The 53,728-nt window shown below is 70.6% G+C and carries 55 protein-coding genes and 1 riboswitch (2 of these 56 cut by a window edge); of the genes, 29 read left to right on the forward strand and 26 right to left on the reverse strand.

Translation table 11 applies throughout. The annotated features are described in order from the left end of the window. The 3 genes in view from ACE37J_RS17955 to ACE37J_RS17965 are tightly spaced (at most 22 nt apart) and all read right to left on the reverse strand, a layout consistent with a single transcriptional unit that may run on beyond the window. Positions 1-258: the beginning of a TRAP transporter permease gene (locus tag ACE37J_RS17955; protein WP_409713708.1), read on the reverse strand. It extends 1,599 nt beyond the left edge of the window; only the first 258 of its 1,857 coding nucleotides appear in the window; it begins with the start codon at positions 256-258; its stop codon lies off the left edge, out of view. Between the two features lie 22 nt (positions 259-280). Continuing rightward, positions 281-1,234 carry a TAXI family TRAP transporter solute-binding subunit gene (locus ACE37J_RS17960; RefSeq protein ID WP_409713711.1) on the reverse strand — a complete coding sequence of 318 codons (954 nt, stop codon included), beginning with the start codon at positions 1,232-1,234 and terminating at the stop codon, positions 281-283. Between the two features lie 22 nt (positions 1,235-1,256). After that, positions 1,257-2,003, reverse strand: a complete 747-nt coding sequence (locus ACE37J_RS17965) for an arylmalonate decarboxylase (RefSeq protein ID WP_409713714.1) — start codon at positions 2,001-2,003, stop codon at positions 1,257-1,259. Between the two features lie 162 nt (positions 2,004-2,165). Here ACE37J_RS17965 and ACE37J_RS17970 point away from each other — a divergent pair, with 162 nt between their 5' ends. Together ACE37J_RS17970 and ACE37J_RS17975 are read left to right on the forward strand one after the other, a co-directional pair. Continuing rightward, complete coding sequence (locus ACE37J_RS17970; protein ID WP_409713717.1) at positions 2,166-3,023, forward strand: oxaloacetate decarboxylase; 858 nt, start codon at positions 2,166-2,168, stop codon at positions 3,021-3,023. 71 nt (positions 3,024-3,094) lie between these two features. Beyond that, positions 3,095-3,790, forward strand: a complete 696-nt coding sequence (locus tag ACE37J_RS17975; RefSeq protein ID WP_409713719.1) for a DUF6946 family protein — start codon at positions 3,095-3,097, stop codon at positions 3,788-3,790. Positions 3,791-3,792: 2 nt separating this feature from the next. On the opposite strand, the gene ACE37J_RS17980 is transcribed toward ACE37J_RS17975, so the two are convergent. Both ACE37J_RS17980 and ACE37J_RS17985 read right to left on the reverse strand, forming a co-directional pair. Beyond that, positions 3,793-4,542, reverse strand: coding sequence for a GntR family transcriptional regulator (locus ACE37J_RS17980; protein ID WP_409713722.1), 750 nt, complete (start codon positions 4,540-4,542; stop codon positions 3,793-3,795). A 61-nt stretch (positions 4,543-4,603) separates the two neighbouring features. Next, complete coding sequence (locus ACE37J_RS17985; RefSeq protein WP_409713725.1) at positions 4,604-5,806, reverse strand: FAD-dependent oxidoreductase; 1,203 nt, start codon at positions 5,804-5,806, stop codon at positions 4,604-4,606. 95 nt (positions 5,807-5,901) lie between these two features. On the opposite strand from ACE37J_RS17985, the gene ACE37J_RS17990 reads away from it, so the two are divergent. Together ACE37J_RS17990 and ACE37J_RS17995 are read left to right on the forward strand one after the other, a co-directional pair. Next, positions 5,902-6,621 carry an SDR family NAD(P)-dependent oxidoreductase gene (locus tag ACE37J_RS17990; RefSeq protein ID WP_409713728.1) on the forward strand — a complete coding sequence of 240 codons (720 nt, stop codon included), beginning with the start codon at positions 5,902-5,904 and terminating at the stop codon, positions 6,619-6,621. Beyond that, the gene (locus ACE37J_RS17995) at positions 6,618-7,424 is read left to right on the forward strand and encodes an SDR family NAD(P)-dependent oxidoreductase (RefSeq protein ID WP_409713731.1); all 807 of its coding nucleotides are present in this window, start codon (positions 6,618-6,620) and stop codon (positions 7,422-7,424) included. The genes ACE37J_RS17990 and ACE37J_RS17995 overlap by 4 nt, the downstream gene beginning before the upstream one ends. On the opposite strand, the gene ACE37J_RS18000 is transcribed toward ACE37J_RS17995, so the two are convergent. From ACE37J_RS18000 to ACE37J_RS18010, 3 genes are all read right to left on the reverse strand, one after another. Then, positions 7,417-8,058 (reverse strand): isochorismatase family protein, encoded by a 642-nt coding sequence (locus ACE37J_RS18000; protein ID WP_409713734.1) that lies wholly within the window; start codon positions 8,056-8,058, stop codon positions 7,417-7,419. The genes ACE37J_RS17995 and ACE37J_RS18000 overlap by 8 nt on opposite strands. A 94-nt stretch (positions 8,059-8,152) precedes the next feature. After that, on the reverse strand, positions 8,153-8,842 hold the full coding sequence (locus tag ACE37J_RS18005) for a glutathione S-transferase family protein (RefSeq protein ID WP_409713737.1): 690 nt from the start codon (positions 8,840-8,842) through the stop codon (positions 8,153-8,155). Positions 8,843-8,867: 25 nt separating this feature from the next. After that, positions 8,868-9,563, reverse strand: coding sequence for an SDR family NAD(P)-dependent oxidoreductase (locus ACE37J_RS18010; protein ID WP_409713740.1), 696 nt, complete (start codon positions 9,561-9,563; stop codon positions 8,868-8,870). A gap of 89 nt (positions 9,564-9,652) precedes the next feature. Here ACE37J_RS18010 and ACE37J_RS18015 point away from each other — a divergent pair, with 89 nt between their 5' ends. Then, a complete protein-coding gene (locus ACE37J_RS18015; protein ID WP_409713742.1) occupies positions 9,653-10,261 on the forward strand; it encodes a TetR/AcrR family transcriptional regulator in 609 nt (202 codons plus the stop codon). Positions 10,262-10,420: 159 nt separating this feature from the next. Beyond that, positions 10,421-11,296 carry a B12-binding domain-containing protein gene (locus ACE37J_RS18020; RefSeq protein ID WP_409713745.1) on the forward strand — a complete coding sequence of 292 codons (876 nt, stop codon included), beginning with the start codon at positions 10,421-10,423 and terminating at the stop codon, positions 11,294-11,296. 31 nt (positions 11,297-11,327) lie between these two features. Here ACE37J_RS18020 and guaB read toward each other — a convergent pair whose 3' ends face one another. Continuing rightward, positions 11,328-12,785 carry an IMP dehydrogenase gene (gene guaB, locus ACE37J_RS18025; RefSeq protein WP_409713748.1) on the reverse strand — a complete coding sequence of 486 codons (1,458 nt, stop codon included), beginning with the start codon at positions 12,783-12,785 and terminating at the stop codon, positions 11,328-11,330. A gap of 185 nt (positions 12,786-12,970) precedes the next feature. On the opposite strand from guaB, the gene dnaN reads away from it, so the two are divergent. Together dnaN and recF are read left to right on the forward strand one after the other, a co-directional pair. Further along, positions 12,971-14,083 carry a DNA polymerase III subunit beta gene (gene dnaN / locus ACE37J_RS18030; protein WP_409713751.1) on the forward strand — a complete coding sequence of 371 codons (1,113 nt, stop codon included), beginning with the start codon at positions 12,971-12,973 and terminating at the stop codon, positions 14,081-14,083. 10 nt (positions 14,084-14,093) lie between these two features. Beyond that, positions 14,094-15,173: a DNA replication/repair protein RecF gene (gene recF, locus ACE37J_RS18035; RefSeq protein WP_409713754.1), complete on the forward strand. Its 1,080-nt coding sequence runs from the start codon at positions 14,094-14,096 to the stop codon at positions 15,171-15,173. A gap of 91 nt (positions 15,174-15,264) precedes the next feature. Here the strand turns inward: recF and ACE37J_RS18040 are convergent, their stop codons facing one another. Continuing rightward, on the reverse strand, positions 15,265-16,092 hold the full coding sequence (locus ACE37J_RS18040) for an NAD(P)-binding domain-containing protein (RefSeq protein WP_409713757.1): 828 nt from the start codon (positions 16,090-16,092) through the stop codon (positions 15,265-15,267). A 58-nt stretch (positions 16,093-16,150) separates the two neighbouring features. On the opposite strand from ACE37J_RS18040, the gene ACE37J_RS18045 reads away from it, so the two are divergent. From ACE37J_RS18045 to lexA, 6 genes are all read left to right on the forward strand, one after another. Then, a complete protein-coding gene (locus ACE37J_RS18045) occupies positions 16,151-17,074 on the forward strand; it encodes a PHP domain-containing protein (RefSeq protein WP_409713760.1) in 924 nt (307 codons plus the stop codon). Between the two features lie 8 nt (positions 17,075-17,082). Further along, a complete protein-coding gene (locus ACE37J_RS18050) occupies positions 17,083-18,144 on the forward strand; it encodes a DUF2855 family protein (RefSeq protein WP_409713763.1) in 1,062 nt (353 codons plus the stop codon). A gap of 49 nt (positions 18,145-18,193) precedes the next feature. After that, positions 18,194-19,012 carry an indole-3-glycerol phosphate synthase TrpC gene (trpC, locus tag ACE37J_RS18055; RefSeq protein WP_409713766.1) on the forward strand — a complete coding sequence of 273 codons (819 nt, stop codon included), beginning with the start codon at positions 18,194-18,196 and terminating at the stop codon, positions 19,010-19,012. After that, positions 19,009-19,488 (forward strand): cyclic pyranopterin monophosphate synthase MoaC, encoded by a 480-nt coding sequence (gene moaC, locus ACE37J_RS18060; RefSeq protein WP_409713769.1) that lies wholly within the window; start codon positions 19,009-19,011, stop codon positions 19,486-19,488. Before trpC ends, moaC begins: the two co-directional genes overlap by 4 nt. Next, complete coding sequence (glp, locus tag ACE37J_RS18065) at positions 19,485-20,681, forward strand: gephyrin-like molybdotransferase Glp (protein ID WP_409713772.1); 1,197 nt, start codon at positions 19,485-19,487, stop codon at positions 20,679-20,681. Before moaC ends, glp begins: the two co-directional genes overlap by 4 nt. A 61-nt stretch (positions 20,682-20,742) precedes the next feature. Continuing rightward, a complete protein-coding gene (gene lexA / locus ACE37J_RS18070) occupies positions 20,743-21,426 on the forward strand; it encodes a transcriptional repressor LexA (RefSeq protein ID WP_409713776.1) in 684 nt (227 codons plus the stop codon). Positions 21,427-21,594: 168 nt separating this feature from the next. Here lexA and ACE37J_RS18075 read toward each other — a convergent pair whose 3' ends face one another. After that, positions 21,595-23,721 (reverse strand): ComEC/Rec2 family competence protein, encoded by a 2,127-nt coding sequence (locus tag ACE37J_RS18075; RefSeq protein WP_409713779.1) that lies wholly within the window; start codon positions 23,719-23,721, stop codon positions 21,595-21,597. Positions 23,722-23,818: 97 nt separating this feature from the next. Between ACE37J_RS18075 and gltX the strand changes: the two genes are divergently transcribed. Beyond that, positions 23,819-25,234 carry a glutamate--tRNA ligase gene (gene gltX / locus ACE37J_RS18080; protein WP_409713782.1) on the forward strand — a complete coding sequence of 472 codons (1,416 nt, stop codon included), beginning with the start codon at positions 23,819-23,821 and terminating at the stop codon, positions 25,232-25,234. Between the two features lie 72 nt (positions 25,235-25,306). Continuing rightward, positions 25,307-26,602, forward strand: coding sequence for a citrate synthase (gene gltA, locus ACE37J_RS18085; protein WP_409713785.1), 1,296 nt, complete (start codon positions 25,307-25,309; stop codon positions 26,600-26,602). A 97-nt stretch (positions 26,603-26,699) separates the two neighbouring features. On the opposite strand, the gene ACE37J_RS18090 is transcribed toward gltA, so the two are convergent. Both ACE37J_RS18090 and mutS read right to left on the reverse strand, forming a co-directional pair. After that, entirely contained in the window at positions 26,700-26,936 is a 237-nt protein-coding gene (locus ACE37J_RS18090) for a hypothetical protein (RefSeq protein WP_409713788.1), read from the reverse strand. A gap of 4 nt (positions 26,937-26,940) precedes the next feature. Continuing rightward, positions 26,941-29,592: a DNA mismatch repair protein MutS gene (gene mutS / locus ACE37J_RS18095; RefSeq protein ID WP_409713791.1), complete on the reverse strand. Its 2,652-nt coding sequence runs from the start codon at positions 29,590-29,592 to the stop codon at positions 26,941-26,943. A 33-nt stretch (positions 29,593-29,625) separates the two neighbouring features. On the opposite strand from mutS, the gene ACE37J_RS18100 reads away from it, so the two are divergent. After that, positions 29,626-30,129, forward strand: a complete 504-nt coding sequence (locus tag ACE37J_RS18100) for a GNAT family N-acetyltransferase (RefSeq protein WP_409713794.1) — start codon at positions 29,626-29,628, stop codon at positions 30,127-30,129. Between the two features lie 215 nt (positions 30,130-30,344). After that, complete coding sequence (locus ACE37J_RS18105) at positions 30,345-31,520, forward strand: type III PLP-dependent enzyme (RefSeq protein WP_409713797.1); 1,176 nt, start codon at positions 30,345-30,347, stop codon at positions 31,518-31,520. A gap of 99 nt (positions 31,521-31,619) precedes the next feature. On the opposite strand, the gene metZ is transcribed toward ACE37J_RS18105, so the two are convergent. Further along, complete coding sequence (metZ, locus tag ACE37J_RS18110) at positions 31,620-32,810, reverse strand: O-succinylhomoserine sulfhydrylase (RefSeq protein ID WP_409713800.1); 1,191 nt, start codon at positions 32,808-32,810, stop codon at positions 31,620-31,622. 35 nt (positions 32,811-32,845) lie between these two features. Beyond that, positions 32,846-32,925: riboswitch (SAM riboswitch) on the reverse strand. Between the two features lie 87 nt (positions 32,926-33,012). On the opposite strand from metZ, the gene ACE37J_RS18115 reads away from it, so the two are divergent. Together ACE37J_RS18115 and ACE37J_RS18120 are read left to right on the forward strand one after the other, a co-directional pair. Beyond that, complete coding sequence (locus ACE37J_RS18115; protein WP_409713803.1) at positions 33,013-34,119, forward strand: mandelate racemase/muconate lactonizing enzyme family protein; 1,107 nt, start codon at positions 33,013-33,015, stop codon at positions 34,117-34,119. After that, entirely contained in the window at positions 34,116-34,865 is a 750-nt protein-coding gene (locus ACE37J_RS18120; protein WP_409713806.1) for an HpcH/HpaI aldolase family protein, read from the forward strand. Before ACE37J_RS18115 ends, ACE37J_RS18120 begins: the two co-directional genes overlap by 4 nt. A 58-nt stretch (positions 34,866-34,923) precedes the next feature. Here the strand turns inward: ACE37J_RS18120 and recR are convergent, their stop codons facing one another. From recR to ACE37J_RS18165, 9 genes are all read right to left on the reverse strand, one after another. Further along, a complete protein-coding gene (gene recR / locus ACE37J_RS18125; RefSeq protein WP_409713809.1) occupies positions 34,924-35,529 on the reverse strand; it encodes a recombination mediator RecR in 606 nt (201 codons plus the stop codon). A gap of 50 nt (positions 35,530-35,579) precedes the next feature. After that, entirely contained in the window at positions 35,580-36,965 is a 1,386-nt protein-coding gene (locus ACE37J_RS18130; protein ID WP_409713812.1) for an MATE family efflux transporter, read from the reverse strand. Between the two features lie 269 nt (positions 36,966-37,234). Then, positions 37,235-37,573, reverse strand: coding sequence for a tRNA-binding protein (locus ACE37J_RS18135; protein WP_409713815.1), 339 nt, complete (start codon positions 37,571-37,573; stop codon positions 37,235-37,237). Positions 37,574-37,825: 252 nt separating this feature from the next. Beyond that, entirely contained in the window at positions 37,826-39,580 is a 1,755-nt protein-coding gene (gene recJ / locus ACE37J_RS18140) for a single-stranded-DNA-specific exonuclease RecJ (RefSeq protein ID WP_409713818.1), read from the reverse strand. Next, on the reverse strand, positions 39,573-39,854 hold the full coding sequence (locus ACE37J_RS18145; RefSeq protein WP_409713821.1) for a hypothetical protein: 282 nt from the start codon (positions 39,852-39,854) through the stop codon (positions 39,573-39,575). The genes recJ and ACE37J_RS18145 overlap by 8 nt, the downstream gene beginning before the upstream one ends. Beyond that, positions 39,854-40,825, reverse strand: coding sequence for a class II fructose-bisphosphatase (gene glpX / locus ACE37J_RS18150; protein WP_409713824.1), 972 nt, complete (start codon positions 40,823-40,825; stop codon positions 39,854-39,856). The genes ACE37J_RS18145 and glpX overlap by 1 nt, the downstream gene beginning before the upstream one ends. 102 nt (positions 40,826-40,927) lie before the next feature. Beyond that, a complete protein-coding gene (locus ACE37J_RS18155; protein WP_409713826.1) occupies positions 40,928-41,776 on the reverse strand; it encodes a UbiA family prenyltransferase in 849 nt (282 codons plus the stop codon). Continuing rightward, positions 41,773-42,957, reverse strand: coding sequence for a metabolite traffic protein EboE (gene eboE / locus ACE37J_RS18160; protein ID WP_409713829.1), 1,185 nt, complete (start codon positions 42,955-42,957; stop codon positions 41,773-41,775). Before eboE ends, ACE37J_RS18155 begins: the two co-directional genes overlap by 4 nt. A 1-nt stretch (position 42,958) precedes the next feature. Next, positions 42,959-44,194, reverse strand: coding sequence for a 3-dehydroquinate synthase (locus tag ACE37J_RS18165; protein ID WP_409713832.1), 1,236 nt, complete (start codon positions 44,192-44,194; stop codon positions 42,959-42,961). Between the two features lie 122 nt (positions 44,195-44,316). Here ACE37J_RS18165 and ACE37J_RS18170 point away from each other — a divergent pair, with 122 nt between their 5' ends. Beyond that, positions 44,317-44,673 (forward strand): transmembrane 220 family protein, encoded by a 357-nt coding sequence (locus ACE37J_RS18170; protein WP_409713836.1) that lies wholly within the window; start codon positions 44,317-44,319, stop codon positions 44,671-44,673. Here the strand turns inward: ACE37J_RS18170 and ACE37J_RS18175 are convergent. The 3 genes from ACE37J_RS18175 to ACE37J_RS18185 form a co-directional block, all read right to left on the reverse strand. Then, positions 44,663-45,010, reverse strand: coding sequence for a c-type cytochrome (locus ACE37J_RS18175; RefSeq protein ID WP_409713839.1), 348 nt, complete (start codon positions 45,008-45,010; stop codon positions 44,663-44,665). The two genes, ACE37J_RS18170 and ACE37J_RS18175, sit on opposite strands and share 11 nt — an antisense overlap. A 98-nt stretch (positions 45,011-45,108) precedes the next feature. Next, a complete protein-coding gene (locus ACE37J_RS18180; RefSeq protein WP_409713842.1) occupies positions 45,109-46,395 on the reverse strand; it encodes a PQQ-dependent sugar dehydrogenase in 1,287 nt (428 codons plus the stop codon). Positions 46,396-46,499: 104 nt separating this feature from the next. Continuing rightward, positions 46,500-47,255, reverse strand: a complete 756-nt coding sequence (locus tag ACE37J_RS18185; protein ID WP_409713845.1) for a DUF1194 domain-containing protein — start codon at positions 47,253-47,255, stop codon at positions 46,500-46,502. Between the two features lie 128 nt (positions 47,256-47,383). On the opposite strand from ACE37J_RS18185, the gene ACE37J_RS18190 reads away from it, so the two are divergent. From ACE37J_RS18190 to ACE37J_RS18225, 8 genes are all read left to right on the forward strand, one after another. Continuing rightward, positions 47,384-48,034, forward strand: coding sequence for a DUF2589 domain-containing protein (locus tag ACE37J_RS18190; protein WP_409713848.1), 651 nt, complete (start codon positions 47,384-47,386; stop codon positions 48,032-48,034). Between the two features lie 75 nt (positions 48,035-48,109). Then, on the forward strand, positions 48,110-48,712 hold the full coding sequence (locus ACE37J_RS18195; RefSeq protein ID WP_409713851.1) for a DUF2589 domain-containing protein: 603 nt from the start codon (positions 48,110-48,112) through the stop codon (positions 48,710-48,712). Then, a complete protein-coding gene (locus tag ACE37J_RS18200) occupies positions 48,702-49,265 on the forward strand; it encodes a hypothetical protein (protein ID WP_409713854.1) in 564 nt (187 codons plus the stop codon). The genes ACE37J_RS18195 and ACE37J_RS18200 overlap by 11 nt, the downstream gene beginning before the upstream one ends. A 128-nt stretch (positions 49,266-49,393) precedes the next feature. Beyond that, positions 49,394-50,881 (forward strand): ABC transporter substrate-binding protein, encoded by a 1,488-nt coding sequence (locus ACE37J_RS18205; RefSeq protein WP_409713857.1) that lies wholly within the window; start codon positions 49,394-49,396, stop codon positions 50,879-50,881. Between the two features lie 26 nt (positions 50,882-50,907). Next, positions 50,908-51,852, forward strand: a complete 945-nt coding sequence (locus ACE37J_RS18210; RefSeq protein ID WP_409713860.1) for an ABC transporter permease — start codon at positions 50,908-50,910, stop codon at positions 51,850-51,852. A 47-nt stretch (positions 51,853-51,899) separates the two neighbouring features. Continuing rightward, the gene (locus ACE37J_RS18215; RefSeq protein ID WP_409713863.1) at positions 51,900-52,703 is read left to right on the forward strand and encodes an ABC transporter permease; all 804 of its coding nucleotides are present in this window, start codon (positions 51,900-51,902) and stop codon (positions 52,701-52,703) included. After that, a complete protein-coding gene (locus ACE37J_RS18220; protein WP_409713866.1) occupies positions 52,704-53,669 on the forward strand; it encodes an ABC transporter ATP-binding protein in 966 nt (321 codons plus the stop codon). It begins immediately after the preceding gene. Next, positions 53,666-53,728 carry the 5' portion of an ATP-binding cassette domain-containing protein gene (locus ACE37J_RS18225; RefSeq protein ID WP_409713869.1) on the forward strand. Its footprint extends 723 nt past the window's final position, so 63 of the gene's 786 nt are visible here — the first part of the coding sequence; it begins with the start codon at positions 53,666-53,668; its stop codon lies off the right edge, out of view. Before ACE37J_RS18220 ends, ACE37J_RS18225 begins: the two co-directional genes overlap by 4 nt.

Consider the following 53,728-nt stretch of genomic DNA (forward strand, 5'->3'; position numbering starts at 1 on the left):
GTTCTGCGCCAGTTCCTGGAACCGGATCGCGAGCCAGAGCCCGAAGCCGAGCGAAGCGAGGGCGAGGAGGCGGGAGAGGCCGGGCGCCCCGCCCGGCCGCGTCAGGAAGGCGAGCGCCAGCGCAAGCGCCAGCGCCGCGATCAGCACCTGTTCGGGATAGACGCGCCAGCCGAGAAAGAGCGGCGCGCCCGAAGCCCAGAAGACGGAGACGAGCGCGACGAGCGCGGACAGCCCGGCGACGACCCGCCCAGCGTTCATTTTGCCGCCTCCGCCCTTGGGCCTATTCCTTCCAGACGCCCATTTCCTTGTAGAACTTCACCGCGCCGGGGTGGTAGGCGACGTTCACGTCCTTCGCCATGCCCTCCTTGGTGAAGCCGGCCCAGACCGGCCCCTGCGCCAGCACGGCGGCCTCCTGCTCCCAGAGCGCCTTCACCGCGGCGTAGACGATGTCTTCCGAGACGTCCTTGCCGGCGAAGAGCGTGTAGTCGAAGACGTTCACATTGGTCGGCCCGGAGATGCCGGGAATGTTGCTGTCCGCGTCGAGCTTCTGGAGATAGGTCTGCGGCAGGAATTCCCGCATCCGCTCGATGGCCTCCGGGCTGTCGTCGAATGAGAGGTAGCGGATGCCGAAGCTCGCATCGAATTCCCGGCTGTTGCCGGCCCCGACGACGACGATGGCGACATCGGCCGTTCCCTCCGCGAAGCTCGACCACATGCGCGGGAAGTTCGGCACGGGCACTTCGGAGACGCCGGAGAGGTCGAGCCCGGCATTCGCGAAATAGCCGCGGGTGACATAATCCCCCAGCTCCCGGTCGGCGAAGACGGGCACGCGCTTGCCGACCAGATCGGCGACGCTCATGATGTCGCTGTCACGCCGCACGACATAGGCGTTGCGGAAGGGCATGAGCGTCGCGACCATCATCAGGTTCGGCGTGCCGCGCCCCTCGGACATGCCGGTTCCCGTTACGGCGTAGTGCAGCTGCACGATGTTGGAGATGCCGAACTCGATCTCCCCCGCGTTCACCAGCGGCATATAGTCCGACGTGTTGGCGAGCTCCTGCGGGCGCATCTGGATGGGCCCGGCCTCGGAGATCGCCGCGGCGAGGGCGCGGCCGACCTGGCTTGTCCCCCCCGTCGCGGTGGAGCCGAGGCCGACCACCTGAGCGGCGGCTGCCGAGGCGACGAGGCCGAATGCGGCGGCGTCAAGGATCCGGGCGGCGAACGTCTTGAACATGTCAGTCTCCCTGTTTTCTCGTTCAGTGCGTCTCGAACAGCGGCCCCCAGCCGCCGAACCTGTCTTCGATCCCCATCGCGCGGAGCGCGTGCCAGTAGGTCGCGGAATTGATCGCGACAAACGGCTTCCCGTATTCGCGCTCGAGGTCGAGGCAGAGCGACACCATGGAGAGATTGGTGCCGACCTGCACGAAGGCGTCCACATCGTCCCCGTCCATCTCCGCCACATGGGCGCGCAACTCGTCCGGCTGGACCTGCGCGATGGCGACGGGGCTCGGGCATTTCAGCCCGCGGAAGCGCACGACCTCGAAGCCGCAATCCTCGAAGAACCGCGTCACATTCCGGTCCGACACCGGGAAATACGGGGAGATGACGGCGATCCGCCTGACCTTGAAGAGGTTCAGCGCCGCCTCGCAGGCAAAGGAGCCGGCGGAGACGCGAAGGCCGCAGCGTTCCTCCAGCGCTCGCATCCGCGCCTCGGAGGCTGCGCGGCCGTCCCAGAACATGAGGGCCGACATGCCCATGATGAGGTAGTCGGGCTCGCAGGTCAGGCAGCGGTCCACCGCGTCGTTGAGCGTGGCGCCGATGGCCTCCACCAGCGCGACGAAATCCTCGTCGCTCGCGACCTTCATGTTGGGGACGTAGATGCGGCCGAAATGGTTGGTCACGCCCGGGACGCGGAGCGAGTCCATGTCCGGCTGCACGATGGTGTTCGTGGAAGGCGCGACGACCGCGAACTTGCAGCGCCAGCCCAGCGCGTCCTTCGGCATTGCGGCTCTCCCTCTCCAACCGTCAGCATAAGATATAGCTTTCATGGCGGCGTCAAGAATTTGTCCGGACAGATGGACAATGGTTGACCGAATCCTGCGCGCCGCCTAAATCTCCAAGAATTTGTATGGACAAGTCCGCCATGCGCGGGACGGGAGGAAGAGATGGCCGATCCGAAACTCCGCCGGATGATCGCGGCGGGGGAGTTCATCGCCGCGCCCGGCGTCTTCGACATGATCTCCGCGCTCGTCGCCGACGGTATGGGGTTCGACGCGCTCTACGTCACCGGTTACGGCGTCTCGGCTTCGCATCTCGGCCTGCCCGACGCAGGATTGATGACCTTCACCGACATGGAGAGCCGGGTGCGGCGGATCGTTGAGGGGACCTCCACGCCCGTGATCGCGGACGCCGACACCGGCTATGGCGGGCTCCTCAACGTACGCCACACTGTTCGCGCCTACGAGGCGGCAGGGGTGACGGCGATCCAGATCGAGGATCAGGAATACCCGAAGAAATGCGGCCACACGCCGGGCAAGCGGGTCGTGCCGCTGGAGGACATGGTGGCGAAGATCCGCGTCGCCGTCGATACGCGCCAAAGCGATGATTTCCTCGTCATCGCGCGGACGGACAGCCGCGCCGTCCTCGGCCTCGACGAGGCGCTGCGCCGGGGCGAGGCGTTCCGCGCGGCAGGGGCGGACGTCGTCTTCGTCGAGGCGCCGGAGAGCGAGGCGGAGATGCGGGCGGTGACGGAAGCCATAGGCGCGCCGCACATGGCCAACATGGTGCCGGGCGGCAAGACGCCGATCCTCCCCGCCGACCGGCTGAAGGCGCTCGGCTTCGCGATTGGCATCCACCCGGCGCTCGGCTTCCTCGCCGTCGGCGCCGCGCTGAAGGCCGCCTACGGCGCGCTGAAGGAGACGGGAACTTCCGAGAGCGCGGCGCTGGAGGATTTCGGCGCGTTCAGCCGGCTCGTCGGCTTTCAGGACGTGTGGGATTTCGACCGGAAATGGGCGGAGGGCTGAGCGGCGCGCAACGGATCGCGCGGCCCTGAAGCCCTTTTGCGCCACGCCGACGGTCGGGCGATCCTACCGCGATGACACGAATATTGGTTCCATCGGAACTGGCGACGGACTGGCGGCGCTTCCTCGCCGACCCGGCGAAGCAATGGCGGCGCGGGTACTCGGCCCGAACGACAGCGCTCTCATGGACGGCGGCGAAGGGCGCGCCGCCCGAGATTGCGGCGATGGCGCCTCTCGGCGCGGAGCTTCTCTTCGCGGCGCCGGAATGGAAAACGGCGCTTCCTGGCGGTGGGCGGGAGAGCCAGTCTGACGTCTTCGCGCTCTTCTCGATTCCCGGCGGCCTTCTGACGATGACGGTCGAGGCGAAGGTCGACGAGCCCTTCGGGCCGACGCTCGGCGAGTGGATGGAGGGCGCCTCGCCCGAAAAGCACGCCCGGATCGCGGCGATCGGCGAGGTTCTCGGCCTCGCAGCGCCGATCCCGGCCTCGATCCGCTACCAGCTTCTGCACCGGGCGGCGGCCGCCCTGATCGAGGCGCGGCGCTTCCGTGCGCGAGAGGCCGCGATGATCGTCCAGTCTTTCTCCGCCCAAGGCCGCTGGTTCGAAGATTTCGCCGGCTTCGCCGCGCTTTTCGGGCTGGCCCCTGGCCCGGGCGAACCCGCTCGCGCGCAGGTCCCGGAAATCGGGACCCTCAGGATCGGATGGGCCAAGGGCGACCCGACGTTCCGCGAATCGCCCTATGCCGGGGGTCAGGACACCGGATTGGATTGAGCCTACCGCCCGTCCAGCGTCAGCGCGCTGCGGTGGATGTAGCGCTCCCCGCCATGGTGCCAGTTGAACGAGGCGATGAGCGTGCCGGAAGCGGCGGAATACCGCCTGAGGATGCGGAGCGCCGCGCCGCCGGCGGGGGCGCCGAGCGCGGCGGCGGCGTGATAGGGGAGCGGCAGGGCCTGCACCTCCTGTATCGCCTCCACGATCCGCTCCCCGCTCGCCGCCTCGAGCGCGGCGTAGACCGGGCCGCGCGCCGAGGCGAGTTCGCGGATGCGCGGCGCGAAGCGGAGAGGCACATAGCTCTCGATCAGCGCCAGCGCCTCCCCGTTCGCCTTGGTGCGCCGGACGCCGCGGAAGAAGCACCAGCGCTCGCCGGCCTTGCCGCCGACGCGGGGGGCGAGGGCGGCGTCGAGCTCGATCTCGTCGAGGCGCAGAAGTTCGAGCGGCGTCTCCAGCGCATATTGCGTGAGTTCGGAGACGGAGCGGTAGGACTGGACGAAGACGCCCGCCGGCGCGTCCCGCACAACGCGGCTGCCGGCGCCCTGCACCCGGTCCACCATCCCGTCCTCCTGGAGGCGGCGGAGCGCCTCGCGCACGGTGAACCGGCTGGCGGAGAAGAGGCGGCAGAGCTCGGATTCGCTCGGCAGGGAGCCGCCGACTGGATAGCGCCCGGCGGCGATATCCTCGCGAAGCGTACGGAGGATCTCCGCATAGCGCGGCGTCCTTGCGCCCTCTTCCCTAGTCTCCGTCATCGAAAATCCTTCCCCCAAGCGGCGGCGAGCCATAGCCCTGCGGCGCGCCGCCGCGCAAGCGTCAGGCGACGGACTCCAGATCGCGCAGCGACTGGATCATGGAGGAGCGGAGGACATAGGCGCGGTGGCGCGCCGGGTCCGCCGCGATGGCGCGCAGGTCGTCATGATGCGCGCGGCGCTTGGCCGGGTCCTGCTCGTTCAGGATCGCGCGGTTGCGGAGCGCCTGCGCCTGCACCGTCTCGAGGGCGACCTTGCGGCGCTGCCGCTCGTAGCGGCCCATCAGCGAGAGATCGGCTCCGCGCCAGACCGCCGTGAGCTTCTCCGCGAGATTCACCGCGTCATGAATGCCGCCGTTCATCCCCATGCCGCCGAGCGGATTGTTGAGATGCGCGGCGTCCCCGGCGAGGAAGATGCGGCCGTGCACGTACCGGTCCGCAATCCTTTCGTGCACGCGATAGGCGGTCTTGTGCGCGACCTCGTAGGGCGCGCCCGTAGGCAGCACGGCCTGAAGCCGCCGCTCGACGATCTCCGGATCCAGCACCGCCTCGTCGGAGAGCGAGGGGTCGGTCGGCAGCAGGACGCGCCAGAGCGTCGGCGTGCGGAGGAGGACGAGCCATTCCTCCGGGTCCGAAATGTAGGCGATGTCGGCGAGGCCGGGGATCGCCTCGTCGTAGCGGAAGGGGGTGGAGAGGGAGAGGAAGATCTCGGGGATCGTCAGGCCGGGGAAGTCCGCGCCGACCGATTTCCGCACAGCGGAGCGCGCGCCGTCCGCCCCGATCAGGAACCGCCCGCGCAGCCGCTCCTCGCTCCCGTCCGCCCGGCGGATGACCGCCTCCGCATGATCGTGCCCCTGCGAGGCGGAGACGACCGTGACCTCGGTGAGCAGCTCCGCCCCCGGGTCGGCGTCGAGCCGCGCGCGCGCCGCCTCGGTCAGCTTCCACTGTTCGGCCTGGAGCCGGTAGGGATGGTCGGTGTCCTCCGCCAGAAGGCCGAGGTCGAAGGTCGCAACCTCGCCCTCCTTCCGGTCCCGGAACTGCCAGTAGGGGCATTTGATGCCGCGCTCGATCAGCCCGTCCGCGAGGCCGAGGAGGGAGAGGAAATCCAGCGTTGGCGGGTGGAAGGTGGACGCCCGGAGGTCGACCGCGAGATCGGCGGAGGCTTCGAGCACCGTCACCGGAATCCCTTCCTCCCGCAGCGCGACGGCAGCGACGAGCCCGACAGGCCCCGCTCCGGCGACCAGAACCCGTTCCTCGGCCTTGCTCATCCGCATCCCTCCGTCGCCGCGAGGGTATGCGGCGTCGCTGTCCGGTCAAGCGATATTTGTCTGGACAAGGCGGCGCGGCGCGTGAAAATGCGCCGATGGAGCGAAGACTTGCGATCCTCGGCGCCTGCGGCGCGCTTGGCCGGGCGCTCGCCGTGCGGGCCGCGGCGGAGGGATGGGCGGTGACGGCGCTCGACCTGCCGGCCTCTCTCGCCGCGCATCCGCCCGCCGGGCCCGCCCGCGCGCTGGACCTTTTCGACGCCGGGAGCGTCTCCGCCGCCTTCACCGGGCTTGGCCCCCTCGACGGCTTCGTGAACCTCGCCGGCTTCATGACGCCGCGCCGCCCGCTGGAGGAGACGGCGGAGACGGCGTTCGACGAGGCGATGGGCGGCAATCTCCGCGGCGCCTTTCTCGCAGCGAAGGCCGCGTTGCCGCTCCTCCGGCCGCGAAGGGGCGCGATGGTCAACATCGTCTCCGGCCTCGCGGCGCAGGCGCGGCCCGGCTTCGGCCCCTATGCGGCGGCGAAGGCGGGCATGGTCTCGCTGACGAAGACGCTGGCGCTGGAGGCGGCGCCCGAAGTGCGGGTGAACGCCGTCGGCCCCTCGGCGGTGGAGACGCCGTTCCTCACGGGCGGCACCGGCCGCGCCGCCGCGCCCGCCCCCGATCTCGACCTTGCGGCCTATGCCCGGGCGACGCCGCTCGCCCGGCTCGCGACGCCGGAGGATGTGGCCGGGCCGATCCTCTTCCTCCTCGGGCCGGATTCCGCGTTCATGACCGGGCAGGTGCTCTGGGTGAATGGCGGGGGCTACATGCCATGACAGGGGTGGAGGGGCGCAGGGTTCTCGTCACCGGCGGCTCGCGCGGGCTCGGGCGGGAGATGGCGCTGGCGCTGGCCGGGGTGGGCGCCGCGGTGGCGATCACCGGCGCGCGCCTCTCCACGGCCCTCGACGAGACGGGCGCCGCGCTCGAACGGCTCGCCGGGCCGGGCCGCGCGCTGGCGCTCGCCGCCGATGCGGGGGACGCGGCGGCGGCGGCGCTCGCCGTGGCGGAGGCGGCGCGCGCGCTCGGCGGGCTCGACATGCTGGTGAACAACGCCGGGCTCGGGATGCGCCTCGTCTCGGAGACCTTCACGACCGCGCCGACGCGGTTCTGGGAGACGGAGCCCGAAGCCTGGCGCCGGATCGTCGCGGCCAATGTGGACGGGCCGTTCCTCATGGCCCGCGCCGCCGTGCCGTTGATGCTCGAAGCGGGCGGGGGCCGGATCGTCAACGTCTCCACCTCGGCGCAGACGATGGTCCGGCGGGGATACGCGCCCTACGGGCCCTCGAAGGCGTTCCTGGAGGCGGCGAGCCGCGTCTGGGCGGCGGACCTCGCGGGGACGGGGATCGACGTCAACGTCCTCCTCCCCGGCGGGGCGACGGCGACGGACCTGCTGCCGCCCGGCTCCCGCGGGGCGGACGGGAACCTCCTCGACGCCTCGATCATGCGCGCCCCGATCCTCTGGCTCGCCTCGGAAGCGGCGACGGGAGTGACCGGCGCGCGCTTCGTCGCCCGGCTCTGGCGGGATGACGACCCGATGGCGGCGCGGGAGGACGGCGCGGCCGCCCCCCGGATCATGTAGCCTTCAGCCCGGCGAACCAGGCGAGCGCGTCCTCCGTCGAGACGAGGTCGGCGTATTTCGCGCTCATGTCGAAGAGATTGGCCTTGTGCGGCCCCTCCGCCCGGTCGCCGCAGGCCTCCTCCGCGATCAACGTCACGAATCCGTGGGAGATCGAATCGATGCAGGTGGCGCGCACGCAGCCCGAGGTGGTGAGCCCGCCGATCACCAGCGTGTCCGTCTTCATCCAGCGCAGCGTCGCGGCGAGCGAGGTGGCGAAGAAGGCGGAGGGGTATTGCTTGGAGATCATCAGCTCGCCCGGTAGCCGGTCGAGCCCTTCGGCGAGCTTCTGCGTCTCCCGCCCCGCCTCGAAACAGGCGAGCGCCGGGACCTTGGCGTAGAAGGCCCCGCCATCGGCCCCGCCGGGCTGGTAGACGACTTCGGTGAAGATGACGGGGACCCCCGCGGACCGCGCCCCTTCGGCGAGCCGGCGCGCATGGACGAGCGCGGCGCGGCATCCCTCCCCGCCATAGAGCGGCGACGCCTCGTCGAAATAGGCGTGGGCGAAATCGACGAGGAGGAGCGCGGGGCGTGCGCCCCATTGCTGCCGCGCGTGATAGCCTGCGCGGGCGTAGTTGGCGTCGAGGCTTTCGGTCATGGGCGGGCCTTTCGCTGGCGACCGGGACTATCGGCGCGCGCGGCGCATCTGTCCAGACAGGCCGGAGGACGCGCCGCGCGCGGAAGGCGTCGCCTCAGGCGGTCGCGAGGCGGGCGTTCTGCGGGAACATCGCCTTCTTCGCCTCGTCGTCCATCTCCGTCTTGAAGGCGAATTTGGCTTTCAGCGCCTCGGCCCGCGCGGCGGCGGGCCGGGCGTTGATCGCGTCCAGATGGCGCTTCACGTTCGGGAGCATTTCCCAGGCCTTCTCCCCGAGGATGAAGGGCACGGCCCGCGCCCAGCCCCATACGGACATGTCCGCGATGGTGTATTCGCCGCCGACCATCCACTCCTGCGCGCCCAGCCGGTCGTTCAGGATGCCCCAGTGCCGCTCGGCCTCATAGGTGTAGCGGTTGACGGCGTAGGCCTTCGGTTCCGGCGCGACATGGCGGAAATGCACGCACTGGCCGGAATAGGGCCCGATCCCGGTGGCGACGAACATGAGCCAGGAGAGGAGCTGCGCGCGGTTCTCGTCACCCGCCGGCGGCAGGAACTTCCCCGTCTTTTCAGAGAGATAGATCAGGATCGCGTTGCTGTCGAAGAGCGTCGCCGCGCCGTCGGTCAGCGCCGGAGTCTTGGCGTTCGGGTTGATCTTCAGGAAGTCGGGCGCGTGCTGCTCCCCCTTCCGCGTGTCGACGGGGACGGTCTCATAGTCCAGCCCCGCCTCTTCGAGGAAGAGCGCGACCTTCGCGGGGTTCGGCGAAGGGTGGTAGTAGAATTTGATCATGTCCGGTTGCTCCGGTTGGGGGACTTCAGAAACGTTCGGCGTGGGGCCGGACTTCGAGTTCGAAGGTCCAGGCGCTCGGATGCTGGCCGATGAGGTGCATGTAGGTCTCGGCGATCGCGTCGGGGTCGAGGAGGCTCAGCGGCGCATCGGCCGGCGCCGGTCGCGCGTCGCTGCGGATGCCGCCGTCGATCACGACATGGGCGACGTGGATTCCCTTCGGCCCCAGCTCCCGCGCCATGCTCTGGCCGAGGCCGCGGAGCGCGAACTTGCCCATCGCGAAAGGGGCGGAGAGCGGATAGCCCTTCACGCTGGCCGAGGCGCCGGTGAAGAGGATCGTCCCCCGCCCCTTCGGCTCCATCGCCCGCGCCGCCTCCCGCCCGACAAGGAAGCCGCCATAGGCGCTGATCGTCAGCGCGCGCAGCACCTCCTCGGGGACAAGATCCGCCACCGGCCCGCGGCTGCGCGCCGAGGGGTTGAAAACGACGATGTCCGGCGCGCCGAGATCGCCGGCGACAGCCGCGAAGAGCGCGGAGACCGACCCGGCATCCGCCACATCGCAGGGATAGGCCCGCGCGCCCGTTTCCGCGACGAGCCCGGCGAGCTTCTCCGCGTTTCGCGCCGCCAGCGCGACCTTCCGGCCCGAAGCCGCGAGCTTGCGGGCGAGCGAGGCGCTGAGCCCCGGCCCCGCGCCCACGATCAGCGCCGTTTCCGCCTCCGCCATCGCCGTCTCCCGTGCTTGAGTCGTGCCGGAAGATGCGTTAATCTGTAACGATCAGTCAAGAATGAAAACGGAGACGTGAAGGGAGAGGCATGGTTGGCGTGATCCGCTTCGACCGGGATGCGGCGCTCGACGCCGCGATGCGGCTCTTCTGGGCGAAGGGATTCGATGCGACCTCGATCCAGATGCTTGAGGAGGCGACGGGCCTCGGCCGCGGCTCGCTCTACAACGCCTTCGGGGACAAGGAGGCGCTCTTCCTCGCCGCGCTCCGCCGCTATGCGGAAAGAGCCGCCGCGCCGGTTTCTGCAACGCTGGAGGGCGCTTCGCTCGAGGAAGGCCTCCGCCGCCTCTTCGCCGGGATGATCGCGCGGATGGACGAGCCGGGGCGCCCGAAGGGCTGCCTTCTCGTCAATTCCTGCGCCGCCGCCTCCGGCTCTCCTGAGGGCGCGCGCTTCGCGGCTGCGGCCTTGCGCGGGATGGAGGAGGGGTTCGCCTCGGTCTTCGCCGCGGCGCAGGCGGCGGGCGGCTTGCCCGGCGATGCGGACATACGCGCCCTGGCCCGATTCTTCTCCGCGGTGGCGCAGAGCCTCGGGCTGTTGCACAGGGCCGGCGCGGAGCGGAGGGCGCTGGAGGATGTGGCGAGGACGGCGCTATCCGCCCTGCCGCTTCGCGCCCTGAGCGCAGGGCTTCCACAAAGCTGAAACCGCTTCCGACAGATGGAAGCAGAAGGGTCGTTGCGCTCCCGCTGTTGACGGAGGGTCCGGTTTGATGGCGACCTGATCTTGTCCGGGTTGATGCGAAACCCGGCGCGGAACCCGGCGGCGGAGCAAGCCAGCCGGGAAATTTGGGGGGATGGAAGAATGCCGAACCCTGCCCCGGGCGATGACGCCCGCACACCGCCGGACCTCGATCTCGAAGCCGTCACTCGCGCCCATACGATCGTCTCGATCCAGCGGACACGGCTGCCCACCGAGGCGCTTCACATCCTCGCGCGTGAGGTATTGCAACGCGTCGCGCACCGCGCGGCGAGCGCGGCGCGGCCGGACCGCGTACCCTCGGCCGACGAGCTTGAGGCGTTCTGTGACGACCTGACGAAGCTCAACGATGACGGCGCCGCTGCGAGGGCGATCGGCCGCGCGCGGCGCGAGGGCGCCACGCTGGACTGCGTCTATCTCGGCTGGCTCGCCCCCGCCGCCAGGCGGATCGGGGACCGGTGGGAAGCGGACGCGACGAGCCTCGCCTCGACCAATATCGCCGCAGGCCGGATATATGCGATCCTCAGCGGCCTCAGGCGGGCGTTTGCGCCGCCGGAGGCGAACGGGAGGCGCCACGCGCTTTTCGCCTCGACGCCGGGGGAAACCCACACGATCGGAGTCACGATGGCGGCGGACATGTTCCGACAGCGCGGCTGGTCGATCGACCTTGCGCTCGGCCGGACGCATGACGAACTGGTGGAGCTTCTGCGGGGCTCGGACCACGCCATCATCGGCCTCTCGGCGAGCCGCGAAGACATGACGGCGCAACTCGCCCGGCTCGTCCTTGCGCTCCACATCTGCAAGCCCTGGGCGAAGGTTCTGGTCTGCGGCCGGATCGCGGAACTTGATCCGGATATCGCGGGCGTCGTCGGGGCCGATGGCGCCGCGGCCGACGCGCCGTCTGCGATCGAACAGATGGAGCGCCTGGTGGACCGCGAGGACGCCGAGGCTCCGAGCGCGCAGCGGCGCCGCTCCGCCTGAACCTGCGGAAAGCAGCGCGGCCGCGCTGGCCTCAGCCCATCCGGTAGTTCGGCGCCTCCCGCGTGATCTGCACGTCGTGGACATGGCTTTCCGCCAGCCCGGCATTGGTGATGCGTACGAAGCGGCAGCCTGTCCGCATCTCGGGGATGGTGCGATGGCCGGTATAGCCCATCGCGGCGCGGAGGCCGCCGACCATCTGGTGAAGCACGGCGCCGGCGGGGCCCTTGTAGGGCACCTGGCCCTCGATCCCCTCCGGCACAAGCTTGTGCGTCTCCGCGATCTCGCCCTGAAAATACCGGTCCGCCGAGCCGCGTGCCATGGCGCCGACGGAGCCCATGCCGCGATAGGCCTTGAAGCTCCGGCCCTGGTGCAGGAACACCTCGCCCGGCGCCTCGTCCGTCCCCGCCAGCATGGAGCCGACCATCGCGCAGCTCGCGCCGGCGGCGATGGCCTTGGCGAGATCGCCCGAGAACTTGATGCCGCCATCCGCGATGATCGGCGCGCCGGCTTTCGCCGCCGCCTCCGCGCAGTCGGAAATCGCCGTCATCTGCGGCACGCCGACGCCTGCGACCATGCGGGTGGTGCAGATCGAGCCCGGCCCGATGCCGACCTTCACCGCATCGGCCCCCGCGTCGATCAGCGCCCGCGTCGCCTCCGCCGTCGCGACGTTTCCGGCGACGACCTGCACGGCGTTCGAAAGCCGCTTGATCCGCCGCACCGCCTCCGCGACGGAGGCGCTGTGCCCGTGCGCGGTGTCGATCACGATGAGGTCGCAATGCGCGTCGATCAGCGCCTCCGACCGTTCGAATCCCTTGTCCCCCACCGTCGTCGCCGCGGCGACGCGGAGGCGGCCGAGATCGTCCTTCGTCGCGCGCGGGTTGAGGACGGCCTTCTCCATGTCCTTCACGGTCAGGAGGCCGACGCATCGGCCCTCGGCGTCCACCACCAAGAGCTTCTCGATCCGCCGCCGCATCATCAGGCGCCGCGCCGTCTCCCGGTCCTCCCCCTCTCGGATCGTGGCGAGGTTCTCCTGCGTCATCAGCTCGCGGACGGGCGTATCGTCCCGCTCAGCGAAGCGCATGTCCCGGTTGGTGAGGATGCCGACGAGCTTCCTGTCCGCCGTCACAACGGGGAAGCCGGTGATGCGGTAGCGCTCCTGCAGGGCCTTCGCGTCACGCAGGGTCTGGTCGGGGCCGAGCGTGATCGGGTTGTAGACCACCCCGCTCTCGAACCGCTTCACCCGGCGGACCTGCGCGGCCTGCACGTCGATGTCGAGATTGCGGTGGATGACGCCGATGCCGCCGGCCTGCGCCATGCAGATCGCCATGTCGCTCTCCGTCACCGTGTCCATCGCGGAGGAGAGGAGGGGGATGTTGAGCCGGATCGAAGGCGTGACCATCGTTGAGACGTCCGCCTCGTTCGGCAGGACCTCCGAGGCGCCGGGAACGAGCAGAACGTCGTCGAAGGTGAGCGCCTCGCGAATCTCCATCGGAGAATCTCCTGTCAGGGTCGGTTGGCGGGGCCTTGTTTCACAGCGGGCGGGGGAAGGGAAGAGAGCGGGGCGCCGCGCCCGCGGCGCGATTGACCGGGGGTCGAATTTCGTTACGCTCCGCCGTCCGGACGACGGGCCGGGCAGGGGCGGGCCGGGCGGCCGGGACGAGAGGGACGAGCGAGATGAGAGTCGGGATCGAGAGGGCGGCGCTCCTCAAGGCGATGAGCCGGGCGCAGGGCGTCGTCGAGCGGCGGAACACCATCCCGATCCTCTCCAACGTCCTGATCGAGGCGGCGGACGGCGCGGTGAGCTTCCGCGCCACCGACCTCGACATCGAGATCCGCGAACAGGCCCCCGCGATGGTGGAGCGGGCGGGCGCCGTCACCGCCCCCGCCCATGTCCTGCACGAGATCGCCCGGAAGCTGCCGGACGGCGCGATGGTGACGATGGACGCGACGGCGGAGGGGCGGCTCGACGTCTCCGCCGGGCGCGCGCGCTTCACGCTGCCGACGCTGCCGCGGGAGGATTTCCCGATCATGGCTTCGGCGGAATACCAGACGAGCTACGAGATACCGGCGCCGACGCTGCGACGGCTCTTCGAGAAGGCGAGCTTCGCGATCTCGACGGAGGAGACGCGCTATTACCTCAACGGCGTCTATCTCCATGCGCCGGAGGGCGGCGCCGCCGTGCTCCGCGCCGTGGCGACGGACGGCCACCGCCTCGCGCGGATCGACGCGGCGCTGCCGGCGGGGGCGGAGGGATGCCCCGGCGTGATCGTGCCGCGGAAGACGGTGGGCGAGCTTCGCAAGCTTCTGGAGGATGACGAGGCGGTGATCGCCGTCTCCGTCTCCGAGACGAAGATCCGCTTCACAGCGGCGGAGCTTTCGCTCACCTCGAAGGTGATCGACGGCTCCTTCCCCGACTATACCCGCGTGATCCCGACGCAGAACGACAAGCGCCTCGAAGTCGATGCGGACGAGTTCGCCCGCGCGGTGGACCGCGTCGCCACTGTCTCCGCCGAGCGCTCCCGCGCCGTGAAGCTGGCGTTGGCGGAGGATTCGCTCACGCTCTCCGTCTCCTCGCCGGACGCCGCCTCGGCGAGCGATGAGATCGCGGTCGCCTATGCGCATGAGCCGATGGAGATCGGCTTCAACGCGAAGTACCTGCTGGAGATCGCCGGGCAGGTGGACCGGGAGAACGCCGTGCTCCTGTTCAACGGGCCGGGTGACCCGACGCTGGTGCGCGAGGGCGACGACGAGAGCGCGATCTATGTCGTCATGCCGATGAGGGTCTGAGCGGGGCCTCATGCTCCGCCGGCTGACCCTCTCCCATTTCCGCTCCCATCGGGCGCTGACGCTGGAGGCGGACGGGCGGCCTGTCGCCCTCCACGGCCCGAACGGCGCGGGAAAGACCAACATCCTCGAGGCGATCTCGCTTCTTTCGCCCGGCCGGGGGCTCCGCCGCGCCGCGCCGGAGGACCTGATCGGGCGGCCGGAGGGGATCGGCTGGAAGGTCTCCGCGCTGATCGACGGGCAAGAGGGGCTTTTCGAGGCGGAGACCTCGGCCCTGCCGGGCGAGCGGCGCATCGTGCGGATCGACGGGAAGGCGGCGAGCCAGACTGCGCTCGGCGCGCTTCTGCCGATGCTCTGGCTCGTTCCTGCGATGGACCGGCTCTGGACGGAGGGGCCCGGAGAGCGGCGGCGCTTCCTCGACCGGATGGCGCTTGCCTTCCACCCCGACCACGGGGAGACCGCCGCGGCCTATGAGCGCGCGATGCGGGAGCGGACCAAGCTCCTGACCGAGGGGCCGGCGGACCGCGCCTGGCTCGACGCGCTGGAGGCGCGGATGGCGGAGGCGGGCGCCGCGCTCGCCGCCGCGCGGGCCGGGACGCTGGCGCGGCTCCGGGAGGCGATGGAGGGGGCTTCCGGCGCTTTCCCGCGCGCGCTCCTCCGGATCGAGGGGGCCTCGGAGGAGGCGCTCGCCGCCGGGGGCGAAGTGGGGGATGAGACGGCGCGGCTCGCGGCGCGGTTCGCCGCCGGGCGGCGGGCGGATGCGGCGGCGGGAAGGGCGCTCGAAGGGCCGCACCGGTCAGACCTCCTCGCCGTTCACGAGGAGAAGGGGGTGGAGGCTCGGCTGGCCTCCACGGGCGAGCAGAAGGCGCTGCTCATCGCGCTTGTCCTCGCCCATGCCCGCGCGCTGAAGGCGGAGCGGGGGGCTCCGCCGCTCCTCCTCCTCGACGAGGTGGCCGCGCATCTCGATGAGGCGCGGCGGGCGGCGCTTTATGACGATCTCGCCGCGCTCGGCGCCGAGGCCTGGATGACCGGGACGGGGCCGGAGCTCTTCGCTGCGCTGGGGGATCGGGGGCGGCTGATCGGGCTCGGCTGAGGGTGTGTGCACACGCCGTGCATGGGGGTCAAGTATCTGACCCGAAGAGAGAATTGGAAATAGGGCGCCGAAAACCGCGCACGCGGATCGCTCACCCGGCAGGCGGCAGCCCGAGCCGGGGGCGGAGCGAATCCAGCCCCTCCGCCAGCGCCGCGTTCGCGCCCCGCGCGCGCATGTGCTCGCGGAGCGTCGTGTTGAGGCCGCCCGGCCGGTCCAGGCTTTCGAGGATGGCGGCGAGGCGGCGTTTTCCGTCCTTCGGCGTCGCCGCGAGATAGCCGGCGATCAGCCCGGTCACATAGGCCTCGGCCCCTTCGGCGTCCCCCGTCAGCCCCGCGAGCCATTCCGAGCCCGAGCGCATGTGGTCGACGACCGAGGAGCTTAGCGCCGAGGCGGCGAAATGGGCGTTGAGCGCCGCCTCCGTCGCGACCGGGATCACGAGGTTACTGTCGCCGAACAGCTCTCGGAGCGCGGCGCTCTCCGGGTGGACGGGGAGAGGGCAGTCCCCCCTCGCGATGAACGGCATCGGGATGGCGAGGGCGATCTCCGTCGCCGGGGCGCAGAGCCGGCGGAGCGCGGCGAGGTCGAGCCCGACCATCACCGAGACGATCCGGTGATCCGCGCGGAAGGAGAGGCTGGAGAGCGCCGCTTCCGCATCCCGCTTCATCAGGCAGAGAAAGACGATCTCCGCCCCGTCGAGGACTGCCTGGTTGGAGGCGACCGCCACCTCCGGCAGCGCGGCGGCGAGGGCGGCGGCGCGGGCCGCGTTCCGCTCCGAGACGAGGATGTGATGGCCCCTCCCGGCGAGGCCGTGCGCCATCGCCTCCGCGATCTCTCCCGTCCCGATGAAACCGACCTTGGCCATGCCGCCCCCCGCCCTTGCATCCGCCGCAGCCTCGCCCGAAACAGGGGCGTCGCTCAAGCGTCGCATCTGCGCCGTATCAGGGCCGCCACATCAGGGCCGGAGACAGGAGACCATCATGCGCCCCATCGCCTTCGACGCCCCCGGCCGGTTCCATCGCGGCTGCCTCCACACCCATTCGACGCGCTCGGACGGGGTGCTGGAGCCGGAGGAGGTGTGCCGCCGCTACCGCGCGGAAGGCTATGACTTCATCGCGCTGACCGACCATTTCGTCGGCCTCTACGACTACCCGATCGTCGACACGCGCCCCTTCCGCAACAACCGCTTCACCACGATCCTCGGCGCGGAGCTGCATTCGGGGGCGATGGCGAACGGGGAGCTCTGGCATATTCTCGCGGTCGGCCTGCCGGAGGATTTCGCGCCCCCCCACACGCCGCATTTCCTCCCCGTCGAGGGGCAGGAGACGGGCGCCGAGATCGCCCGGCGGGCGCGGGAGGCGGGCGCCTTCGTCGCCATCGCGCATCCCGAATGGTCCGGCCTCACCCATGAGGACGCGCTCTCGCTGGAGGCGGCCCATGCGGTCGAGATCTACAACCACGGCTGCGCGGTGGGGGCGGACCGGCCGCACGGCTTCGCGACGCTGGACCGGCTGCTGGAGACGGGACGGCGGCTTGACCTCGTGGCGACGGACGACGCGCATTTCAACGAGCCGGATCACTTTGGCGGCTGGGTGATGGTGAAGGCGGAGGAGAACGAGCCCGAGGCGCTGCTCGCGGCGCTGAAGGCGGGGGCGCATTACTCCTCCACCGGCCCCGAAATCCGCAATGTGGAGCTGGACGGGCGGCGGCTCACGGTCGAATGCTCCGCCGCTCGCTCCATCGTCGTCGTCGGCGCCGGCTCCGCCGGGCAGGCGCTGCACGGCGCCTCCATCACGCGGGCGGACATCCGGCTCGACCGGGTGAATTCCTCGCCCTGGATCCGGATCTCGGTGATCGACGCGGCGGGGCGGCGGGCCTGGACCAATCCGATCTGGAGGGACTGACGATGCGCATGGAGGTGCGGAAGACCGACCTCGGGAGCGTCCGCTTCGTGAAGACCGCCGCCGCGCTGCCCGCGCCGGGGGAGGTTCTCGTCCGGGTCGAGCGCTTCGCGATCACGGCGAACAACGTCACCTATGGCGTGGTGGGGGAGCGGATCGGCTACTGGAAGTTCTTTCCGGCGGAGGAAGGTTGGGGGGTCATCCCCGTCTGGGGCGTCGGCGTGGTGGAGGCGAGCGCGCATCCCGAAGTGCGGGAGGGCGAGCGGCTCTACGGCTACTGGCCGATGGCGAGCCACCTGACGCTCGTTCCGGGCAAGGTCGGCCCGATGCGGCTCATGGACGGGGCGTCACACCGGGCTGGGCTGCCGGCGGTCTACAATTCCTATCTCCGGCTCGATGCGGAAGAGGGTTATGACAAGGCGACCGACCGGGCGCGCATGGCGCTCTGGCCGCTCTATGCGACCTCCTTCTGCCTCGCGGACTGGCTGGCGGCGAACGGGAATCACGGCGCGGAGCAGGTGGTGATTCCCTCCGCCTCCTCCAAGACGGCGATCGGCCTCGCCCATGCCCTGATCGCGGAGGGAAGCCCCCTCCGCCGCGTCGCGGCGACCTCCGCGCGGAACGCCGGCATGGTCGCCGCGCTCGGGCTCTATGAGGACGTGATCCTCTACGAGGAGATCGAGGAGCGGATTGCGCGCGTCCCCACGGTGATCGTGGACATGTCGGGTTCCGGCGACGTGATCGGGCGGCTGCACCGGCATCTCGGCGAGGCGATGCGCTTCACCTCCAATGTCGGCGTCACGCATCACGAGGCGGCGGGGATGGGGCCGGATTTCATCCGCGAGCGCTCCGCCATGTTCTTCGCCCCGGCGCATATCGCGCGGCGGACGGAGGAATGGGGGCCGGGCGCGTTCGAGGCGCGCTCCACCGCCTTCTGGCGCGATGCGGCGGGGAAGAGCGCCGCCTGGCTGACCTATCGGGACGCGGATGGGCCGGAAGCGACGGAGGCCGCCTGGCGGGAGGTGCTGGAGGGCCGGGCGCGGCCCGACGAGGTCTGGACGGCGGCGCTCTGAACCGGCGCCGGCGCTTCCCGCGCCGGGGCGAAGCGGCTAGAACGGGGCCATGACAGACATCCTCGCCCGCATCCGCGCCTACAAGCTCGAAGAGATCGCCACCCGCAAGGCCGCCCGCCCCGCGGCGGAGATCGAGGCCGCCGCGAAGGCCGCCCTGCCGCCCCGCGGCTTCGCGGCGGCGCTCCGGCGGGCAGAGGCGGCGGGGGGCTACGGCCTCATCGCGGAGATCAAGAAGGCGAGCCCCTCGAAGGGCCTCATCCGCGCGGATTTCGACCCGCCTGCGCTCGCCCGCGCCTATGAGGCCGGCGGCGCTTCCTGCCTTTCCGTACTGACGGACGGGCCGAGCTTCCAGGGCGCGGACGAATACCTCGTCGCGGCGCGGGCGGCGACGGCGCTGCCGGTGATCCGGAAGGATTTCCTCTACGACCCGTGGCAGGTCGCCGAGGCGCGAGCGCTCGGCGCCGACGCGATCCTCGTCATCATGGCGGCGGTGGACGACGGCCTTGCCGCGGAGCTGGAGGCGGCGGCCTTCGGGCTCGGCATGGACGTGCTGGTGGAGGTGCATGACGAGGCGGAGACGGAGCGCGCGCTGAAGGCGATGCGGTCCCCCCTCCTCGGGGTGAACAACCGCAACCTCCGCACCTTCGAGACCGATCTCGGGACAACGGAGCGGCTCGCGAGGCTGGCGCCGCCGGAAAAGCTCCTGATCGCGGAAAGCGGCCTCTTCACCCCGGAAGACCTCGCCCGCCTCGCCCGCGCCGGCGCGCGGAGCTTCCTGATCGGCGAGAGCCTCATGCGCCAGGCGGACGTGGAGGCGGCGACGCGGGCGCTGCTTGCGGAGCCTTTGGCGAAGGGCGCCGCCGCATGACCTCCCCCCTCACCCATTTCGACGCCAAGGGCGACGCCCATATGGTCGATGTCTCGGAGAAGGACGTCACCGCCCGCACGGCGACGGCGCGGGGGGCGGTGGTCATGGCGGCGGAGACGCTGGCGCTGGTCGTCGAGGGGCGGGCGAAGAAGGGGGACGTGCTTTCCGTCGCCCGCCTCGCCGGGATCATGGCGGCGAAGCGGACGGCGGACCTCATCCCGCTCTGCCATCCGCTCGCGCTCTCCAAGGTGTCCGTCGAGCTGACGGCTAACGAGGCGGAGAGCCGGGTCGAGATCGAGGCGACGGTTAAGGTGACGGGGAAGACCGGCGTGGAGATGGAGGCGCTCACCGCCGTCTCCGTCGCCGCGCTGACCGTCTATGACATGCTGAAGGCGGCGGACAAGGCGATGCGGCTGACCGACATCCGCCTTGTCCATAAAGACGGCGGGCGCTCCGGCCGGTTCGAGGCGGAATGAGCCCGCCGCTGCTCTCGGCCGCCGAGGCGCTCGCCCGCGTGCTGGCGCTCATGGCGCCGGTCGGCTCCGAGAGCGTTCCGCTGGCGGAGGCTTCGGGGCGCGTGCTGGCCGCGCCGGTCGTCGCGCGGCGGGACCAGCCGCCCTTCGCCGCCTCGGCGATGGACGGTTACGCCGTGCGCGCGGCCGAGGCGCGGGAAGGCGCGCGGCTGTGCCTGGCGGGCGAGGTTCCCGCAGGGGGCGCGGCAGCCGCTCCGCTCGGGCCGGGCGAGGCGATCCGCATTTTCACCGGCGCGCCGCTCCCGGAAGGCGCGGACAGCGTGCTGATCCAGGAGGACGCGGTCCGGGAGGGCGAGGCGGTGATCGTGCGCGAGGCCCCGGCGGCCGGCGCCAATGTCCGCCCCGCCGGCGGCGATTTCCGGGCCGGCGCGCGTATCCCCGCGCCGCGGCGCCTCTCCACCGGCGACATCGCGCTCGCCGCCTCGATGAACGCGCCCTTCCTCGAAGTCGCCCGCCGCCCGCTCTTCGCCCTCGTGGCGACGGGGGACGAGCTGGTGGAGCCGGGCGATACGCCGGGGCCGAGCCAGATCGTCTCTTCCAACGCCTACGGCCTCGCCGCCATGCTGGAGGCGACGGGGGCGCGGGCGCGGATCGATCCCATCGCGCGCGACAATGCGCCGGCGCTCCGCGCCGCGCTCGACCGGGCGGCGGACGCCGACGTGATCGTGACGCTCGGCGGCGCCTCGGTCGGCGACCATGACCTCGTCGCGAAGGTGTTCGCCGAGGAGGGGCTCGCCCTATCGTTCTACCGGGTCGCGATCCGACCGGGAAAGCCGCTGATGGCCGGGCGCGTGCGCGGCAAGCCGATGATCGGCCTGCCGGGCAACCCCGTCTCCGCCCTCGTCCTCGGCCATATCCTCCTCCGCCCGGCGGTCGACGCGCTCCTCGGGCTTGACGCCGGGCCGCTCCCGCGGCTTCGCGCGCGGCTCGGCCAGGCGCTGGGGCCGAACGGGCCGCGCGAGCACTACATGCGCGCGCGGCTGGAGGAGGACGGCCGGGGCCCCGTCGTCTTTCCCTTCCCGAACCAGGACAGTTCGCTCCTCTCCGTCCTCGCCGCCGCGAACGCGCTGGCGGTGATCCCGCCAGGCGTGGGCGCGATGGCGCCGGGGGAGGAGATCGACGTGATCCGGCTCTGAGACGCTTGACACAAAACAGGAACATCAATAGAACCAAATCGGCATTGAGGGGAGGCGCCGGATGCTGACGCGGAAACAGCTCGATCTCTTGAAGTTCATTCATGCGCGAACGCAGGCGGACGGCGTCTCGCCTTCCTTCGACGAGATGAAGGAGGCGCTGAACCTCCGATCCAAGTCGGGCATCCACCGGCTCATCATGGCGCTGGAGGAGCGCGGCTTCATCCGCCGCCTCGCCCATCGCGCCCGCGCCATCGAAATCCTGCGCCTGCCCGACGGCATGGAGAGCGCGCCGCAAGCGGCGAACGTGATCCGGCACGATTTCCGCCCGCGGCCCGAGCCCGTTTCGCTGGTGGAATCGGACGCCGGATCCGTTCCCCTCATCGGGCGGATCGCGGCGGGCACGCCGATCGAGGCGCTGCAGCACACGATCGACCATGTCGTCGTCCCGCGCTCCATGCTCTCGCCGCGCGCCGAGCACTATGCGCTGGAGGTGAAGGGCGATTCGATGATCGGCGCCGGCATCCACGAGGGCGACATCGTCGTGGTGAAGCGGCAGGATCACGCGGATGACGGCGACATCGTGGTCGCGCTGGTCGAGGATCAGGAGGCGACGCTGAAGCGGCTTCGCCGGGCGGGCCGGACGGTGGAGCTCATCGCCGAGAATCCGCTCTACGAAACGCAGCGCTATGACGCCGCGCGCGTGAAGATCCAGGGGCGCATGGTCGGCCTGATACGGACCTGCTGACGCGGCCGCGCCGGGCTGGCTTTCGCAGGCAGGGTTCGCTCTCCGCGCATTCGCCGGCGCCTTCGCGAAGACCGCGCCGCTCCCGGCGCTTCCCGAGGCGCCCGTCCGGCGGCGCCCGGCTTGCGCCCCGCTTCGCCTCCCGGCGCCCGTGTTCCTCGGCCCGCTCCCTCAGCCCCCCGCCCCGAAGGCCGGTTCTTCCGCACCGCCTTCCGCGGCGCGGGACCAGAAACGGTCCCCCGCCGCTTCCGTGGCTGTCCATATGCGCGGCTCGCCTCTCTCCAGGTTGATCGCGAGGGCGCCGAGGCGCCTCAGTTCTTCGCCCGCGATCAGGCGGCAGCCGCCCACGGGCGGAACGACCGGCGCGGCCGAGAGGATGATCGTGCGCGGCGCACAGAGCCGGGCCGCAGCTTCCGGCGCCGGCTGGCCGAGCGGAAGGAGGACGACGCGCCACCCTTCCGGCAGTTCGGCGATCCGCGCCTCGCCTGCGCTAGAGATTCCGGGCCGCGCCGCCGCTTCGCGCTGGTCCGCCCCGTCCCCGTCCGCTTCAAGCCAGATGCGCGCGGCGTAGGATTCCGCCTTCGCGTGGTCGAGCGCGCGGCCCTCGGGGCCCATCGCGCCGAGCAGCCCGCCCCCTGGCGCGACGAGAACCGCGGGCCGCGCGTCGCCCAACGCCCAGATTGCAAACCCGACTGCAACCGCAGCGGCGCCGGCCGGCCGGAGCAGCGCGCGCCCGAGGCATAGGCCGAGGCCGCCGAGGGTGATCAGCGTCAGCACGATCCCCGGCGCGGCGGGGACGCCGCTCGTCGCGCCCTCCAGCGCTGCGACGAAGCGAGCCACGCGCATGATCGCGTCGATCCCTTCGCCCATCAGCCAGAGCGCAGGGCCTTCGAGACCGAAGGGCGCGAGCGCCGCCGCGAAGAGCGCGGCTGGCGCCACCCAGAAGCCCATGACCGGAACAGCGAGCAGGTTGGCGAGCAGGCCGTAATGCGCCACCCGATTGAAATGAAAGGCCGAGATCGGGCCGGTGGCGAGCCCGGCGAAAAGGCTCGTGCCGACGAGCGCCAGGAGATAGACGCCGACTCTCCGCCCGGCGCCTCCGTCCGCGGCGCCAAAGCGCCAGCCCCGCTCCCGCAGCCAGTCGAACCCGGCGATGATCGCCGCCGTCGCCGCGAAGGACATCTGGAAGCCGACATGCGTGAGCGCCTCCGGCGTCAGCACGAGGATCGCCATGGCGGCGACCGCGAGGGCGCGGAGCGTGATCGCCGGGCGCCCGAGGAGGACGGCGACGAGGGCGACGAGGGCCATGACATAGGCGCGCTGCGTCGCCACCGCCGCGCCCGAGATCAGGAGATAGCCGGTCGCCGCGAAAAGCGCGACGAGCGCCGCCGCCTGCTTCGTCCGCCATCGGCGCGCCACGTAGGGTATGGCGGCGAGGGCGAGCCGGGCGCCGCCGAAGACGAGGCCGGTGACGATCCCCATATGCAGCCCGGAAATCGCGAGGAGATGCGCAAGATTGGAATCGCGCAGCGCCTGCGTCGCCTCCCGGTCCACGCCTGCCCGGTCCCCCACGATGACGGCGGCTGCGAAGGCGCCGGTCTCCCCCGGCAGGGCGGCGCGGAGCCCCGCGGCGAGCCCTGCCCGCGCCTCCGAGAGCGCGAGCCGGAGGCGCCGGAGCGCGCCCGGCCGCCCCTCCTCCGGGATGACGACCGGCGCGCCGCGGGCGAAGCCGACGGCGCCGAGCGACTTGAACCAGGCGTCGCGCCGGAAATCGAACCCGCCCGGCTCCACCGGCCCGCCGGGCGGGCCGAGCTGCGCGAAGACCGAGACGCGGAGCCCGGGCGAGAGCCCCTCCACATGAGCCTCCCGCTGCAGCGAGACCTGCGCCCGCGCCGGCGTCTCCCCCGGCGCGACGCCGAAGATCACGAGATCGTCGAGGACGAGCCGCGGTCGGCCCGCGGCCGTCCGCGTCACCTCGCGGATCACGCCCTCCACCGTCGCGTCCATGGCCGCGGGGAGGACAGGCGCCGCAACGATCCGCGCCCGCGCCCCGGCGAGGCAGAGGCCGAGGATCACGAGGCCGAGCGCAGCGAGGAGAAGCGGCCTTTGCGCCGCCCGCTCCCTGAAGAGCGCGGCGAGAAGCGCCGCGCCGCCGAGGAGCGCGCCGTAGAGCCAGAGGGCAGGCTCGACCGGCGCCCAGAAATAGAGCTGGACGCCGAGCCCGAGAAAGACAGGCGCCCAGAGCGGAAAGGCCGGCGCCTCCGCCCGCCAGAGCTCCCGAAGCCGGCCCCTGTCCATTCCGCCTCGCCCCGCCTCGCCTTGTCCTGTCTGAACGGCCAAGCCATAAAGGCCGCGCCCGCGGGGCGCCACGGAATTCAACCCAGAGACGAGCGCGATGCCAGCCAGCAATAAACCGGAAATCGTCACGCGCTTCGCGCCGTCGCCTACCGGGTACCTCCATATCGGCGGCGCGCGCACCGCGCTCTTCAACTGGCTCTATGCGCGCGGGCGGGGCGGCAAGTTCCTTCTCCGTATCGAGGATACCGACCGCGCCCGCTCCACGCCCGAGGCGACGGAGGCGATCTATGACGGCCTCCGCTGGCTCGGGCTCGACTGGGACGGCGAGGCGGTGAGCCAGTTCGCGCGGGTGGAACGGCACCGCGCCGCCGCGCTCAGGATGCTGGAGACGGGCGGCGCCTATCGCTGCTACGCGACGCAAGAGGAGATTGCAGCGGCGCGGGAGGAAGCGCGCCAAGCGGGCCGCCCGCCGCTCTTCCAATCGCCATGGCGCGACAGGGGGCCGGAGGACTGGCCGGATGCGCCCTACACGGTGCGGCTGAAGGCGCCGCGGGAGGGCGAGATCGTGGTGACCGACCTCGTGCAGGGCGAGGTCCGTTTCTCCGCGGAGCAGATTGACGACCTGATCCTTCTACGTTCCGACGGAACGCCGACCTACATGCACGCCGTCGTCGTGGACGACCATGAGATGGGCGTGACCCACATCATCCGTGGCGACGATCATCTGACGAACGCCGCACGGCAGATCGCGATCTATCGCGCGCTCGGCTGGCCGGTTCCCGAAATGGCGCATATCCCGCTGATCCATGGCGAGGACGGCGCGAAGATGTCCAAGCGCCACGGCGCGCTCGGCGCCCATGAATACCGCGCGGAGGGCTTCCTGCCGGAGGCGATGCGGAACTATCTCGCGCGTCTCGGCTGGGCGCATGGCGATGACGAGGTGTTCACCACGGAGCAGGCGCTCGAATGGTTCGACATCGCCGATGTCGGCCGCTCCGCCGCCCGGTTCGACCGAACCAAGCTCCTGAATCTGAATGGCCGCTACATGCGCGCGGCGGATGACGGCGCGCTGGCGAAGGCGTCGCTGGAGCTCCTCGCGTTGCAGGGCCGCCCCGCTCCCGGCGAGGCGCGCGCGGCGCAGCTCCTGCAGGCGATGCCAGGGTTGAAGGAGCGGGCCAAGACATTGGTGGAATTGCTGGACTCGGCCTACTACATCCTCGCCGAACGCCCCCTCGATCTCGACGAAAAGGCGCAAAAGCTGCTCGACGAGGAAGGCCGCGCGGTCATCGTCAGATTGACCCCCCGGTTGCGCGATGCTAGCGATTGGAGCGGCGAGGCGCTGGAAAATCTGGCGCGCGCCTTCGCGGAAGAAGAGGGATTGAAGCTCGGCAAAGTGGCGCAGCCCTTGCGCGCCGCGCTTACGGGCCGGGCGACCTCGCCGGGGGTGTTCGACGTTCTCGTCACGCTCGGCAAGGAGGAAAGTCTGGCGCGGCTGGCCGACCGAGCCGGTTGACGGCCGCACCTCGATGCCGCCGTCCGGCGGCGCCCGAATGCAGCGGCCCGAGGCCGCGAGAGAGGGGGTTTCATGACTAAATCCGAACGCTTTGCGACTCTGACCGTGGACGGGAAAAGCCACGACCTGCCGATTCTGACCGGCACGGTCGGCCCCGAGGTCATCGACGTCGGATCGCTTTACAAACTTACGGGCAAGTTCACATACGATCCGGGCTTCACGTCCACCGCCGCCTGTTTCTCCGACATCACCTTCATCGACGGGGACAAGGGCGAGCTTCTCTATCGCGGCTATCCGATCGACCAGCTAGCCGAGAAGAGCCATTATCTCGAAGTCTGCTATCTCCTCCTCTACGGGGATCTGCCGACGGCGGCGGAGCTCGAGGATTTCGAGATGCGGGTGACGCGGCACACCATGCTGCACGAGCAGATGGTGAACTTCTACCGCGGCTTCCGGCGGGACGCGCATCCGATGGCGGTGGTCTGCGGCGTCGTCGGCGCCATGTCCGCCTTCTATCACGACTCGACCGACATCAACGACGCCTGGCAGCGCGAGGTCGCCACGGTGCGGCTCATCGCCAAGCTGCCGACGATCTGCGCCTGGGCCTACAAGTATTCGATCGGCCAGCCCTTCATCTATCCGCGCAACGATCTCGATTACGCGACGAACTTTCTCCACATGTGCTTCGCGACGCCCTGCGAGACCTATGTGGTGGACCCGATCCTCTCCCGCGCGATGGACCGGATCTTCACGCTCCACGCCGATCACGAGCAGAACGCCTCGACCTCGACAGTCCGGCTCGCCGGCTCCTCGCAGGCGAACCCCTTCGCCTGCATCGCCGCCGGCGTCGCCTGCCTCTGGGGCCCTGCGCATGGCGGGGCGAACCAGGCGTGCCTCGAAATGCTGCGCGAGATCGGCACGCCGGACCGCATCCCGGAGTTCATCGCCCGCGCGAAGGACAAGAACGACCCGTTCCGCCTCATGGGCTTCGGCCACCGCGTCTACAAGAATTTCGACCCGCGGGCGAAGGTGATGAAGGAGAGCGCGGACGAGGTGCTCGGCCTTCTCGGCGTGAAGGACAATCCGGCGCTCCAGGTCGCCAAGGAGCTGGAGAAGATCGCGCTGGAGGACGAGTATTTCATCTCGAAGAAGCTCTATCCGAACGTCGACTTCTATTCCGGCGTCATCCTCGACGCGATGGGCTTCCCGACCGCCATGTTCACGCCGATCTTCGCGCTCGCGCGCACCGTCGGCTGGATCGCGCAGTGGAAGGAGATGATCGAGGATCCGGTGCAGAAGATCGGCCGCCCGCGGCAGCTCTACACGGGCGCGACGGCGCGGGACTATACCGAGGTCGAAGCGCGCTGAGTTCGAGATTCCCGGGCGCGGCGCCTCGGGAGGCGACGTTCGATCTGCCTTCCGCACCGCGCCGGAGATCTCTCCCGGCGGCAAGGGTGCCGCGCGCTCAGCTTGGCATGAAGACGCCGCCGCCATGGTCGGCGGCGAGCCGTGAGATGGCGGCGCACTCCTCCTCCGGCGGCGGCGCCTCGTCCACGAAGCGCCAGTTGCGCTCATGGAGCGCGAGCGCATCCGCGCTGTCGAGCGCGCGGCCTTGCCCCGCCCGAAGAGAAGGGCGCGGAGTTGAGGGATGTCGTTTCGGGTCGATCGTCAGGGCGGGGCGGGGGATAGCCGATCCCGGCACGGCGTCACAGCATCGCCTTGAGCCGGTAGAGCGTCTCCAGCGCCTCCTTCGGCGTCATCTCGTCGGGGTTGAGCGCAGCGAGCGCGGTCTCCGCCGGGACCGGCCCCCTCGCGGGCGGGGGCGCCGGGGCTGGGCGGGCGGAGAAGAGGGGCAGGTCGTCGATCAGCGCCTTCGCCTTCGCGCCGCCGCCTTCCCGCTCGCCGGCCTCCAGCGCCTCCAGCACCGCCTTCGCCCGCGCGATCACCGGCTCCGGGAGCCCGGCCAGGCGCGCGACCTGCACGCCATAGGAGCGGTCCGCCGCGCCGGGGCGGACCTCGTGCAGGAACACCGCCTCCCCCTCCCATTCCCGCACCGCCATCGTCGCGTTGGCGAGCGCCGGGAGGCGGGCGGAGAGCGCGGTCAGCTCGTGGTAATGCGTGGCGAAGAGGCCGCGGCAGCGGTTCGTCTCATGCAGGTGTTCGAGCACGGCCCAGGCGATGGAGAGCCCGTCATAGGTCGCCGTGCCGCGCCCGATCTCGTCGAGGATCACGAGCGCGCCCGGGCCGGCCTGATTGAGGATCGAGGCCGTCTCCACCATCTCCACCATGAAGGTGGAGCGCCCGCGGGCAAGATCGTCCGCCGCGCCGACGCGGCTGAAGAGCCGGTCCACCACGCCGATCCGCGCGGCGCGGGCCGGCACGAAGCTCCCCGTCTGGGCGAGGATCGCGATGAGGGCGTTCTGGCGGAGGAAGGTGGACTTCCCCGCCATGTTCGGGCCCGTCACGAGCCAGAGCCGCGCCGGATCGCCCGAGAGGTCGGCGTCGTTGGCGACAAAGCCGCCGCCGCCCTGCCGCCGGAGCGCCTGCTCCACCACCGGGTGCCGCCCGCCCTCGATGCGGAAGGCGCGTCCGGGCTCCACCACGGGGCGAGCCCAGCGCTCTTCCGCCGCCAGCGCCGCGAAGCCGGCGGAGAGATCGACCGAGGCCATCGCCTCCGCCGCCGCGGCGAGGCGCGGCGCCTCCTCCAGAACCGCCTCGCGCAGCGCGGCGAAGGCGCGCAGTTCGAGCGCGAGGGCCCGCTCCGCCGCCGCCAGCATCTTTGACTGCATCTCGGAAAGCGGCGCGGTGGTGAAGCGCACCTGCCCCGCAAGCGTCTGCCGGTGGATGAAGGTTTCCGAGAGGGGCGGGGAGAGCATCTTCTCCGCATGGGTCGCCGGCGTCTCGATGAAATAGCCGAGGACGTTGTTGTGCTTCACCTTCAGCGCGCCGATCCCGGTCAGCGCCTGGTATTCGGCCTGCATGGCGAGGATCACGGAGCGCCCGTCATCCCTCAGCGCGCGGGCCTCGTCGAGCGCGGGATCGAAGCCGGGCCGGATGAACCCACCGTCCCGCGCAAGCAGCGGCGGCTCTTCCTCCAGCGCCGCGTCGAGCCGGGCGGCGAGCGCCTCATGCCCCGTCATCGCCGCCGCCTCCGTCGCGAGCGGCTCCGCCCCGGAGAGAAGGCCGGCGAGCGAAGCGGCGGCGCGGAGCGCGGCGCGGATGGCCGAAAGGTCCCGCGGCCCGCCCCGGTCCAGCGCCAGCCGGTTCAGCGCGCGTTCGAGATCGGGCGCGCGCCCCAGCGCCTCCCGCGCGTCGTCCCGCAGGCGGGTGTCGGCGAAGAGCGCCTCCACCGCGTCCAGCCGCCGGGCGATCTCCCCCGGGTCGGTCGAGGGGGCGGAAAGGCGCGCGGCGAGGAGGCGCGCGCCCGGCGCCGTGCGCGTCCGGTCCACCGCATGGAGGAGTGCGCCCTCCCGCTCGCCGGAAAGGGTGCGGACGAGTTCGAGATTGCGCCGCGTCGCCGCGTCGATCCGCATCGCGCCCGCCTCCGCCTCCCGCGCGGGCGGGCGGAGGAGCGGGAGCGCGCCCCGTTGCGTGATCTCGATGTAGTCCGCCAGCGCGCCGAGCGCGGAAATTTCCGGCCGCGCAAACGCGCCGAAGCCTTCGAGGCTGGCGACGCGATAGAGCGCCTTCAGCCGCCCCTCCGCCGCCTGGCTGTCGAAGCTGGCGGCGGAGAGCCGGGTCGGCGTCGCCCCCGCCTCGGCGACGAGGGAGAGGAGCGCCTCCTCCTCCGCTGGCGCAGGCCCGATCAGCACCTCCCGTGGCCCGAGCCGGGCGAGAAGCGCCCCGAGCGCCGAACGCGGCGCGGGGGAGACGCGCACCTCCCCCGTCGAAAGCTCCGCCCAGGCGAGCGCGCCCTCCCCCCTTATCTCCGCGAATGCGGCGAGCCAGTTCGCCGCCCGCGGCTCCAGGAGGGCCTCCTCCGTCAGTGTGCCGGGGGTGACGAGCCGCACCACGCCCCGCTTCACGACCGATTTGGAGCCGCGTTTTTTCGCGTCCGCCGGATCCTCCAGCTGCTCGCAGACGGCGACGCGGAAGCCCTTGCGGATCAGCGTCAGGAGGTAGGATTCGTGGGAATGGACCGGGACGCCGCACATCGCGATGTCTTCGCCGAGATGCTTGCCCCGCTTCGTCAGCGCGATGTCGAGCGCCGCCGCCGCCGCCTTCGCGTCGTCGAAGAAGAGTTCGTAGAAGTCCCCCATCCGGTAGAACAGAAGCGCGTCGGCATGACCCGCCTTGATCTCCAGGTACTGCGCCATCATCGGCGTCGCGTCGGCGGGAATCTCGGCGGATTGCGGCATCGTCACTTGGCCCTCGCTCCTCTTCGCACTAGCATGATCACTGACGGGGAGGAAGCGGGGGGCTGCATGGAGATCCAGCGCGCGAGGCCGGAGGATGCGCCGATTGTCCGGCGCATCGCGCTTGACGCCTATCAGCCCTATATCCGCCGCATCGGGCGGAAGCCCGCCCCGATGTTGGCGGACTACGCCGCGCTCGTCGCCGCCGGGAAGCTCTGGATCCGGTCCGAGATCGCTGAGATCGTCGGCTATATCGTCCTCGAAGCGACGGAGGACGCGCTCGTTGTCGAGAACGTCGCGGTCCACCCCGAACGGCACGGGGAGGGGCACGGCCGCGCCCTTCTGGACTTCGCGGAGCGGGAGGCGCGGCGGCGCGGGCTGCCGCGGCTCGCGCTCTACACCAATGCGAAGATGTCCGAGAATATCGGCCTTTACCTCGCGCTCGGCTGGCGCGAGACGGAGCGCCGGCACGAGGCCGGGTTCGACCGCGTCTTCTTCGAAAAGCCGGCGCCAGGCCTCGCCTCCTCCTCCAATCCTTGAGACTTCGTTGATCTGACACGCAAATTTATTTCTTTCGACCGCCTGAGATTTTTTCTTGCTTTCGGGGCCCGGGCGCCCCAAATGCACGCCCACGACGCCAACGCACGCGCCTCTGGCACGAGCCGGCGGGTTCGCCCGCCCTCTACGGTTACGTAGCGACGGTAACGTCTCTCTTGGAACAATCCGCCCGCGGGCGGGGTCTGACGGAGATGGCCATGAACGCCTACGTAGCCGGGCTCGCGCCCGCAGAACCCTATTTCGCGCCCTTCCGACGCGCCGAGGCCTATGCCCGGAGCCACGCGTTCGACCGCCCGACGCTGATCCTCGACGTGGATCAGGTCGCGGAGCAGTTCCGCGCGCTCTCCCGCGGGCTTGGCCGCGCGGCGATCCACTACGCCGTGAAGGCGAACCCGGCGCGTCCCGTCATCTCCCGCCTCGTCGCGGAAGGCTCCCGCTTCGACGCCGCCTCGCGCGGGGAGATCGAGCTTTGCCTCGCGCTCGGCGCGCGGCCGGAGCACATCTCCTTCGGCAACACCGTGAAGAAGACGGGCGACATCGCCTTCGCCCACGCCGCCGGCGTGACCCTCTTCGCCGCCGACGCGGAGGAGGAGCTGGAGAAGATCGCCGCCCATGCGCCGGGCGCGGAGGTCTATATCCGCCTCATCGTCTCGAAGTCCGAGGCGGACTGGCCGCTTTCCCGCAAGTTCGGCGTGCAGCCGAAGGCGGCGATGCCGCTCCTCCGCCGCGCGCGGGAGCTTGGCCTCCGCCCCGCCGGGTTCTCCTTCCATGTCGGCTCGCAGACCCGTCGCGCCCAGATGTGGCGCCCGACGCTGGACGAGTTCGCGCCGCTCTGGGCCGAGGCGCGGGCCGAAGGCTTCGCGCTCGACCTTCTGAACATCGGCGGCGGCTTCCCCGCCTTCTACGGCGAGGCGATCGATGCGCCGGAGGTCTATGCGCGCGAGGTCATGGATCTCGTCGAGCAGCGGTTCTCCGGCGCGGAGCGCATCATGGCGGAGCCGGGCCGCGGCCTTGTCGCCGAGGCGGGCGTGATTGCGGCCGAGATCGTCCTCGTTTCGCGCAAGTCGCCGGACGACATCCACCGCTGGGTCTATCTCGACATCGGCCGCTTTTCCGGCCTCGCCGAGACCGAGGGCGAGGCGATCCGCTACCAGATCGCGACGCCGCATGACGGGATGGCGTCCGGTCCCTGCGTCCTCGCCGGCCCGTCCTGCGACAGCGCGGACGTGCTCTACGAGAAGCGGCCGATGGACCTGCCGCTGGCGCTGAAGGCTGGGGACAGGGTGGTGATCCGCTGCTGCGGCGCCTACACGACGAGCTATTCCTCGGTCGGCTTCAACGGCTTCCCGCCGCTCGATCTCGTCTGCATCTGAGGCGGGGACGGCCCGCCCTCTGGCCGCCTTCCGCCGAAGTGGAGGGCGGCCAGAGGTAGAGGCAGCCGACCTTCGCGCGCCTGACCGGCAGGTCAACCGTCAGAGCGAAGCCAGCGCACCCTCGATATCGGCGATCAGGTCCTCCGGAGCCTCCAGCCCGACCGAGAGGCGGAGGAGGCCGGGGCCGATGCCGAGCGCGGCGCGGGCCTCTTCCGAGAGCCGCTGATGCGTCGTCGTAGCCGGATGGGTGATGATGGACTTCGCGTCCCCGAGATTGTTCGAGATGAGAATGAGCTGCAGCGCGTTCATGAAACGGAAGGCGGTGGCCTTCGAGCCGAGGTCGAAGGCGACCATCGTGCCGCCCGTCTCCATCTGCTTCGCGACGAGCGCAGCCTGCGGATGGTCCGCCCGCCCCGGATATAGGACGCGGGCGACGGCGTGATGCGCGGCGAGCCGCTCCGCGATCTCGGCCGCGCCGGCGGCCATGGCGCGGGCGCGAAGGTCCAGCGTCTCCAGACCCTTCAGCATGACCCAGGCGTTGAACGGGCTCATCGCTCCGCCGGTATGCTTCAGGTAGGGCTCCAGCACCTCCCGGATGAACTTCTTCCGCCCGAGGACAACGCCGCCGAGGCAGCGGCCCTGCCCGTCGATATGCTTCGTGGCGGAATAGATCACCACGTCCGCGCCTAGCTCCAGCGGGCGCTGGAAGACGGGGGTGGCGAAGACATTGTCCACCACCACCCGCGCGCCGGCGCCGTGTGCGATCTCGGCGACCGCTTCGAGGTCGATCAGCTCCAGCGTAGGGTTCGACGGCGTTTCGAGGAAGACGGCAACTGTCTCCGGCCGCATCGCGGCGCGCCATTGCGCGAGGTCCGTCCCGTCCACCAGCGTGACCTCGACGCCGAAGCGGGGCAGGAGCGTCTCCACGATATAGAGGCAGGAGCCGAAGAGCGCGCGGGCGGCGACCACATGGTCCCCCGCCTTCACCTGGGAGAAGAGCGCCGCGTTGACGGCGGCCATGCCGGAGGCGGTTGCGAAAGCGTCCTCCGCACCTTCGAGCGCGGCGATCCGATCCTCGAACATCCGGACGGTGGGGTTGCCGTAGCGGGCGTAGATGAAGCCCTCGTCCTCCCCCTTGAACCGCGCCTCCGCCGCCTCCGCATCCGGATAGGCGAAGGCCTGGGTGAGGAACAGCGCCTCGGAAAGCTCGCCATGCGCGCTCCGCCAGGTCCCGGCATGGATCATGCGGGTGCGGGGGGCGAGGGGGCGGTCGGTCTGGTCTTTCGGCATGGGCCCGGCCTTCATCAATGGCCGGATCGGGGCCGGGGCCGCGCCCCGAGACCTCTTTAGCGGTTTCTTTAACGTGGCCCGCAAGCCGGCCGACCAAATCGCCACGTGAGCCGCGCTTAACTCATGCATGAGCCTGGTTCAAGCGCGGCGTCTCGACAGCGCAACGGGTGCGGTCCATGTTTGCGCGAAAAAGGGGGGGAAGATGGCGAAGATCGTGCGGGTCGAAATCGAGATGGCGGACCTGAAGCCGAAGGTCAGGCGCTCCGATGCGATCCAGAGCTTCGTGAGCCAGGAGACGCCGATCCTCCGGGTCTTCGACGCGGACGGGGCGGCGGGGACGGGATATTCCTACACGATCGGGACGGGCGGGCCGGCGATCGTCTCCCTCCTCGAACGCAGCCTCGCGCCGCGGATGATCGGCCGGGAGGCGGAGGAGATCGAGGGGATCTGGCGCGAACTCCTCTTCGCCACCCATGCGACCGCGGTGGGCGCGATCACCTCGCTGGCGCTCGCCGCCGTCGACACAGCGCTCTGGGACCTCCGTTGCCGGCGGGCGGGGCTGCCGCTCTGGCGCATGGCTGGGGGCGCGAAGCCCTCCGTCCCGCTCTATACGACCGAGGGCGGCTGGCTCCATATCGAGACAGGCGCCCTCGTGGAGGATGCGCTGGCGGCGAAGGAGGCCGGGTTCGGCGGCTCCAAGGTCAAGATCGGGCGGCCGCATCTTTCCGAGGACCGGGCCCGGCTCACGGCGGTGCGGGAGGCGGTGGGCGGCGCCTACGAGATCATGACGGACGCCAATCAGGGGTTTTCGCGGCCCGAGGCTCTGAGGCGGGCGAAGGTTCTCGAAGAGGCGGGGGTCGCCTGGTTCGAGGAGCCGATGCCGGCGGACGACGTGGCGGCGCACGCACTCCTCGCCGCTTCCACATCCGTCCCGGTGGCGGTGGGGGAGAGCCTCTATTCAATCTCCCAGTTCAAGGATTACCTAGCGGTGGGCGCCTGCTCCATCGTGCAGGCGGACGTGGCGCGGATCGGCGGAATCACGCCCTGGCTGAAGGTCGCGCACATGGCGGAGGCGTTCAACGCGCCGATCTGCCCGCATTTCCTGATGGAATTGCATGTGAGCCTCGTCTGCGCCGTGCCGAACGCGCCCTGGCTCGAATACATCCCGCAGCTTGACGCGCTGACCGGGGAGGGGATGCGGATCGAGAACGGCCGCGCCTTCCCCTCGAATGAGCCGGGGCTCGGGATCGACTGGGATTTCGCGAAGATTGAAAGGGAGCGCGTGATGGCGCCTGTGGCGGTGGAATGACGATCCGGGAGCGGGTGCTTGCGGGCGAGACGGTGATGGGCGCGATGGTGTTCGAGTGCATGGTGCCGGCCATGCCGCAGCTCCTCGCGCTCGCCGGCGCGGAATACTGTGTCTACGACATGGAGCATTCCGGCGCCTCGGTGGAGACGATCAAGGCGCAGGCGGCGTTCTGCCGGGGCCTTCCTGTCACGCCGATGGCGCGGCCGCCGCGGGGGGAATACCGCTATATCGCGCGGCTGCTCGATTCCGGCGTGAAGGGGATCATGGCGCCGATGATCGAGAGCGCGGCGGAGGCCGAGACTCTCGTCTCCGCCTGCCGCTATCCGCCGACGGGCAGGCGCGGCGCGGCCTTCGGCTTCGCCCATGACGATTACGCGCCGGGCGACCCGAAGGCGAAGATGGCGAAGGCGGACGCCGAGGTGCTCGTCATCGCCCAGATCGAGACGGAGCGCGGGCTCGCCCATGCCGAAGCCATCGCGGCGACGGACGGGGTCGACGTGATCTGGATCGGGCAGGCGGATCTTTCCAACTTCCTCGGGCGGCCCGGCGATTTCGAGAGCGCTGTCTATCGCGACGCCTGCGCCGCGATCCGCGCCGCTGCGGAGCGCCACGGCAAGGCGATGGGCGTACTGGCGACGAGCCCTGCGGGCATGGCCGCCTATCGCGCCGAGGGCTACGGGATGCTGGCGGCGGGGACGGACCAGGCGATCCTCGTGGAGGGGTATCGGCGGATTCTCGCGGGGTAGGGCCGGTCGGCCGCTCGCGCGATGATCGCGCTGCGCGGCGTCTCCGCCCCGCCCGTCGCTACAGCGCCCGCCTTGCCCGCAGAGCAGCGGAGAGGGTGCCGTCGTCGAGATAGTCGAACTCGCCCCCGACCGGCACGCCCTGCGCCAGCGAGGTGACGGAGACGCCGGCGCCTGAGAGATGGTCAGCGATGTAATGCGCCGTCGTCTGGCCGTCGATCGTCGCGGGGAGGGCGAGGATCACCTCCTGCACCTCGGGCGCTGCGGCGCGGACGGCGAGGCGGGGGATGCGCAGCGTCTCCGGCGTCACTGAGTCGAGCGCGGAGAGGACGCCGCCGAGAACGTGATAGCGCCCGCGAAATATACCAGCCCGCTCCAGCGCCCAGAGATCGGCGACATCCTCCACCACGCAGAGCAGCGACGAATCCCGCCGCGGATCGCGGCAGATCGCGCATTCGTCGCCCGTATCGAGATTGCCGCAGGTTGCGCAGACGCGCACGCGCTCCGCCGCCTCCTGCATCGCGCGGGCGAGGGGGAGGAGCAACGTCTCCCGCTTCTTCACCATCTGGAGGACGGCGCGGCGCGCGGAGCGCGGACCGAGGCCTGGCAGCTTCGCCATCAGGTCGATCAGCCGCTGAACCTCCTTGCCCGCTTCTCTCTCGTCCATCCCGTTCCCCGCCTGTTCGCGCCGGAAGGTCGGCCGCGCGCGAGCCCTCGTCAAGCGCCGCCGCGCCGGAGGGCGGAGAAATCGGGCCGAAATCCGCCGATCGCGCGGTGGCCGACGATCACGGCGAGGAGCATGGAGAGCGCGAAGCCGCTCCAGACCGCGGCGAAGAGCCCGGCCCAGACGCCGGCGAGCCCCCAGCCGAGGCCGGAGACGAAGAGCGCGGGGAAGAGGAGGAGCGCGAAGATTTGCCGGTAGAGGCCGATGACGACGCTCCAGACCGGGCGGCGCACGCCCTGGAAGAAGGCGGTGACGAGGAACATGAGCGCATAGGCCGGCGTCATCAGCGCCGCGGCGCGGAGATAGGCGGCGCCGGAGGCGATCGCGGCCGCATCCCCGGTGAAGAGCCCGGTCAGCGCCGCGCCGAAGAGACCGAGGAGCACCGATCCGGCGAGGGAGAGCCCGAGCGCGGCAAGCGCCGCCAGCGTCGCCGTCTGGCGCACGCGGTCATGGTCCCCTGCCCCGAAACTCTGCGCCGTCAGCGGCATGAGCGCGATGGAGAGCGAGAGGATCGGCAGGAGGATCAGCTGCTCCACCCGGAAGGCCACGCCGAACCCCGCCACCGCCGCCGCGCCGAAGGGCTGGAGATGCGCCTGCATGATGAGCCCGCCGGCCATCATCACCAGCATCGTGAGGCTCGCGGGGAGGCCCTGCCGGAGGAGGGCGAGGAAGATCGCCCGCGCCGGGCTCGCGTCGCGCCAGCCTGCGCCGCGGAGCGCCCGCGTCCTCCGCGCGCGTGAGAGGAGGAAGAGCGCGACCGCGGCCTGGATCAGGATCGTGGAGGCGGCGATCCCGTCGAAGCCGAGGCCGGAGAGCCCGAAGGCGCCATAGATCAGGAGCGGGTTCAGCCCGATATTGGCGAGAAAGGCCGCGGCCTGCGCGTTCCGGTTCGCGCTGGTGTCGCCCTGCGCCGTGAGAACGCCGTTCGCGGTGAAGCCGACCAGAAAGCCCGGCAGGCCGAGGAAGAGGAGCTTGAGGTAGCTCTCCGCCGCTGCAAGCACCGCCGGCTCCGCCCCGAGGAGGGCGAGCGCCGGGCCGGCGAGGAGCGCCCCGGCGAGGCCGAGCGCGGCGCCGAGGAGGGCGGCGAGACCGAGCGCGCCGGCGGCGTAGGCCCGCGCCGCCTCGGGGCGCCCGGCGCCGAGCGCCCCGCCGATCAGCGCCGAGGCGCCCTGCGAAAGGCCGAAGCCGAGCGAGACCAGCAGCATGAAGATGGAGAAGGAGAGCGCGAGCCCGGCCTGCGCTTCCGTCGATATCCAGCCGGCGTAGAACGTGTCCACCACGTTGTAGAGCGTCGTGAACAGCATCCCGAAGGCGGCGGGGCCGGCAAGCGCGACGAGATGGGGCCCGAGCGGGCCCCGTGTCAGATCCCTCTCGGACATGGGGTCATGGCTGTTCCGGTTCGGGGCGAGAGCCGGATTTGGCTTGCGCTCATCGTGATTTGCGGGTTTTTACTTATCTTGGCGCGGTCAAGATCGCGTCGTGTCTCGATAGTTGCGTAACGAAGGAGCGCCCCGCCTTTTTTCGCGGCGTCGCTCCGCGCGGATGCGTCGCGTAGAGGTCGCGTTGATTTCGCCGCCGCCTCCCGGGGATGGCGCTGAAAGGGGGCCGGCGCGCGCGTGGAGGGGCGGGCCGGCCTTTTCATTCAGCGTCAGTGCATCCGCCCGCCGGCGGGGACGCGGTGGTCCGGCCCGATCAGCACCACCTCCCCCGCCTCGTCCGGCAGGCCGAGCACCAGCACCTCGCTCATGAACGGACCGATTTGCCGCGGCGGAAAATTCACGACGGCGAGCACCTGCCGACCGATCAGCGCCTCTGGCGCGTAGTGCTTCGTGATCTGGGCCGAGCTCTTCCTGACGCCGATTTCGCCGCCGAAATCGACCCAGAGGCGGATCGCAGGCTTCCGCGCCTCGGGGAAGGGCTCGGCCCGGACAACCTCCCCCACCCGCACGTCAACCTTCAGGAAATCCTCGTATCCGATCTCGGCCATGCGCCCCTCCGTGCTTCGCGCCGGACCATAGGGCGGCGGGGCGGCGGGCGGAAGGGGTCAGCGGGCGGGCGCGGCGTTCGAACCGCGCGCGATCAGCGCCAAGCTGTCGCGTCGGTTGAAAATCTGTCCGTGGTCGCCGGGGGGCGAAAACCGCGGGCAGATCAGCCGCGTCCCTGATCCGCCGGGCGCTCATGGCGACGCCCCGCGAGACGCCGCCGGACCGATCATCGTGACGTCCCGAAACTGTCACCTTCAGGCGGGCGCCGCGTCCTCCACCCGCAGCTTCGCCTTTCGCCGCCCGCCCCAGTCGTCGATCTCCAGCCGACCGGCGACATGGAGCGGCGCGCCGCCCGAGCCTTCGAGAAAGTTTCCGAGCGGGCCGGGGAAGGCGCGGAATGCGATGGCGTCAAGCCTATCGCCCGCCGGGTCCGCGAGGGTCAGCCGCAGATGCGCCTCGCCCGCCCGCTTCGCGAAGGCGACGCGGAGGCCGGGAAGCGCGAAGCGCGGGGCGGGGGCGGCCTGGCCGAAAGGCCCCGCCGCCTCCAGCAGGGAGACAAGCTCCGGCGTCGCCGCCGCAGCGGAAAGCGCGCCGTCTATCCTGAGGCTCCGGAAGGGCGGAAGGGAGCCCATCGCGGGGGCGAGGCGGGCGGCGAGCGCCTCCATCGCCGGCTCAAGCATCGCGGCGGAGAGGCTGAGCCCCGCCGCCATACGGTGCCCGCCGCCCTTCGCGATCAATCCCTCGCGCGCCAGCGCGGCGACAGCGGCGCCGAGATCGACGCCTTCCACCGAGCGGGCGGAGCCCTTGCCCTCCCCGTTCTCGAAGCCGATAACGACGGCTGGCCGCTCGAACCGCTCCTTCAGCCGCGCTGCGACGATGCCGACGACGCCGGGGTGCCAGCCCTCTGCCGCGGCCCAGACGAGCGGGCCCTCGAAGCCCCGCGCCTCGACCTGCTCGACGGCGCGCTCAAGCACTTCCGCCTCGATCCGCCGCCGCTCCTCGTTCAGGCGTTCGAGCTCGAAGGCGATTCCCTCCGCCTCCTCCGCCGAGGTCGTGGACAGGAGGCGTGCGCCGAGATCGGCCTTGCCGATCCGGCCGCCGGCGTTCACCCGCGGCCCGAGGACATAGCCGAGATGGAAGGAGGCGGGGGCCGCGGTGAGCCGGGCGGCGTCGGCCAGCGCCCTGAGGCCGGGCCGTGCGCGCGCGGCCATCACCTTCAGCCCCTGCCGCACGAAGGCGCGGTTGACGCCGACAAGCGGCGCGACATCCGCCACCGTGGCGAGGGCGACGAGATCAAGCGCGGCCATAAGGTCCGGCGCGGCGCGGCCGTCCGACCTGAGGAGGCGGTTCGCGGCGACGAGGAGGAGGAAGACCACGCCGGCGGCGCAGAGATGGCCCATGCCGCTCGCATCGTCATGCCGGTTCGGGTTCACGACCGCCGCGCATTCGGGCAGCGTCTCCCCCGCGAGGTGATGGTCCGCGATCACGACATCCGCGCCGGCGGCGACGGCGGCCGCGACCGGGCCGTGGGAGAGCGTGCCGCAATCGACGCAGAGAATGAGGTCATGCGCGGCGCCGAGCGCGGCCATGGCGGGCTCGTTCGGGCCGTAGCCCTCGTCAATCCGGTCGGGCACGTAGATCGTGGCGGCGAGGCCGAGATCGCGCAGCCAGCAGACGAGGAGCGCGGCGGAGGCGCCGCCGTCCACGTCGTAATCGCCGAAGATCGCCGCCCGCTCCCGCTTCTGGACGGCGCGGACGAGGCGGGCGGCGGCCCGGTCCATGTCGCGGAGCGAGGAGGGGTCGGGGAGGAGCGCCTTCAGCGTCGGGTCGAGGAAGGACGCCGCGCCCTCCGGCGCGACGCCGCGGAGCGCGAGGACGCGTCCGACGATCTCCGGCGCGCCGGTCTCGCGCGATATCGCGGCCCCCATCCGCTCAGCCGCCTCGCCCGGCCCGATCCAGCGACGCCCGAGGACGGAGGCCTCGACGCCGAGAAAGGCGGGCTCAGTCAAAACCGCGATCGCTCTCGCCAGGCCCGCCCTCGGGCCGCGGCGGCGGGCGGTTCGGCGCGCCCTCGGGCTCCCCCCGGAGCGCGCGGCGGAGGAGGAGGAGGCCGAAGACCCAGCCGCCCGCGGCGATGGCGAGCCATACATAGGGCGGCGACTCACCCTCGGGCGCGGCGGAGGCCCAGCCCCTGACGACAAGCGCGGCCATGCCGGTCAGGAGCGCGAGCCAGACGAGGAGGAAGGCGACGGCCGCCCGGCTCCGCCGCCGCCGCTCCGCCATCAGAGCTCCCGCGTGCGGTAGCGGAGGCGGCGGACGGAGCCGGTGCGCGAGCGCATCAGGATCGTCTCCGTCTCTACATAGCCGCCGCGGCGCTTCAGCCCGGGGAGGATCGACCCGTCGGTGACGCCGGTGGCGGCGAAGATCACGTCCGCCGTCACCATGTCGTCCCGGCTGTATTTCCGGTTGAGGTCCGTGATGCCGGCCTTCGCGGCGCGGCCGCGCTCGTCATCGTCGCGGAAGAGGAGCCGGCCCTGGATCTGGCCGCCCATGCATTTGAGCGCGGCGGCGGCGAGGACGCCCTCCGGCGCGCCGCCTGCGCCCATGTACATGTCGATGCCGGTCAGCTCCGGCTCCGCGCAGTGGATGACGCCGGCGACGTCCCCGTCGGTGATGAGGCGGATCTGGGCGCCGACCTCGCGCAGCTCGCGCACGATCGCGTCATGGCGCGGGCGCTCCAGCACGCAGACCTTCACGTCCCCCGGCGCAGCGCCCTTGGCGGCGGCGAGGGCGCGGACCCGCTCCGTCACGCTCATGTCGAGATCGACGAGACCCTCGGGATAGCCCGGCCCGATGGCGAGCTTGTCCATGTAGACGTCCGGCGCATGGAGGAGGGAGCCGCGCGGGCCCATGGCGATGACGGTGAGGGCGTTCGGCATGTCCTTCGCCGTCAGCGTCGTGCCTTCGAGCGGGTCGAGCGCGATGTCGACCTCGGGGCCGGTTCCGGAGCCGACCTCCTCCCCGATGAAGAGCATCGGCGCCTCGTCCCGCTCGCCCTCGCCGATCACGACGACGCCGCGGATGTCGAGAAGGTTCAGCTGCTCCCGCATGGCGTTCACCGCAGCCTGGTCCGCCGCCTTTTCGTCGCCCCGGCCGATGAGCTTCGCCGAGGCGATGGCGGCGGCCTCGGAGACGCGGGCGAGGCCGAGGGAGAGCATCCGGTCGGCGAATTCGGTGGTGATGTCCTGGCTCATCCGTCTCTCCCTATGGTTCGGCGCCTTCTACGCCGCCGGGCGCAGGCGCGTCCAGCGCCTGGGGCGGGATTCGGGAGCCGGACCAAGAGTGCGTAACTTGCCCTAAGTCCCGGACGCGACTCTCTGAAGCGCCAGCGTCGCGAGGAAGCCTGCGCCCGCCAGCAGCGCCAGCCCCGTCTCTCCCGTCGAGGCGATGAGCGCGGCGTCGTAAAGGCAGATGCCGGCGATCATCGTCACCACCGCCTTCGGCACGTCCCCCGTGGCGCGGCGGAAGAGGCGGCGGAGGGCTAGGGCGGCGACGGCCGCGAGGGCGAGCGCAAAGGCGAGGGTCAAGGGCTCGGAGACGCCGAGCCAGAGCGCGTAGAGGATCGGCGCGGCAAGGGCCGCGAGCGGCCAGGCGGCGCCGATCCGGTCATAGGCCTCCTGCTTCGCGGCGTAGGTGAGGCCGACGATCCAGGCGAAGAGGCCGAGCGCGCCCCAGAGCGCGGGGCCTGTGAAGGCGCCCACGGCGAGGGCGGCGAGGGCGTAGGAGAGGAAGCGCGTCGCCCCCATGATGACGGGGCTGAGCGCGGTGCGCTTGTGCAGCCAGTCATAGAGGAAGATCGCCGCGCCGAGCGCCAGGGCGGCGGCTCCGGCCTCCGGCCCGAGCAGGAAGGCGATGGCGGTTCCCGCCGCGAGCATGGCGAAGCCGCCGATGAAGACGGCTCCGCGCCCGATCTCCCCCATCGGGATCGGCCGGTTGGCGCGGAGCTTCGCATCGATCTCCGCGTCGAAGGCGTCGTTCAGCCACATGCCACCTTCGTAGAAGAGCGTCAGCGCGAGGGCGACGAGGAGGACCGTCTCGAGCGGAACGCCGCCCGTGGCGGCGAGCGCGGCGCCGGCCAGCGCGTTCGTCCAGACGGTGGGGAGGTTCGAGATGCGGCCAAGGCGGAGGATCGTGCCGAAGGTCATGCGAGGCGGGCCTTCACCCAGTTCAGTTCGCGCGCGACGGCCTGATCCACCGACCCCGCGGCGAGGCCGGGAGGAAGAACGGACCACGTGTAAGTCTCGACTTCCAGATGCTCCGAGATCGGCTCGGCGCGGTGAAGGGCGAGGATTTCGGCGAGGAAGCCCTGCGTCGTGCCGAAGGCGGGCAGCGTTTCGAGAAAGACGGGGACATGGAAATGCACCCGCCATTCCTCCCCGTCCTCTGCGCCGCCTGGGGCGAGAGCAAGGGGCAGGTCCGCGAAGCGGCGGAGGCCGACGGGCCCCTTCGCGATGAGTTGGTGGAGATAGACGCCGTCATCGAAGGCGGCGAGCGCGGCGCGGGCCTCGGGTGAGCCGGAGGGGATGCGGAGCGCGGAGGAGAGCTGGAGCTTATGGACGGGCACGCAGGATTCGCGAAGGATCGCGAGGCTCTGCGCCGCGTCCTCGAACTCCACGGCGGCGTGGCAGACGTCATAGCAGAGGCCGAGATGGCGGGGGAGGAGGTCAGCGGCCTGCGCCTTGCTGCGCCCGGTCAGCGCGGCGAGGCGGGCGGCGGCGGCGTCGCTGAAGAGATGCGCGCGGAAGAAGGCCGCGCTTTCCTCGATGGTTTCGAGGAAGCAGCAGGGCTCCGGCTCCAGCGCCAGCGCGACGCGGCGGCCCGTCTCCGCCTCCAGCTTCACCAGATGCGCGGCGGCGCGGAGCATCATGTCGGCCATCGCCGCCTCCGCGCCGGCCCCGTTCGGGCGGAACGCGCCGGGGACGGTGGAGAGGCTGAGGAAGGCGCCTTCCGGGTTGATCTCCGCCATAAGGTCCGCAAGGGCGCAAGTGTAGGCGAGGCGCTCCTTCGCCCGCCAGTCCGGCAGGTAGACCTCCTCCTTGACGCGCGCGCCGTGGAATGGGCCGTAGGGGAAGCCATTCATGGTGAGGGGGAGGAAGCCTTCGGCGGCGAAGATCGTCTTGAGTTCGGCGCGCTTGCCCGGCTCGGCAAGCTCCGCGACCGTCTCCGCCGAGAAGCGGAGGCCGACGACGAAGGGCTCATCTGGCGAGAGCGCGGCCTTCACGGCGCGGGCCGGCCCCGTGAGCGCGGCGCGCGCCTCTTGCCAGCTCTGCGTCGGGTGGATGTTGAGGCACCAGGTGAGCGCGCCGAGCCCGCCGGGAAGGATCATCTCACCGGCCCGTGCGGGCGCGGAGCCACTCGATGGAGGCGGCGACCTTCTCTCCGTCCATCTCGTTCACCTCGACGCCGACGCCGAGCGCGGAGAGGAGCGTGATGGTCAGCTCGCCGCCCAGATGCTCCCGGAACTCGTCGAGCCCGGCGAGAAGGAGGGAGGCGCCCGCGGCGTCCAGCCGCTCCAGCGCGGGATGGAAGATGTCGAAGCCGAGATGTTCGAGGAGGGCGGCGACCCGCGCCTCCTCCCCTTCGGGCAGGAGCCCGGCGAGGACGGAATAGCGCGCGTCGAGCGCGACGCCGATGGCCACCGCCTCGCCATGACGGAGCCGGTGGCGCGTGAGCGCCTCCAGCTTGTGGGCGGACCAGTGGCCGTAATCGAGCGGGCGGGCGGAGCCCATCTCGAACGGGTCGCCGCCGGTTCCGATCTGCTTCATGTGGAGCGCGGCGCAGCGGCGGATCATCTCCCGCTCCGCGCCCTCCTCGAAGGTCGCGAGCCGGTCGGCGTTCGCCTCCAGCCAGCGGAAGAACTCCCCGTCGCGGATGAGCGCGACCTTCACCGCCTCCGCGAGCCCTGCCCGCCGCTCCCGCGCGGGGAGGGCGCGGATGAAAGCGTAGTCGTTCAGGACGGCCCAGGGCGGCGCGAAGGCTCCGACATAGTTCTTCACGCCCTTGAGGTTGACCGCGTTCTTCACGCCGACGCCGCTGTCGTTCTGGCTGAGGACTGTGGTGGGCACGCGGACATGGCGGACGCCCCGATGCGCCGTGGCGGCGGCGAGGCCCGCCGCGTCCAGCACTGCGCCGCCGCCGATGGCGACGACATAGGAGTGCCGGTCGATCCGCAGCTCGTGAATACGGTCCTGCATGTGTTCGAGATGGGTGAGCTCGGTCTTGATCCTCTCCCCGCCCGCGACGATCTCCGGCGGCGCGACGAGGGCGAGCGAGCCGGCATGGGCCGCGAAATAGGCCTCAATCTGCCTGATAAGGCCGGGCGCCGCGGCGGCGGCGCCTTCGTCGATCAGGACGAGTGCGCGGTGGCGCTTCGCCGGTTCCCGACGGCGCAACGCCTCGAGGAAGGCGAGGTTCGCCGGGTCGAAGAGATGCTCGGTGAAGACGACGGGAAACTCGAACGGAACGGAGAAGCGCTGCCACGCCGTCTCGGCTCCGAAGAGGGCCGCATCGGCGGCGACGACCTCGTTCGTCCCGGCCTCGTTCGTCCCGGCCTCGTTCGTCATCGCTTCGTCTCCTCCTTCGCCGGGTCTTTACCCGCCACGGCGCTGATCCTAACCTGCGCCCGCCGCGGGCCGTTTCGCAAGCCCCGCCGCATCCGAAAGGCCCCGTTCAGAAAGGCCCAGCCGTGAAAATCCTAAATGCCGTCCTCGCCGTCTTCATGCTGCTCTTCGCCGCCGTCCAGTGGAACGACCCGGACGGGCTGCACTGGGCCCTTATCTATCTCGCCGGCGCTCTCTGGTGCGGCGTCGCCGCGCTCCGGCCGGGCGTCTTCGCCGGCGGCGCCGGCTGGTGGCTCTTCCTCTCGACTGTGGCTGCGACCGTGTTCGGGCTCTGGCACTACTGGCCGCAGACGGAGAAGTTCTGGCTCATCGACGTCTGGTGGGAGACGGAGGAAGCGCGTGAAGGGATGGGCATGATGATCCTCGCGCTCTGCCTTGTCGCCGCCGGGCTCGTCGCCCGGCGGACGCGCCTCACGGGCTGAATTGCGGGGAGAGGATGTAGGAGACGATCTGCATCATCTCCTCCTCGGTGTAGACGTCCTTCCAGGCGGGCATCTTGCGGAATCCGTCCGCCACGCGGCGATAGACGAATTCGGGCTTGTAGCGGGCAGGGCGCAACTTCGGCGCCTTGCCGGGATACGCCTTCGCGCCGTGGCAATGGCGGCACTGGTCCGCCCAGATCGTCTCGCCGACGGCTATGTTCTCTGTCGCCTGGAGGTATTCCTCGGTGAAGGGAAAGGGCGGCTCGCTCCTTTCCGCCGCGCCTGCGGCCCCCCCGGCCGCGAGCAGGACGGCGAGCGCTATGATCTTCGGTTTCATGCGAACTCCACAGACAAGCCGCCCTGTGCGGGGCGGCGTTCCGGAATCGGGTTGAAGAAGACGTGCGGAGCCGGCCGGAGCCGGCCCCGCTCCCCGCATCACTCGGCGGGAACGACCTTGTAGATCGTGTCTTTCGAGCCGACCGGGCCGGTCGTGATCGAGGTCAGCGCATAGACCTCTCCCGCATTGTCCTGCCCGAAGGCGAGGATGTAGGGAATCGGGCCGTCCATGTTCACGACCTCGCCCATCTTCCGGTCATAGCCGCCGGAGCCGTTCGGGACGCCGACCATGATCTGCCCGTCCATCGTGCCGAACTGCTTGGACCAGTCGCCGTAGATATAGGCGCCGTCCCAGGCCGCATGCGAACCGCGATAGATATAGCCGCCAGTGACGGAGATGCCGTCGCAGCCATCCGGCTTCGCGGTGCAGTTGTTGTATGTCATGATCGGCATCTCGAGGCCAGCCATGTCACAGGAAGCCGGATGGTTGTCAGGCTCCTCGAAGTTGAAGCACTTGTCGGCTTCCATCCGGCGCCACCCATAGTTCGCGCCGGCCATGATCTTGTTGACCTCTTCGTAGCTGTTTTGCTGCACATCGGCGCAGTAGAGCGCGTTGTCTCCGCCCTTGTCGAAGCTGCAGCGCCAGGGATTGCGGAGGCCGTAGGCATAGATGCGCGGGTCCGCGTCCTCGTTGTCGACGAAGGGATTGTCCGCCGGGGCCTCGCCCGTCTCCGGGTCGATGCGGAGGATCTTGCCGAGCGGCGTCGTCAGATCCTGCCCGTTGCCGATCTGCGGGTTGTGGCCGATTCCCCAGTCGTTGGCGTAGCCGCCGTCGCCGGTCGAAATGTAGAGCATCCCGTCAGGCCCGAAGCCGATCCAGTGGCCGTTATGGTTGAACTGCGGCCACGGGATCGACGAGACGATCCGGCCCGAGAACCGGTCAGCCATGTTCGGATCGTCTTCGGAGACCGTGTACTCCGCGACGACGTTGGAATGGCTGTACCAGAGGATCTGGCCCAGATCGCCCTGCGCGTCCAGCGGCGCGGAGTAGGCGACATAGAACTTGCCATTGTTCGCGAAGTCCGGATGGAAGGCGAGGCCGAGGAGGCCGCGCTCGTCAAAGTCCGGATGCCGGTCGATCACGAGGCCGCGGATGTCGAGGAAGGGCGTGCCGTGCATCTGGCCGTCCTCGACGATCATCACACGGCCCCACTGCTCGATCACGAACATGCGGTTGTCGCCCGCGGGCTGGATCATGGCGAGCGGCTGGTTGATGCCGGAGACGACAGGCTCCAGTTTCACTTTCACCGTCTCTGCGGCGCCGGCGGCGCCGGCGAGAAAGGCCGCGGCCGCTGCGGCCGCGAGTCCATACGAGAGTTTGCTCACTCCGATTTCCTCCCATGGATGCCGGTCTCTTCCGCAGCGTGCGGTGTCCGGACGTTTGCAAGCGGTCACAGGTGAAGGGAAAGCGAACGCTGCGTCAAGTCGCCTCAAGGGCGAATCGTCGCCGTTTTCACGGGTCGGGAGGGGAAGTCGGGGGCCGAGCCGTAAAGCGCGCGCAGCTCCCGCAGGAGTTTCAGCCGGATCGCGCGGGCGAAATCGTCGAAATCCGCCGCGGGAAGGGCGAAGGAGTCGGGCCCGGAGATCACCCGGTGTTCATAGTAGCTCGCAAGATTCGGATCGTCCGCGAGGATCGGCAGGCCGTTCACCGTGACCTCCCGCCGCGCGGCTCGGCGCAGCGCCTCCGGCAGGGCGAGCGCCTCGCCAAAGGCGAGCGGCGTCTCCCTCCCGTCGCCAGACACGTCCACGATCTTGCGCGTTCCCTCGAATTCGTTGAGCCGGATCATCTCGAGCGCTTCGAAGACGGCGGCGCCGATCCCGGTGCCGGAACGGCCGAGGGCAGGGCCGCGGCGGGCGGCCATACCCTCGATCATCGCCGCAACGCCTTCCGCTGCGGCAGGACCGTCGATCACCCGCCAGGCGCTCGCCGCGCGCCTGCCCCGCGCATCGGCCCAGAGGAGGACGGCGACGGCGACGCGGCCCTCCGGCCCCGAGATCGCGGCATCCTGCACCGCCGGGTCGCGGAAGGCGGCGGCGAGCCCGCCGATCTGCAGCGCGAACTCGCGTTCGTTCACGCTGCCAGAGGCATCGACCGCGAGGACGAGCTCCACATCCACGGCCTCCGCCGCCGCCGCCGACGCGAGGAGGCAGGCGAGCGCGCCGCCGATGATCGAGCCTCTTCGCATTCGCACTCCCGCGCCGCCTGGGCCGCAGCCCGCTGCAACCTTCGCTTGTTCCGAATCAGCTTCGACGATAGTGTTAACCCGTCCGAAGTGCAGAAGAAAAAATAGAAACTCGCGGAGGAACATCAACTATGGCAAGAGTCGACATCGCCGCCGAAACGCAGGCGCTTCCCCTCGGATACTATCTCTCCGGCCCGCTCACCGCCGCCGTGGAGGCGCAGGCGCTGTCCGCCCACAGCACGATCGAGTTCATCGACGCACTGGGGACGGACGATTTCGGCGCGCTCCGCACGATGGAGTTCAAGTACCGGAAGGCCGTCACCAACCCGGAGACGGGCGAAGCCGAGATGACGGATGTGGAGCTCATCGTCCCGCTCCTGGCGATGACCGAGGCGCCGCATATCGCCATCGAGTCGCTGACGGTGGATTTCTCCTTCACGATCAAGGATGTGATCTCGAAGGAATCGCAGTTCAAGATCGCTGCGAAGAAGGAAACGGAGTTCTCCAACAACACGAAGGTCAAGGCCTCCTCCAGCGGTCTCGCGAAGTTCCTGTTCGGCGGCGGATCGGTCGAAAGCACGAGCAACTTCAAGATCAACCTCAACGTCTCGACCTCGTTCCAGTCGACTACGCGGACCAATACGGAGCGTCAGGCGACGCTGAAGATGCACATGGAGGCGAAGCAACGGGTGCCTGAGGGCTTCCAGCGCGTGCTCCAGATCTTCGCCGACGCGATCACCTCGCAGGCGGAGGTTCCGCCGCCCGCCCCCGCGCCCGCCTGATCCCTCCGCCGCGGCGCGCGGCTTTCCGCAGGCCGCGCGGCGCTGGTCCGATCCGGGCGGAGACGGGGGTGAGCGATGGAAGACGACGATTTCGAGATCGGGTCGCTGCTCGGCGCCTCGATCCGCGCGATCCAGGACGCACAGATCAGCGCGGAGCGGGCCTATCTGGAATTCCTGCTCGAGTATGGCGTCGAGGAGGTGGACGAGAAGCGCGGCGCGGCGGGCGGGCTGAGGCTGCGCGAGGTCGCCTTCGACATGACGCGGCACATCGCCGACCCTTCGAGCCCGGGCCGCGTCGTCGAGACGACGGCGACGGTGCGCGCGCCGCTCCTCTCGCTCGTCCAGATGCCGGCGATCGGGATCGGCGAGGCGACTGTCGAGTTCGATCTCGATGTCGAGACGGATTTGGAGGCGAGCAAGAAGGCGGCGGACGCCGCGACCGGGCGGCCGGCCGCGTTCGGGCTGGCCGCCGTGCGGGCGGCGCGGCCGCTCCCCGTGCTGAAGGGCGCCGTGGGGGGCGCTTCCCGCACGAAGAGCCGGCGGCACGGAAAGCTGAAGGTGAAGCTGACGCTCCGCGCGACGAATGACGACGATCTTCACGGGCGCATCGTCCGTCTGATCGGCGAGGGCGTCTCGGCCACCGTGGAGACGCCGGAAGGGGGCTCCAATGGCTCGTAAACCCGTCATCGCGACGCCGAAGCCCGGAACGGCCACCGCGCGGAAGACTGCGGCGAAGCCGGAGGCGAGACCCGGAGAGGCGGAGGCCGCCGCCGACCGGGCCGGGGCCGAAAGGGCGGCGGCGGAAGCAGCCGCCGGGGACAATGCGGCGGCTGAGGAGAAGGCGGCTCTGGAACGGGCGGCCGCCGGGAAAGCCGCTTTGGAGGCCGCGGCGGCGGCGCCGCCCTCCCTTAGGCGCCCGATCGCTCTTGACGGGCTCGCCGCCGCGGCGGAGCGGGCCGAAGCGTTGCCGCTCTCGGACTATCTGTCCGTCCTCCGCCGCGAGATCGCCCGCGCTGGCGCGGAGGCGGCGGACGAGGGCGGCCTGCCGCTCGTCTCGCTCGCCGAAGCGGAAATCTCGCTCACCTGCGTTGCGGTCGCCATAGAGAACGACCGGCTTCTCGTGGATCCGTCCTGGAAGGCGCTTTCCGCGGCGCCGGAGGCGGCGGTTCAACGGCTGAAGGTCCGGCTCATCGACGCCGACATGAGCGCCGCCTTGCGGGAGAAGGGCTGAACCGCGCGAAGCCGTTGCGCGGACGGCCCTGCGCCGCATAGGCTCTCGCGCAACCGGTCCGCCATGCGCCTGTCGCCGGATCGTCACGCGCCGCGGCTAGATGCGGGTCGATACAGAAGGAGCGCTCCATGCCAGACAGAAGAACCACGTCCCTCCTCCTCGCCACGCTCGCCGGCTTCGCGCTCGCCGCGGGGCCTGTCGCCGCGGAGACGACGCTCGTGATCGGGCTCCAGCAGGAGCCCACGACGCTCGACCCGACGGCGGACGCGACCGCCGCCATCGACGGGATGCTGACGCATAACGTCTACGAATCGCTCACCATCGTGGATGCATCGGGCGTCGTCGGCCCGGCGCTGGCCGAAAGCTGGGAGGTCTCCGGGGACGGGCTGACCTATACGTTCCGCCTCGCTTCGGGCGTGAAGTATCATGACGGGACGGAGTTCGATTCCGCCGACGTGAAGTTCGCCTTCGATCGGGCGATGGCGGCGGACAGCGTCAACCCCTCCAAGGGCATCTTCAAGCCCATCGCCTCTGTGGAGACGCCGGACCCGATGACGGTCGTCATCACGCTCTCGAAGCCGGACGCCTTCTTCCTCTTCAACATGGCGCAGGGGGACGCGGCCATCGTCGCGCCCGAGAGCGTGGAGACGAACAAGACCGACCCGGTCGGCACCGGCGCCTTCCGCTTCGCCGGCTGGACGCGGGGCGACCGCTTGCGGCTGGAGAAGAACCCGGACTGGCGGGGCGCGGCGGACGTCGCCATCGACAAGGTGGAGTTCCGCTTCATCTCCGATCCGGCGGCGGCGACCGCCGCGCTGATGGCGGAGGAGCTTGACGCTTTCCCCGGCTTCCCGGCGCCCGAGCTTCTGCCCCAGTTCCAGGCGGACCCTCGCTTCCGCGTCAACATCGGCTCGACGGAGGGCGAGGTGATCCTCGCCATGAACAATTCGAAGCCGCCCTTCGACGACATCCGCGTGCGGCAGGCGATCTCCCACGCGCTGAACCGGGGGGAGATCATCGACGGCGCGATGTACGGGCAGGCCGTGCCAATCGGCAGTTTCTACCCGCCGCACGGGCCCGCTTATGAGGACCTGACGGGCCTATATCCGCATGACGTGGAGAAGGCGAAGGCGCTGCTCGCGGAGGCGGGCGTCGCGGGCGCGACGATGACGATCCGCACGCCCCCCTTCCCATACGCCATGCGCTCCGCCGAGATCATCCAGGCGCAGCTTTCCGCCGCCGGGATCGACGCGAAGGTGGAGAATGTCGAATGGGGCTTCTGGCTGGACGAGATCTACAAGAAGCTCAACTATGACATGACGATCATCGCCCATACGAGCCCGAACGACATGAGCAACTTCTCGCGCGGACCGGGCTATTACTACGGCTACGACGACGCCGCCTTCAACGAGCTCTGGACGAAGATCAGCGAGGAGGCGGACCCGGCGACGCGGATCACGCTCCTGAAGCAGGGGCAACGCTATCTCGCGGAGAACGCGGTGCACGGCTTCCTGTTCCAGCTGCCGCTGCTCGGCGTCTTCAAGCAGGGGGTGACGGGCTTCCCCGCCAGCCAGGCCGTGCTCTTCACGCCGCTCGCCGGGGTGCGGAAAGAGTGAAGGCGCCGCTTTAGCCCGGGGGCGCGATGGGGCCTTTTCTTCTCCGCCGCGCCGCCGGGCTTCTGGCGACGCTCTTCGCGGTGTCGCTCGTCGTCTTCGCGGCGATGAACATCCTGCCGGGCGACCCGGCGCTGACGATCCTCGGTCTCGACGCGCCGGAGGAGGCGCTGGAGGCGCTCAGGCTCCAGCTCGGGCTGAACGAGCCGGCGCCGCAGCGCTATCTCGCCTGGGTATGGGGGGCGCTGCAGGGCGATTTCGGCATGAGCCAGTCCTTCGGCGTGCCCGTTTCCGGGCTCATCGCAGAGCGGTTGCCGATGACGGTGGCCCTCGCCCTCTCCGCGATGGGGGCGACGCTGATCCTCGCGCTGCTCATGGGCGTCTTCGCGGCGGCGAACCACCGCGGTCCGGGGGACTGGGGGGTGATGTTCCTCAGTCAGATCGGGGTGGCGACGCCGGCCTTCTGGCTCTCGATCCTCCTCGTCCTTCTTTTCGCGGTCACGTTGCGCTGGCTGCCGCCGGGGGGCTTTCCGGGTTGGGAAGACCCGCTCGCCGCGGCGCGGGCGCTCATCCTGCCGACGGCGGCGCTGGCGCTGGTGCAATCGGCCGTGCTCGCCCGCGTCGTCCGCTCTTCCATGCTGGAGGCGATGCGGCTCGACTACGCGCGGACGGCGCGCGCTGCGGGGCTTTCCCGCCGGCGCGTGCTCTGGCGGCATGTGCTGCCGAACGCGCTGGTGCCCATCGTGACCATCGTCGGGATGCAGTTCGCCGGAGTGGTGACGGGCGCGATCGTGATCGAGAACGTGTTCTACCTCCCCGGCCTCGGGCGGCTCATCTTCCAGTCCATCGCCAACCGGGACTTGCCGACGGTGCAGGCGCTCGTGATGCTCTTCGCCGTGATCGTGGTGATGGCGAATTTCCTCGTGGATGTCGCTTATGCGCTGATCGACCCGCGGCTCCGGGGGCGGATGTGAGCCTCGTCCTTACGCCGCGCCCGAGTCGTGATCGGACGCGGCTTCCGGTGAATTTTCGCATCGGCGCGGCGCTTGTCGCGCTCGTGGTCGGCGCGGCGCTTCTCTCGCTGGTCTGGACGCCGCATCCGCCGGCTGCGATGGACATTCCGGGCAAGTTCGCGCCGGCGTCGTTCGAGCACTGGCTGGGGACGGACCAGCTCGGCCGCGACCTCGTCTCCCAGCTCATGGCGGCGTCGGCGAATTCGATGGCGGTGGCGCTCGTCGCCGTGCTGATCGGCGGCTCGCTCGGCGTTGTGCTGGGCGTGAGCGCGGCGGCGCTCGGCGGGTGGTGGGAGGATGTGGCGATGCGGCTGGCCGATCTCGGTTTCGCCTTTCCCGCGCTCCTTTTCGCGATCCTGCTCGCGGCCGCGCTCGGGCCGTCGCTGACGAACGCGGTGCTCGCCATCGCCTTCATCAACATCCCGGTCTTCGCCCGCGTCTCCCGCGCCGCGGCGCATCAGGTATGGACGCAGGATTACGTCATGGCGGCGCGGGCCGCCGGGCTCGGCCGGTTCGCGATCACGCGGGACCATGTACTGCCGAACATCGCGGCCCCGGTGATCGTGCAGGCGACGATCGAATTCGCGGTGGCGATCCTCGCGGAGGCCGCGCTCTCCTATCTCGGGCTCGGCGCGCAGCCTCCTGCGCAAAGCTGGGGGCGGATGCTGGCGGAGGCGCAGACGCTGATCTACCTCGCGCCGCAGCTCGCGATCTGGCCGGGGCTCTGCATCATGGCGGCGGTGATCGGCTTCGGCCTCCTTGGCGACGCGCTCCGCGACATGACGGACCCGCGCCTGAGCCGGGAGCGATAGATGATCCGGGCGGATGGGCTCACGGTCTCCATCGGCGGCGCGGCGGCGCTCCGCGGCGCGACATTCTCCATCGAGGCGGGGGAGCGGGTGGGCGTCGTGGGCGAATCCGGCTCCGGCAAGTCGATGCTCGCCTTCGCGCTGATGGGGATGGCCCCCGAGGCCGCGCGGGTGACGGGCTCGCTGCTCTTCGACGGGCGGGAGATGGCGTGCGCGGCGGAGGCGGACTGGGCGCAGCTCCGAGCGCGTCGCGCGGCGATGATCTTCCAGGAGCCGCTTTCGGCGCTGAACCCGTTGCGGCGGATCGGGGACATCGTGATGGAGCCGCTCCGCGTCCATCTTCGCCTTTCGCGCGATGCGGCGGAGGCGCGGGCGCGAGCGCTCTTCGAGGAGGTCGGCCTGCCGGAGGACCGGTTCCGCCAGTTCCCGCACGAGATTTCGGGCGGCCAGCGCCAGCGCGTGCTGATCGCGCTCGCCCTCGCCTGCGACCCCGGCCTCCTTATCGCGGACGAGCCGACCACGGCGCTCGACGCACATGTGGCGCTCCGGGTGATCGACCTCCTCAAGCGGCTCTCGGCGGAGCGGCGCATGGCGCTCCTTTTCATAAGCCACGACCTCGCCGCCGTTGTGCGGGCGACGGAGCGGCTGATCGTGATGTATGGCGGCGACATGGTGGAGACGGGGCCGACGGCGGAGGTGCTCGCCGCGCCCGCACATCCCTATACGAAGGGCCTCCTCGCCGCGCGACCGCGGATCGAGGCGGCGCCGCGCGGGGCGGACGGGCGGCGGGCGCGGCTGGCGACGATCCCCGGAACGGTGCCGGGGCTTCTCTCGCTGCCCACGGGCTGCCGGTTCTCCGGGCGCTGCCCGCTGGAGCGGACCGGATGCGCAAAGAGCCGCCCGGCGCTTCGCCCGACGGAAGCCGGCGCGGCGGCTTGCGTCCTGATCGGCGCGGAGGCTGAGGCGTGAGCGCGCCCGTCCTCACAATCGAGGGCGCAACGCGGCGCTACCGGCTCGCCCGGCGGTCG

Source organism: Pikeienuella sp. (assembly GCF_046290545.1).
GTDB lineage: Bacteria > Pseudomonadota > Alphaproteobacteria > Rhodobacterales > Rhodobacteraceae > Pikeienuella.

What these genes read in the sequence shown, in the direction of transcription:
- ACE37J_RS18195 (WP_409713851.1), top strand. Translation starts at nt 48,110, where the DNA reads ATGGAAGACGACGATTTCGAGATCGGGTCGCTGCTCGGCGCCTCGATC.
- eboE (WP_409713829.1), bottom strand. Translation starts at nt 42,957, where the DNA reads ATGATCCTTCCCGGCGGGCTCGGCGCGCTCACCTGGTGCCTCAACATC.
- ACE37J_RS18175 (WP_409713839.1), bottom strand. Translation starts at nt 45,010, where the DNA reads ATGAAACCGAAGATCATAGCGCTCGCCGTCCTGCTCGCGGCCGGGGGG.
- ACE37J_RS17965 (WP_409713714.1), bottom strand. Translation starts at nt 2,003, where the DNA reads ATGCCGAAGGACGCGCTGGGCTGGCGCTGCAAGTTCGCGGTCGTCGCG.
- glpX (WP_409713824.1), bottom strand. Translation starts at nt 40,825, where the DNA reads ATGAGCCAGGACATCACCACCGAATTCGCCGACCGGATGCTCTCCCTC.
- ACE37J_RS18145 (WP_409713821.1), bottom strand. Translation starts at nt 39,854, where the DNA reads ATGGCGGAGCGGCGGCGGCGGAGCCGGGCGGCCGTCGCCTTCCTCCTC.
- ACE37J_RS17970 (WP_409713717.1), top strand. Translation starts at nt 2,166, where the DNA reads ATGGCCGATCCGAAACTCCGCCGGATGATCGCGGCGGGGGAGTTCATC.
- metZ (WP_409713800.1), bottom strand. Translation starts at nt 32,810, where the DNA reads ATGCCGAAAGACCAGACCGACCGCCCCCTCGCCCCCCGCACCCGCATG.
- ACE37J_RS17985 (WP_409713725.1), bottom strand. Translation starts at nt 5,806, where the DNA reads ATGAGCAAGGCCGAGGAACGGGTTCTGGTCGCCGGAGCGGGGCCTGTC.
- glp (WP_409713772.1), top strand. Translation starts at nt 19,485, where the DNA reads ATGAGCCCGCCGCTGCTCTCGGCCGCCGAGGCGCTCGCCCGCGTGCTG.
- ACE37J_RS18185 (WP_409713845.1), bottom strand. Translation starts at nt 47,255, where the DNA reads ATGCGAAGAGGCTCGATCATCGGCGGCGCGCTCGCCTGCCTCCTCGCG.
- ACE37J_RS17975 (WP_409713719.1), top strand. Translation starts at nt 3,095, where the DNA reads ATGACACGAATATTGGTTCCATCGGAACTGGCGACGGACTGGCGGCGC.
- moaC (WP_409713769.1), top strand. Translation starts at nt 19,009, where the DNA reads ATGACCTCCCCCCTCACCCATTTCGACGCCAAGGGCGACGCCCATATG.
- trpC (WP_409713766.1), top strand. Translation starts at nt 18,194, where the DNA reads ATGACAGACATCCTCGCCCGCATCCGCGCCTACAAGCTCGAAGAGATC.
- ACE37J_RS17980 (WP_409713722.1), bottom strand. Translation starts at nt 4,542, where the DNA reads ATGACGGAGACTAGGGAAGAGGGCGCAAGGACGCCGCGCTATGCGGAG.
- ACE37J_RS17990 (WP_409713728.1), top strand. Translation starts at nt 5,902, where the DNA reads ATGGAGCGAAGACTTGCGATCCTCGGCGCCTGCGGCGCGCTTGGCCGG.
- ACE37J_RS17995 (WP_409713731.1), top strand. Translation starts at nt 6,618, where the DNA reads ATGACAGGGGTGGAGGGGCGCAGGGTTCTCGTCACCGGCGGCTCGCGC.
- ACE37J_RS18130 (WP_409713812.1), bottom strand. Translation starts at nt 36,965, where the DNA reads ATGTCCGAGAGGGATCTGACACGGGGCCCGCTCGGGCCCCATCTCGTC.
- gltA (WP_409713785.1), top strand. Translation starts at nt 25,307, where the DNA reads ATGACTAAATCCGAACGCTTTGCGACTCTGACCGTGGACGGGAAAAGC.
- ACE37J_RS18205 (WP_409713857.1), top strand. Translation starts at nt 49,394, where the DNA reads ATGCCAGACAGAAGAACCACGTCCCTCCTCCTCGCCACGCTCGCCGGC.
- ACE37J_RS18015 (WP_409713742.1), top strand. Translation starts at nt 9,653, where the DNA reads ATGGTTGGCGTGATCCGCTTCGACCGGGATGCGGCGCTCGACGCCGCG.
- ACE37J_RS18165 (WP_409713832.1), bottom strand. Translation starts at nt 44,194, where the DNA reads ATGACGAACGAGGCCGGGACGAACGAGGCCGGGACGAACGAGGTCGTC.
- ACE37J_RS18045 (WP_409713760.1), top strand. Translation starts at nt 16,151, where the DNA reads ATGCGCCCCATCGCCTTCGACGCCCCCGGCCGGTTCCATCGCGGCTGC.
- ACE37J_RS18220 (WP_409713866.1), top strand. Translation starts at nt 52,704, where the DNA reads ATGATCCGGGCGGATGGGCTCACGGTCTCCATCGGCGGCGCGGCGGCG.
- gltX (WP_409713782.1), top strand. Translation starts at nt 23,819, where the DNA reads ATGCCAGCCAGCAATAAACCGGAAATCGTCACGCGCTTCGCGCCGTCG.
- ACE37J_RS18005 (WP_409713737.1), bottom strand. Translation starts at nt 8,842, where the DNA reads ATGATCAAATTCTACTACCACCCTTCGCCGAACCCCGCGAAGGTCGCG.
- ACE37J_RS18075 (WP_409713779.1), bottom strand. Translation starts at nt 23,721, where the DNA reads ATGGACAGGGGCCGGCTTCGGGAGCTCTGGCGGGCGGAGGCGCCGGCC.
- ACE37J_RS18000 (WP_409713734.1), bottom strand. Translation starts at nt 8,058, where the DNA reads ATGACCGAAAGCCTCGACGCCAACTACGCCCGCGCAGGCTATCACGCG.
- dnaN (WP_409713751.1), top strand. Translation starts at nt 12,971, where the DNA reads ATGAGAGTCGGGATCGAGAGGGCGGCGCTCCTCAAGGCGATGAGCCGG.
- ACE37J_RS18120 (WP_409713806.1), top strand. Translation starts at nt 34,116, where the DNA reads ATGACGATCCGGGAGCGGGTGCTTGCGGGCGAGACGGTGATGGGCGCG.
- lexA (WP_409713776.1), top strand. Translation starts at nt 20,743, where the DNA reads ATGCTGACGCGGAAACAGCTCGATCTCTTGAAGTTCATTCATGCGCGA.
- ACE37J_RS18135 (WP_409713815.1), bottom strand. Translation starts at nt 37,573, where the DNA reads ATGGCCGAGATCGGATACGAGGATTTCCTGAAGGTTGACGTGCGGGTG.
- ACE37J_RS18155 (WP_409713826.1), bottom strand. Translation starts at nt 41,776, where the DNA reads ATGACCTTCGGCACGATCCTCCGCCTTGGCCGCATCTCGAACCTCCCC.
- ACE37J_RS17960 (WP_409713711.1), bottom strand. Translation starts at nt 1,234, where the DNA reads ATGTTCAAGACGTTCGCCGCCCGGATCCTTGACGCCGCCGCATTCGGC.
- ACE37J_RS18115 (WP_409713803.1), top strand. Translation starts at nt 33,013, where the DNA reads ATGGCGAAGATCGTGCGGGTCGAAATCGAGATGGCGGACCTGAAGCCG.
- ACE37J_RS18105 (WP_409713797.1), top strand. Translation starts at nt 30,345, where the DNA reads ATGAACGCCTACGTAGCCGGGCTCGCGCCCGCAGAACCCTATTTCGCG.
- ACE37J_RS18050 (WP_409713763.1), top strand. Translation starts at nt 17,083, where the DNA reads ATGGAGGTGCGGAAGACCGACCTCGGGAGCGTCCGCTTCGTGAAGACC.
- mutS (WP_409713791.1), bottom strand. Translation starts at nt 29,592, where the DNA reads ATGCCGCAATCCGCCGAGATTCCCGCCGACGCGACGCCGATGATGGCG.
- ACE37J_RS18010 (WP_409713740.1), bottom strand. Translation starts at nt 9,563, where the DNA reads ATGGCGGAGGCGGAAACGGCGCTGATCGTGGGCGCGGGGCCGGGGCTC.
- guaB (WP_409713748.1), bottom strand. Translation starts at nt 12,785, where the DNA reads ATGGAGATTCGCGAGGCGCTCACCTTCGACGACGTTCTGCTCGTTCCC.
- recR (WP_409713809.1), bottom strand. Translation starts at nt 35,529, where the DNA reads ATGGACGAGAGAGAAGCGGGCAAGGAGGTTCAGCGGCTGATCGACCTG.
- ACE37J_RS18200 (WP_409713854.1), top strand. Translation starts at nt 48,702, where the DNA reads ATGGCTCGTAAACCCGTCATCGCGACGCCGAAGCCCGGAACGGCCACC.
- ACE37J_RS18190 (WP_409713848.1), top strand. Translation starts at nt 47,384, where the DNA reads ATGGCAAGAGTCGACATCGCCGCCGAAACGCAGGCGCTTCCCCTCGGA.
- ACE37J_RS18020 (WP_409713745.1), top strand. Translation starts at nt 10,421, where the DNA reads ATGCCGAACCCTGCCCCGGGCGATGACGCCCGCACACCGCCGGACCTC.
- recF (WP_409713754.1), top strand. Translation starts at nt 14,094, where the DNA reads ATGCTCCGCCGGCTGACCCTCTCCCATTTCCGCTCCCATCGGGCGCTG.
- ACE37J_RS18210 (WP_409713860.1), top strand. Translation starts at nt 50,908, where the DNA reads ATGGGGCCTTTTCTTCTCCGCCGCGCCGCCGGGCTTCTGGCGACGCTC.
- ACE37J_RS18100 (WP_409713794.1), top strand. Translation starts at nt 29,626, where the DNA reads ATGATCACTGACGGGGAGGAAGCGGGGGGCTGCATGGAGATCCAGCGC.